Source organism: Streptomyces litchfieldiae (assembly GCF_031845365.1).
GTDB lineage: Bacteria > Actinomycetota > Actinomycetes > Streptomycetales > Streptomycetaceae > Streptomyces > Streptomyces litchfieldiae.
The window spans coordinates 1-54,563 of record NZ_JAVREL010000019.1 but is presented as its reverse complement, the minus strand read 5'-3'; the positions used below and the strand labels follow the sequence as shown (position 1 = coordinate 54,563).

The following is a 54,563-nucleotide window of genomic DNA, read 5'->3' as shown; positions in this document are numbered from 1 at the left end:
GCGGTCTCCCCGAACGGGCTCGGTGTGTCCAGCAGGTCCGCCAGCCGGGAACGGGCCTCCTCCAGCGCGTTCCGCGGCGATCGGGAGCCGGTCAGCACGCCGGAGAAGACCGCGCCCAGTTCCAGCCACAGCATGGACGCCGAGCCGGCGAACCAGGCCGGCGGGTCCAGCGCCACCTCGTCGATGACGGAGCGGTACTCGGACTGCGGGTGCATCTCCAGATAGGCGGGCTCCTCCAGCGTCGGCAGATAGGCCGGCACATGACCGCCGGCCGCCCAGTCGACTGAGTGCCTGAGCATCCAGGCGACGAACGCGTGGGCCGCCTCGTTGGTGGCGCCGCCGCGGTCGTTCTGGTTGGGCAGCACGAAGGAGTGGCAGTCGGCCTGGGCGGCGCCGCTGCCGAAGAGGTTCGGCACGCGCGCCATGGAGAACGGCATCCCGGTGTTGGTGAAGGTGGAGACCTCCCACTCGCCGTTGAGGAAGAAGCCCGTGTCGCCCGCGCTGAAGATGCCGACCGTGCCCTGGTAGTCGACCTGCGGCGGGGCGAGCCCGTCGGCGGTCAACGACCGCATGTACTCCAGGACTTCAAGTGCCTTGGCGTCGTCGAGGGTGATCCGCGTCCCGTCGTCGCCGAGCAGGGTGCCGCCGGTCTGGGCGTAGAAGGTGGCGAAGATCCGCCACGGGCCTATGGTGTCAGCGCCCAGCGTCTCGATCACCAGCCCCGGCCGCCCGGTCACCTCCCCCGCCGCGCGCACCGCCGCGCTGAACGCCTCCCGGCCCTCGATGGGCAGGAGCCGGCCGTCGCCGTCGAGCAGCTCGGCCCGTTCGCAGATGTCGGTGTTGTAGTAGAGGACCATCGGGTGCGTGTCGAGCGGGATGGCGTACTGCGCGCCGTCCACCGCCCCGCGCCGCCACAGGTCCTCGGGGAAGTCGGCCGGGGTGACGCCGTACTCGGCCAGCAGGTCCAGGTCGAAGGCGTTCAGCAGCCGCCCGGGGGCGAACCCGGCGAGCCGGGCCAGGTGGAGCACCGCCACCTCGGGCGCCCGCCCGCCGGCCCCGGCCATGCCGAGCTTCGTGTAGTACGGAGCCCCCCACTGAAGGGTGGCCGCTTCAAGCTCGATGTCCGGGTGTTCCTGCCGGAACGCGTCCAGCATGGCGGCCATGTTGACGCCGTCGCCGCCGCCGAACAGATGCCAGTAACGCAACAGGGTCCGGCCCGAACCGGCGCCGCTGGGCGCGGCGCACCCGGCCGCCGTGAGGGCGGCCAGGGCGCCGAGTCCGGCGACGGAACCGAGCACCCGCCGGCGGCTCGGGCCGGGCGGTGGCAGGGATGGTGGATGCATACGGCCGTCCTCGCAATTCGTAATCTCGAACGGAGATCGGAGACACGAACGAGAACGTAGGTGTGACGCACCTCACCGTCAACGGTTTGGCCGGATACGGAGGAAAATTCTCAGTGCGGAAGGCTGACGATCATCTTGCCGACGTTCTCCCCGCGCAGCATGCCGAGGAAGGCGTCGACCGCGTTCTCGACACCCTCGACGACGGTCTCGCGGAACCTCAACTCCCCGGACCGCACCCAGCCGCCGACCTCCTCGACGAACTGCGGGCGGATCGCCAGGTGATCGCTCACGATCATGCCCTCCAGCCGCAGCCGCTTGCCGACGATCTGCGCGAGGTTGCGCGGCGCCGCCGGCGGCTCGGCCGTGTTGTACTGCGCGATCATGCCGCAGATCACCGCCCGGCCACGCAGCTTGAACGCCCCGAGTGCGGCCTCCAGATGCTCGCCGCCGACGTTGTCGAAGTACACGTCGATCCCGTCCGGCGCCACCCCGGCGAGCTGCTCCGCGACCGGCCCGGCCCGGTAGTTGAACGCCGCGTCGAACCCGAACTCCTCGGTCAGCAGCCGCACTTTCTCGTCCGAGCCCGCGCTGCCGATGACCCCGCTCGCACCCTTGAGCCGGGCGATCTGCCCGGCCTGGCTGCCGACCGCGCCGGCCGCGCCCGACACGAAGACCACATCCCCCGGGCGCAGCCGCGCCACCTCCAGCAGCCCGGCGTACGCGGTCAGCCCGGTCATGCCGAGCACCCCGAGATACGCGGTGAGCGGCGCGTCGTCGGGCGAGACCCGGGTGGCGTGCCGGGCGTCCACCGTGGCGTACTCCCGCCAGCCCAGCCCGTGCACCACATGGTCCCCGGGCGCGAACTCGGGCGCCTCCGACTCGACGACCACGCCGACCGCGCCGCCCTCCATGGGCCGGTCCAGCTCGTAGGGCGGCACATACGACTTCACGTCGTTCATCCGCCCGCGCATATAGGGATCGACGGACAGGTACTCGTTGCGCACCAGCACCTTGCCCGGGCCCGGCGGCCGCACCGGCTCCTGGCGCAGCGCGAAGTCCTCCGGCACGGGCCACCCGCGGGGGCGGGCGACCAGGTGCCATTCACGGCCGGTGGCGGGCAGTTCCACGGGAACCTCCAGGGGGGTGCAGGGCTCACGCACCATGATCCGCCCGCGTAGCCTCATCGGCATGTCGCGACGCCGCCACTTCGCCCTCGCGCTGCTCGGCGCGGCCGCCCTCGCCAGTGGTTGCAGCACACTGCCGGAGGCGCCGCCGGCACCACCCGGCGCGGGAACCATTCAACCGGAGGCCACGCCGGAGGAGGGCCTGGGCGGCGCGATCGTCCGGGAGGAGTTCGGCTGGGGGGACCCGGAGGACGGGGACACAAGGTGCCCCGCCCCCACTCCCAGCGAGCCGGCCGATCCGTCCACCGATATCGCATACCTGTGCATGTACGTCGGCGAGCCCGTCCCGGAAGGCGAATAGCCTCACCCCGCGAACGCCGCCTGCGCCAGCCCCCGCCCCGCGCCCGGCAGCACCAGCACCGAGCCGGCCAGCGGCTCGCGGCCGGGGTCGGTGCCGACGGCCGCCGTGGTGATGTAGAGATCGGTCAGCCCGGCCCCGCCGAACGCGGCGGCCGTGGGCCGGGACACCGGCACCTCGACGGTCCGGTCGAGCTTCCCCTCCGGCGTGTAACGGCGCACCGCGCCGCCGTCCCAGAACGCCACCCACAGACAGCCGTCCGCGTCCACGGTCATCCCGTCGGGGAAGCCGGCGACGTCCCCGGTGTCCACCAGCGGCCGGCGGTTCGTCACGCCCCCGTCCGGTGTCACCGTGAAGACGTCGACGCGGCGGGTCGGGGTGTCGATGTAGTACATGAGCGAGCCGTCCGGGCTCCAGCCGAGCCCGTTGCTGACCGCGACGTCCGGCAGAACGGTCTCACCGGCCCCGTTCCCGGTCACCCGGCTGAGCGTGCCGCCGCCCGGCTCCTCGTCGTACCGCATGGTCCCGGCCCACAGCGAACCGTCCGGCGCCACCGCCGCGTCGTTGCCCCGGCGGCCCCGCACCGGCTCGTGCCGCAGCCAGCGGAACGCGCCGTCGGTGTCGTACAGGCCCACGCCGTCCCGGAGGTTGACCACCAGGCCGCCGCCGGCCCGCGGCTTGGCCGCGCCCACGTGCTGCTCCGTCGTCGTCACGGTGCGCCGGCCGGTCGCCGGGTCGAAGAGGTGCACCCGGGCCGAGAGGATGTCCACCCAGATCAGCCGCTCCTCCGCCGGGTCCCAGGTCGGGCCCTCCCCCAGCTCGGCCCGCGCCCGTATCGCGATCTCCGGTCCGTCTGAAACGCTCGCCACGCTCGCCTCGTTCCTCTCACTCAGCCCGCTCGTGCCTCGGATCCGCCCATCAGTCGCGCGCGTGATGGCCCAGCCGCTCCGACAACTGCCCGGCGCCCTTGACCGCCAGATCCGCCAGCTCGTCCTGGCGCTCCGGGGACCAGCGGATCATCGGCACCGAGATGCTCAGCGCCGCGACCACCCGCCCGGCGCGATCCCGGACCGGCGCGGCCACACAGCTCACGTCCGGGTTCGACTCGCGCTGCTCGGACGCCAGCCCGCGCTCCCGGACCTCCGCCAGCGTGCGGCGCAGCGCGGTCGGGGAGGTGATCGAGTTCGGCGTCATGGCGGGCAGCTCCCCGGCGGGCAGCCGCTCGTCCAGCTCCTCCGGCGACAGGGAGGCGAGCAGCATCTTGCCCACCGCGGTGCAGTGCGCGGGCAGCCGGCGCCCGGCCGCGGACACCATGCGCACGGCGTGCGTGCTGTCCACCTTCGCGATGTAGATCACATCGGCGTTCTCCAGGACCGCGACGTGCACGGTCTCGCCGCAGGTCTCCGCCACCGCCCGGGCCACCTGCTGCCCCTCAGCCGCGAGATCGAGCTGCTCGGCGTACCGGCTGCCGAGCTGATACGTCCGCACGCCGAGCCGGTACCGGCCCGGCTGCTCCGGTACCGGGACCAGATAGGACCGGGCGGCGAGCGTGGTGACCAGCTCGTGCACCGTGGTCCGCGGCAGTTGGAGCCGACGGGTGATCTCGGGAGCGGACAGCGTTCCGTCCCCGTCGAGGAAGAGCTCCAATATGTCCAACGCCCGGCTCACCGCCGGCACGCGACGCCCCATGCCCGTTGGCTTCCGCCACACAAATGTTCGACATCCCGACCATGCGCCGGGATGCCGAACATACGCTAACCAGCCGCCCGCTTCGGGGGCAATGGGCGGGACGTCCGCTGTTACGAGGCTCCTCGACGCTCGACCGAGCGCAGCCGCTGGGCCACCGGGCCCGGCAGCCGGTCACCGGCCCGGTCCGCGACCACCCCCGCCGCCCGCGCCGCGGCCTGCCGACCGGACAGCGCCGCGGAGTCCACGGCGTTCCGCACGGCCGGATTGGCCCGCACCCGATCCGCGGCCTCCCGCAACTGCTCGTACCGCTCCCGCCCGGCCCTGGCACCGAGCACGTAGCCCACCGCCACACCGGCGATGAAAGTGAGCTTGCGCATGGGACGCTTCCCTTCTCCCGCTCCCGATCTTCTCCTGGCACGCCGCGCCGCCGGTAACCGGGTAGCCCCGGATACCGATTTCGAAGCACCCCCTCACATGCGCTAATGTATGGCCCGCGACGCAGTCACGCCCCAGGCATGAGGGAGTGGCCGGAGCAGAGCGATCCCCTGTAGCTCAATTGGCAGAGCAGCCGGCTGTTAACCGGCAGGTTACTGGTTCGAGTCCAGTCGGGGGAGCATCACCAGCATCGCGCGAAGGGCCCCGTCCGGGGCCCTTTGTTCATCCGCGTGCATCACTCCCCGCCCGCCGGGAACCGATCACCCCATATCCGCAGTCCCAGCCTGTGTACGACCACCCCCCAACCCGGGCGGCAGATCGTATGAGCAGCTATGCTGCGGCAGACGGCGCGCACAGATGTGCGCGGCACGCCGTCGCGGGGCGGTAGCTCAGCCGGTTAGAGCAACGGACTCATAATCCGTCGGTCGTGGGTTCGAGTCCCACCCGCCCCACCCACCGGCTCCGGTCTTGAGCCATATGCGGCGTCGAACCTCTGGCCCCCGGTCGGCCGCACCACACCACTCGTTCCGCCGGCGGCGGATCCTCCAGTGAACCGGACGCTCAGCGTTCGGTCCCGGCGCCCTGCGGCCGGCCGAGCCGGATCATGGCCCGGTACAGGCTGGTGGGGGTGGGGATGCCCGGCAGCGGGGGCAGGGGCGCGCCGGGGGCGGCGTAGGAGCGCAGCATGTGGCCGACGAGGCGGCGCCAGGAGTCGGGGGCGTCGTCGCCGGTGGCGGCCACCACGCCGGCGTTGGCCATGAGCAGGATGACGAGATCCTCCGAGCTGAAGTCCTCGCGCAGGTGGCCGATGGCCTTGGCGCGGTCCATGAGGTGGACGAAGCCGTTGTACGCCTCGGTGCGGCGGGCCTCCAGGGCCTTGGCGGCGGGAAAGGTCATGGTCAGGACGTCCGCGAAGCCGCGGTCGGCGGCCTGCATGGCACACACGGCCTCGATGTAGCCGACGAAGCCGTGCCAGGGGTCGGGGTCGGCGAGGGCTTCGGTGACGGCGGTGGCGTAGGCGTCCATGCGGTCGGCGAAGACGGCGGTGATGAGGTCCTCGCGAGTGGCGAAGCGACGGGAGAGGGTGGCCTTGCCGACGCCGGCCTCGCGGGCGACGGAGGCCATGGACGCGCCGAGTCCTTCGATGGCGTAGAGGCGGCGGGCGGCGGCGAGGATGCGGTCGCGGTTGCGCTCGGCATCGGCGCGCAGTCCCGTTCCGGGCTTCTGACCTGGGGTCTCGTCGGGAGCTGCGGATGCGGTCATGCCCCCATCCTAGCGAAGTGGAACAGGCGGCCCACTTGTGTTGTTACGCTGGCGACAGAGAAACGGGAAGCCCGTTCCACTTATCCGAGAGGACGTTGATCATGCGTGCCGTAACCCTGGACTCCGTTCCCGCCACCCCGACGGTGAGTGAGGTGGACCTGCCGCGCCCCGAGGCCGGCGAGCTGCTGGTGAAGGTGGCCGTCTCCTCCGTGAACGGCTTCGACGCCGCGACGGCGGCCGGCTACCTACGAGGAACGATGGAGCACCGTTTCCCCCTGGTGATGGGCAAGGACTTCGCGGGCACCGTGGCGGCCCTCGGCGAGGGAGTGGCGGGCTTCGCGGTCGGTGACGCGGTCTTCGGTGTGGTCATGAAGCCGTTCCTGGGCACCGGGTCGCTGGCCGAGTACGTCACCGTGCCCGCCGGCCACGGCGTCGCGGCGATCCCCGAGGGCCTTGACGTCCGGGACGCCGGCGCGCTGGGGGTGGCCGGGACGGCGGCACACGACAGCATCGACGCGATCGCCCTCAAGCCGGGCGAGACGCTGCTGGTGTCCGGTGCCACCGGTGGCGTGGGCGCGCTGGCCGTGCAGCTCGCCGCCGCGCGGGGCGCGAAGGTGATCGCCACCGCCCGCCCCGGCGCCCAGGCCGACTTCGTCACCGCCCTGACGAACGCCGAGGTCCACCTCGTCGACTTCACCGGCGACCTCGCGGCCCAGGTGCGCGCGATCGCCCCGGGCGGGGTGGACGCGGTACTGCACCTGGCGGGCGACGGCGCCCAGCTCGCGGGCCTGCTGCGGCCGGGCGGCCGGCTCGCCTCGACCCTCGGCTTCGGCCCCGACGCCGTCCAGGGGCAGGACGTCACCGCGCACGCGATCATGGCCGACCCAACCGCTGGGACCCTCACCGCCCTGGCCGCCGAGGTCGTCTCCGGCGCGCTGCGCGTCCCGGTGACCGCCACCTACTCCCTGGAGCAGGCCCCGGACGCCTTCGCCGCGTTCGGCTCCGGCGCGCCCGGCAAGGTCGCCGTCATCTGCTCCCGGAAGGAGAACTGATCGTGCCCACTCTCGCCATCATCGGCGCCGGCCCCGGCATGGGCCTGGCCATCGCCCGCACCTTCGGTGCCCGCGGCTTCGACGTCGCCCTGCTCGCTCGCACCCCGCGGAAGCTGGACGACCTCGTCGCCCGGCTCGGGCAGGAGGGCATCACGGCCGCCGCGTTCCCCGCCGACGTGCTGGACCGCCCGTCCCTGACCACCGCCCTGCAGGCGGCCCGCGTCCGCTTCGGCTCGATCGACGTGCTGGAGTACTCCCCGGCACCGGGGCATTCGCCGGTGCCCGGCTTCACCATGGCCGTTCCCAGCGAGGTCACGGTCGACAACCTCCAGCCGCAGATCGAGTACAACCTGTACGGCGCCGTCACCGCCGCCCGCGCGGTGCTGCCCGCCATGCGCGAGGCCGGGGCCGGGATGCTGCTGTTCACCACCGGCGGCGGCTCCGTCCACCCGATCCCCATGCTCGGCAACATCAACGCGGCCGCGGCCGCCCTGCGCAACTGGGTGCTCAACCTGCACAACGAGCTGGCCGGCAGCGGTGTCCTCGCCGCGCACGTGGCGATCAACACGTGGATCGGCGAGGGCGGCCCCGAGGGCATCCCCTCGGCCACGCCCGAGCAGATCGCGCCCCTGTACTGGGACCTGTACGAGCGCCGCGACCAGGCCGAAGTCGTCTTCAACGCACGAAGAGGGGCCCCGTCCACATTCCGGAAGGCGGGTTGTCCGGCCCGATCGCCACGACCGTGCAGGCAGCCCCCACCAGGAGAACGGCCAGCAGCAGGAAACGGGCCCAGGGCGACAGCAGCGCCCTCGCCGCGAGCGGCAGGCGGCCCTGCTCAATCCGCGAGTTGAGTGGCTTCAACACGGTCCTGGCCCTCGTCTCGACCTCGTCATGGTCCCGGAGACGCCGATCATCCCAGGACGGCCTCGCGGCCATCCGCACTGGGCACAACGCTGACCAAGGAGTTAGAACCTTGCCATGCCAAGCTTCGAGGTCACACCGATAGGTACCGTCCGGAACAACCGAACGGACGTCCAGCACACGGACAACTGGGGTGCCGTCCGCAGCACGATCATCGTCGACGAGCGCTTCGGCGAGAAGTGCCTGCAGGGTCTGGAGGGCTTTTCCCACGTGGAAGTCCTCTTCGTCTTCGACCAGTTCCCGGAACACGACGACTACCGCGAGCCCCGCCCCTACCGCGGCCGCTCCGACCTCCCACCCGTCGGTGTCTTCGCCGGCCGCGGCCCCCGCAGGCCGAACCGCATCGGTGTCACGTGCTGCGCCATCGAATCCGTCGACGGCCGCGAACTGACGGTGGTGGGCCTCGACGCGGTCTCGGGCACCCCGGTCATCGACCTGAAGCCGGCGATGGCGGAGTTCCAGGCGGAGAACATCAGGCAGCCGGAATGGGTCAGCCGCATGATGTCGGAGTACTTCCAGCCGTAAAGGATCCCCGGATGGCTGGGAACGCCGGCGGGGCGGCGTACGCCGATGTGGTGTCGGTGCGCGCCGCCCGTTCGCCGTGATGGCCAGGTTGGCCAGGGGGTGCTCCTTTGCTTACAGGCTGCGGGCGGTGATGTCGCCGTGGGAGGTGGTGGCGCGGATGGTGAGGGGGGCGGTGGGGCCGTCGGTGTTGGTGAGGGCGTTGTGGATGCGGCCGTAGCCGGTGCTGGCGTCCAGGGTGGCGGAGACTCCGTGGGCGGTGCCGACGGTGATGTCGCCCATCTGGGTGGTGGCCACGAGCGTGCCGCGCGCGGCCTCGGCGATGTGGATGTCGCCCTGGTGGGTGCTGATCTGTGCGGGGCCGGCCAGGCGGCCGATGGAGACGTCGCCGGCGGAGGCGGTGAGGCGGATGCTCGCGGCTTCGTCGATCTTGACCGCGCCGTGCGCGCCCTCGAAGACGATGTCGCCGAGCCGTCCCACGCACCGGAACTCGGCGCTGGCCGCCTTGGCCTCGATGCGGGAGCCGGCGGGCAGTTGGACGGTGATCTCGATGGATCCGGAGGGGCCCAGGTACTGGTTCTTCGCCGCCGGGGCGTCGATCCGCAGGACGCCGTCGCGGTAGTCGACCGTGGTCTGTTCCGCCGCCTTCACATCGCGGCCCTTGGAGGCGTTGGCGGGCAGGACCTCGACGGTGGTGTCGGTCCGGTCGGCGGCGATGAACTGGATGCGCCCGGCGGGGATGTCCAGGACGGCGGAGACCGGGGCGGGGGTGTCGAACTTCTGCATCGTTTCTGTAGGACGTTGCTGTGGGCGAGTTCGTCGACCAGCGCAACCTCCACGTGGCGCATGGTGGCCAATGTGGGGCGCCAGCCCGACTGCCCGGCCTATGAGAGATGCCGTAACACCCGGTGTTACGCTAGGGGTGTGGCAACCAAACGCTTCAGCATCAGCGCCTCGCCGGAGATCCACACGCTGATCAAGAACCACGCGGACGCGGCCGGTCTCGATGTCTCTGCCTACGTCATCGCAGCAGCCCTGGAGCGCATCGCGGAGGACGAGCGTGTTCGGGAAACGTTCGCCGAGATCGATGACGAGATCGCGGCGACCGAAGCGGCACCGGACTCTCCCCGTTCGGATACCGCAGCATCCGACGTCCGCCTGACCTCGGACGAGGAGCGTGAACTCCATGTGCTGCGCTCACTCATCCTCGACGACGGCCTGCGCGCCTCCAGTGGCGACGGGGCCGCGGCGTGACCAGGCACGTCGTGGTTTACGACACGGGCATGCTCATCGCCCTCCTTGACCGCCGCCCCAAAGCGCTGGCCCTGCACACCACGGCCGCTCGGGCCCGGCACCGTCCCATCGTGATCGGCCCGGTTGTGGCCCAGGTCTGGCGAGACAGCAGGCGCACCACCCACGAACTCGGCACACTCCTGCAGGAGTGCACGGTCATCCAGGCACGCGGTGCTCAGCCCGCCATGCGCGACATCCCCGCCTCAGCGGCCACCGTGCAATGCATCCCCTGCGCCGCTGGCTTCACTCTGCACGACTACAAGCGCGTCGGGCAGATACTCGGGAAGGCGACACTCCCGGCCAAGAAGCGGCCCGATGTCGTCGACGCGATGGTGGTCACCATTGGCGCCCTGCACCACCGCGCCGTGATCTGCACCAGCGACCCCGAAGACCTCGGCGCCTACGCCGCGACACTCAAGGCCGCCGAACTCACCATCAGCCGTTTCTGACGGTCGATCGTGGACCGGCGCCCAATCGTCAGGCCACTGTTATCCGGTCGGGGCCGCCGGTCAGGGCACCCCGGGCGAACAGGGCTGTGATGTCCTGGCCCAGCGCCGCGCGGATGTCCGGGCCCAGCCGTGCCCAGCCGAAGAAGTCCGCTGCCAACCGCACCAGCTCCTCCCCAGAAGCCCCGGGGCACTCGGCGGCCAGCTCGCGCAAAGCCAACTGCCGTTCGACCGGGGAGATGCGGCCGACCTGGCGCCTCACCTGGTCGGAGGGCCGGCGGGCCGTGACGCACGCCCGGCCAGGCATGTCCCAGAATTCCCCGTCCTTGCTGATCCGACCCGCCTGCTTCAGGCCCCGCAGGACGTGCTGGATGTTCGGGCGGATCCGGCTTCCTGCCCGCGTCACTCCCCACGTCTCGCGAACCCGCTGCACCAACAACTCCTCGTGGACGGGCCCCTCGGTCTCGATGACGCGCGCCAGGAGTCGCCGCAGTGCTGGCCGTGCCTCCGGCGTGTGCAATTCGGCGGTTGGGGTCGGAAGAAGCTCGCCGTGCCACGCCACGTAGGGGGCGCTCCACGTCCGTTCGGGCATGGTGTGCAAGACGACGGGCTCGGGCTCAGGAGCGACCGGATCCGGCACGAGGACGGGCGGTTTCGGCGTATCGGCCACGACGCTCAATGGCCCGTCGGCCACCGCGCGTTCGATCGCCTCGCGCAGCCGATCCATGGCCGCCTCGCGGTTCCGGTACCAGTCGGTGCCCCAAATGCGATGGAGTTTCCAGCCCTTGCCGGTCAGGATCTGTTCCCGCAGGCGATCGCGGTCACGCGCCGCCTTCGAGGAGTGGTACATGGCTCCGTCGCATTCGATGCCGAGCGTGAACGCGCCGGGCGCGTCCGGATGCCGCACGCCGAGATCAATGCGGTAGCCGGCGATTCCTACCTGCGGCTGGACGTCGTACCCCCAGTCGCGCAGTACCTGGAGCACCGACTCCTCGAACGGGCTCTCCGGCTCGGCATCCGGGTCCACCCGCACGTCCCTGGCGAGGACGGCCGGGCCTTTTTGGGCGTAGTCGAGGTACCGCTTGAGGCACTCAAGGCTCTTGTTGTCGCCCGCGTCGAGGGCGCTTCGGGAACCGCTCCGCGGGCACATGGTCCTCCACCGCGCGCGCCACGAGGTGCCCGACGTGGTGGCGAGAGAGCACTTCGGCCGCATCGCGATAGGCCCGCCACTCCTCCGGGCCGGTGGGATCGGACCGGAGGGTAGTGATGACCTGCTCGGCCTGGTCGAGCGGGCCGAGCAGGTCGGGGGCGAGCTGGGTCCGCCGGGCTTCGTCGAAGAGGGAGAGCAGCGCGCCTACCGCCGCCGTCCAGCGTTCAACACGCTGCTCGACGACGACGCACCAGTCCCGCAGGGCGGCGCGGGCGCCGTCGGTGAGCAGGCGAGGCAACGGGCCGCCGTCCGCGCCGTCGGACAGACGGGCGGTCAGGACGTCCCGCCGCTCGACGCTCCGGGAGAGGCGGGCGATGTGCTCGGCGGTCGCCAGCGCGTCCTCCAGCACCACCAGGTCCGCGGCGGCGCGGGGCGTGTAGCGGCCGAGAAGCGGGTGGTGGACCTCCGCGAGGCGGCCGATCTCCGCCGCCGCCTGATGCCAGGCCACCGCTTGGCCGAGCCGGGCGGCGATCTTCCGGTTCCACACCTTCTCGCGGGTGACCCTGGTGGCAGCCTCGCGATCGGCCTTGTACTGGTCGGAGAGTCGGGCGAACAGACCACGGTGCCGCTCGGCGAACCGCCGTGCAACCTCCGGCAGGTCGGCGGCCGTGCACACCGCCTCGGTGAAAACGTCTTCGGCCGCGGACCGGGCCGCGCCCTCCGTGGCCAGTGCCCGGCGCAGTTCGTCGCCCGCGGTGCGTGCCCGGCTGAGCTCGGCAGGGTCGAACCAGTGGGCCGGCGGTCGGTGGGCGGCGTCGATGAGGTCCGTGAGCCCGAACAGCATGAACGCCTCGTCGGGCGTGCCCGGCTTGGCCGCGCCCCAGGCGTCGGCGAGACGGGCGAGCTGGCCGGCCATGTCCTCCGGGAGTTCTGCGGCGTCGGGGGTGCCGATGGCGGCGTCGGGCAGTCCCTGCCGCATGGTGTGAACCGTTGCCTGGATCTCGTGCAGGGTTTGCGGCGCGGGCGTGCCGCCCTCGAACGGCCGGCGTTCGACGGCCACTCGCAGTGCGGCGAGCGCGTCGGCGGCCTCAGCGAGTACGGCCGGTGCCGAGGCGCCAACGAGGCCCCGCCATACAAAGGCGGCCCCCTCCACCGCCGGCCGCCAGGCACGGGAGAGCGCGTGGGCGGCGGTGAGGAGTTCCCGGAGGTCTTCGGCTCGCAGGCCACAAACCGCCCGGCGGTGTTCAAGCGAAAGGGCCAGTCCTGGCGCGTCGTGCTGTTCCAGGCGTACGAGCCGGCCCAATACATCATGCGGGGTGCGGTTCAGCGGCTGCCGGGGCTCGTTCATGGCGGCGGCGTAGCCGGAGAGCGCCTTGCGGAGCTCGCGGGCCCGCTCCAGTTCATGCGTCGCGGCTCCCCTACCAGGCAGGGCATGCGTGAGTGCCCGCCCGAGCTCGGTGGCGACCGTTTTTCTGCTGGTGTCGCCGCTGTGCAGGGCCAGCACCAGATCCCCGAGGCCGACCTCGGCAAGCCGGTTCCGGACGACGTCGAGGGCTGCGGCCTTCTCGCTGACGAACAGCACGCTGCGACCCGCGTGCATGAGGGCCGCGATGATGTTCGTGATGGTCTGGCTCTTGCCGGTGCCGGGCGGCCCGTTCATGACGAACGACCGGCCGTCCATGGCGGCTGCGACACACCGGCGCTGGGTGGCGTCGGCGTCCAGGACCAGCGGGGTCCGTTCGGGCGGCTGGATCTCGTCGATGCGGTCGAGGTCCGGTGGCTCGAAAGCAAGAAGGTCGTCCGGCAATCCGGCGTCGGGTCCGAGCGCGATGGCGCGGACCAAGGGGTGGGCCAGGATGCGGTTCTCGTTCTGTAGGAGGTCCTGGTACATGGCCTCCTTGTGAGAGGAGAACAGGCCGAGGATGACCCGATCCCGGACGGCCCAGCCCTGCTGGGTGGCGGCGATGCTCCGGGCCGTCGCGAGCAGGGCCTCGGGTTCCGCCGGATCGGCCTCGGCAACCGGGGACCAGTCGATGCCCATGCGTTCCAGCCGCACCGCGAGGGCCGGGTTGGCGACGCGATCCTGCTCCTCCGCGGCGCGCAGCCGCAGCCGTCGATCGCGGCCCGGGCGCAGTTCCACGGGCACCAGCAGCAGCGGAGCCTGGCTGACCTCCTGCCCGTTCTCCTCGCGCCACTCCAGCATCCCGATCCCGAGCCACAGCACCCACAGGCCGTAGTCGTTGTACATCTGCCGGGACTGGCGTGAGAGCCGCGTGAGGGAGGCATCGAGAGCCGCCTGTGTCGTCTTCTGCGTGACGATCCCGGAGGCGGGTGCCGGCTTCGCTTCCTCCGCCTGTCCTTCCCGGCTGGCCGCGACGGGCGCGAAGTTCATTCCCCGCCCCAGAGACCGAAGCAGTGTTGCGGTGTCCGGAGCGGTGACGTCCAGTGTGCCAGCCTTGGTGTGGCGGAAGTTCAGCAGCCGATTGCGGCCGCCCATGTCGACCAGGGACGCGCGGTATCCGTGCAACGCGTTCCGCAGACGAAGCAGATCGGAATTGCTGGCGCTCCCGGCACCTCCAGGACGAGACGGGTCAGCCGTGCAATGCACGACAGATCAGTATGACGTGGTGTCAGATGACGGCGTGGTCGATTGCGCAATCGAGCAACTCGGCGCCCGCCGCGCACGTATTTCCGATGGCTTTCAGCTCTTCGGCGCCGAGGTATCGGTAGCTCTGGGGCACCGTGAAGTCACTACAGGCGATCCGCAACGTCGCCAGGGACACACTGCGGCTCAGTCTGAGAGCGTCCGCCAGAATGAGCGCCGACATCACGGAGGCCCCGGACGCGTAACGGCCGTATTCGGCTTGCGAGATTCCCGTCCGGGATGCGACCTGCGGCCAGAGGCGGTCCGGCTCGTCGGCCACAAGGGCGTCGAGGTTCGCGGTTCCGATCAACGCCTTCTCGGGTGACGAGGCGTAGGGAGTCCTGGAGGCGGCCCAGCAGCCCGGCCGGGTATTCGATGAGCCAGTAACTCGCCGCCGCGGCCGGGATGGACACCGCCAGCACGATGGCCGTCGCGGCCCAGAAGCCGGCCGGGCTCTCGGCGGGCAGCAGCCCCGTCCGGTGCAACTGGAGCATGATCGGCTCGTGCCAGATGAACAGGCTGTAGCTGATCAGCCCGACGGGCGTGAGCCAGCGGGCCCGCAGCAGGCCGTGCCAGCGCGCCCGGCGCGCGGTGTGGACCGTGCAGAACAGCAACAGCCCCCACAGCGCCGCCGAAACCGGGTGGTAGAACGTGAACGCCACGTTCTCCGGCTTCGAACGTCAGCGACATCAGGTACAGGCCGGCCACCGAGGCCGCCGCCAGCACCGCCGCCGGGTGACCGGCCAGCCGGCCGCGCCCGCCCAGGGCGACCGTCAGCACGGCCAGGCCCATGCCCACCGCGAACCCGCCGAACCGGGCCCAGGGCCCGAAATACACCGGCCAGTCGGTGTGCGGCACTTCCAGCACATAGCGGGCGAACGCCAGCCAGCCCAGCGGCACCGCGAACAGCACCAGGCAGCCGCCGGCGCATCTCACCACCCGTGCGCGCCGGTTGGCGGCGGACCGGCAGACGCGCACCGCCAGCGGCCCGAGGAGGACCAGCGAGAAGTAGAAGATGACCTCCAGCGTCAACGACCAAACGGGTCCGATGGTGTAGAAGATCTGCTCGCGGTCGAAGGCGTGGGTGAACGTGAGGTGCTGGACGAGGTCGAGCCAGTTCCCCGCCGGTTCTCCAGCGGCGGATGGGCGCCCTCCGCGTCATAGCGGTAGTACTGCTGCCAGACGTGGAAGACGACCGTGTTCAGCGCGGCGATCCCGCGGTAGCCCTGGATCTCCTGGGCCCGGCTCCGCCCGCCGCCGCCGTCGTTCCCCGTGCCGGTGCCGCCGCCGGTGCCGTTGCCGCTCACCGCCGCGTCACCGCCCTCGCCGCCGCCCGCGGGGTCACCCGCCACTGCCGGTCGCCCAGCGCCTCCTTCAAGTGGGCCTGCCGGGCCACCATGTTCTTGAAGTGGGTGTAGGAGAACGTCGACAGCACCGCGTAGCCGATGAACCAGCGCTTGCGCGGGCGCAGTTCGGGCGCGGCCAGCCGCCAGGCGAACGCGGCCTGCACCAGCTCGGCCGACATCGTGAACAGCACGGCCAGCAGGCAGACCGGCACCGCCCAGTCGAGCCGGTCCACCCCGCCCGCGCGCCACGCCGAGAACAGCAGGACCGGCAGGATCTGGAGCGTGAGCCACGGCTGCACCTCGCGCCAGCCGAGCAGCACGGCGAGGCCCGCCTTCTGACGGAGAGTCAGAACCAGTGAAACGCAGTTCCTGCCACAGGTGGCGGAGCGAGACCTGGAGCCAGCCCTGGGCCCAGCGGGAGCGCTGGTGCCACAGCGGCTTCAGCGTGGTGGGTGCCAGTTCGAGCGCGCAGAGAGCACGGGCGCAATCTCCTTACGTCCGGGACCGTGGGCAGCGGGGAGCGCGAGCGCGCGCCACGGCAGGCCCGGACAGGTCAAAACGGGCGTAACGCCGGTATTAATCGCTTGTGCGCATCGCCGGTGTCATGGGGGTGAGTTGTGCGGTCGCGGCGGGGAACGGCTGGAGGAGCCCGGCGAGTTCGCGTGGGGACCCCTCCCGGGGCGCCGCCCGTACGGTGAGGGCATGGGCGGGAACGCGAAGTGGATGCGGACGGCACGGCGGGCGCGTGGGCGGGCCGTCGCGGTGGTGACGGCGATGGCCGTGGCGGGCCTGCTGGCCGGCTGTGGCTCGGACGGTTCCGGGGACTCACCGGAGGCGGCGGAGAGCCCGCGGCCCGAGGACTCCTCGTCGGCGCCGGAGCCGGAACCCGAGACCGAGGAACCGGAACCCGAGCCCGAGCCGGAGACGGAGCCGTCCTCGCCCTGCTACGACGGCCAGTGCGAGGTCACCGTCTCGGCGGGCACCGAAATCCCGGTCGACAGCGGCGCGTTCGGGGTGACGACCCTGTCGATCACATCGATCGAGGAGGTGCACGCGGGCTCGTTCAGCTCACCCGCCGTCCTCTTCGACGGCTATGACGGGACCGAGCGCGTCGGCAGCTTCTCCTGCGGCCTGGGCTCCTCCTGCACCTTCAACGAATCGCTCACCGTCGTGCCCACCGAGGTGGACGTCGATGCCGGGACCGCTCTCCTGGCCCTCACGCCCGAGCCCGCCGCCGACTGAACGAGCCCGGGCCGGGCGAGACGGCGGCGCCGAAAGAAACCGGGCAGCGCGGTAAACATCCCGCGGCCGCCACCGCGTTCTACAGGTGGCAGGCCACGAGACCCCGCGGAGCGGACGGTGGATTTCGACGACTACGTGCTGACGCGCGGAGACGCGCTGCTGCGCTTCGCGTACGTGATGTGCGACGACGCCCAGCGCGCCGAGGACTTCGTGCAGGAGGCGTTGGTCCGGTGTCACCGCCGATGGCGGCGGATCGAGCGCGACGCCGGCCTGGACGCCTATGTCCGCAAGGCGATCGTGCGGCAGTACCTGTCCTGGCGGCGGCGCAGAGCCGCGGAGGACCGGCCCACCGACGCGCTGTCCGACACGCGCGGCCGGCCGGACGGCGCGATCGAGGCGATCGGCGAGCGTGACGCCATGTTGCGGTTGCTGGCGGAGCTGCCGCGTCGGCAGCGTGCCGTCCTCGTGCTGCGTTACTACGAGGACCTTCCCGACGGGCAGATCGCCGAGTTGCTGAGCTGTTCGACGGCGACCGTGCGCGTGCACGCCAGCCGGGGCCTCGCGCGGTTGCGCCGCCATCCCGAACTGGCCGGCCTGGTCGCAGTGGCCGAGGAGGAGGCATGAGCAGGGAGACCGGCGACGCGGAGTTCGAAGCGGCGGTGCACGAGGCGTTCGCCCACCAGGCGCGGCACGCCCCCACCGCGGCGGGCCTGTTGGAGGCGGTCAAGGCACGCCGCCGGCGGCGCGTGCGCGGCCGCGTCCTGATCGCGGCGGTGGCCACGGCCGTGGCGGCGTCCGGAACGCTGATCGGCACACACCTGCCGGGCGGTGGCGCGGACGCCACCGGGTCCGCGGCGGTGCGGCCCGATCCGGGGATCTTCGCGGCCGACGAGATCGATCTGTGCCTGATCCGGGAGAACGGCCGACTGGCCGAGGTGATGCTCTTCGCGGAGGCCGGCGGCGAGGAACTCCAGACCGAGGTCTCCGCCTCGGCCGGGCAGCCGTTCCATGTCCACGCCGAGCACACCCCGGACTACACCGTGCGCCTCGATGTGCTGCGGGGGACGCCCGCCGGGGAACCGCTGGCCAACGCCCGCGAGACCTCGCTCGGCGACCGTGCCGGCCGCATCGGCGACGCGCCGGGGGGCGGCGGGCGAGTCCTGAGCCTGGAGACCGGAACGGAAGGCGTCGTGCTCCGCCTCGGTGTCGAGGGCACCGGCCCGGGCGATGCCCAACTGCTCGCCTGGGCACGGAAGATCAACGTCAGCGGCGACCGGGCGGCGTGCGATGCGTGAGACCGCGGCCGGTCCGGCCGTGGTCCGGGAAATCCGAGGGGATGAAACGGAATGAACGACGTGCCCGGCACCCGAACCCGCCGGCAGGCGGGAGCGACGAGACGGCGGTTCATCGGCGCGGCCCTGCTGTCGGGCGCGGCGCTGGCCGCGACGACCGGCGCCGTGAGCCGGTGTGCGGCGGGAGAGGAGACGGAAGGGGACGGCGCGGCCGGCGACCCCGTCGGCCGGTTCCTCGCCGACGCGGTCCCGGACGACGCCGGACTGACGGCGATCGTGGTCCGCGGCGACGAGGTCGTTCACTGCGGGGGCATGGGCCTGGCCGACCACGCGGCGGGTATCGGGAACGGCTGCGACACGGTCTTCGACATCGGCTCGATCACCAAGCAGTTCACCGCCGCGGCGATCCTGAAGCTGGAGATGGCCGGCGCGCTCTCGACGAACGATCCGCTGGGCGCGCACGTGGCGGGCCTGCCCGATGACAAGCGCGCCATCACCCTGCACCAGCTCCTGACCCACACGGCGGGTCTGATCGATATGCTCGGCGGCGACTACGACGTTCTGTCCCGGGAGGACATGCTGGCCGCCATGGGCGGCTCCGAGCTGCGCTCGGCCCCGGGCAGCCGGTACCACTACTCCAATGTGGGCTACAGCGTGCTGGCCGCGGTGATCGAGCAGGTCTCGGGTGAGGGATACGAGCAGTTCCTCTCCCGGCACCTGTTCGCTCCGGCCGGAATGACCCGGACCGGCTATGTGCTGCCGCGCTGGGACGAGGCGGAGATCGCGGTGGAGTACGACGGAGCCGGCACCGCGCTGGGCAGGCCGAACGAGCACCCCTGGGACCGGGACGGCCCCTACTGGAACCTGCGGGGCAACGGCGGCATCCTGTCCACCGCGCCGGACATGCACCGCTGGCACCGCGCGCTGGACGGCGACGGCGTGCTGTCCGAGGCGGCGCGGAACAAGCTGTTCGAGCCCCATGTGCGCGAGGACGGCGGGGACACGTTCTACGGGTACGGCTGGGTGGTCACGGAGCGGGACGGCCGCCGGGTGGTCTGGCACAACGGCGGCAACGGCTCGTCCTACGCCGAGTTCGCCCGGCTGCTGGACGACGGGCTGATGGTGTTCTGGGCCACCAACCGAGTCGCCAAGGACGGCGATTGGAACCTTGAGGAGCTGGGGCTGACCGGGGGCATGGCGGACAGCGTCGGACCGGCCTGATGCCGGGCCGACCGCTGCCGTTAGGATAAATGAAAACCGTAGTCGTTTTCGTTACTCCTGGAGGTCGCGCATGTCCGCGCACTGCCAGCTCACCGGGCGAACGCCCGCCTTCGGCAACCGCATCTCGCACTCCCACCGCCGGACCCGCCGCCGGTTCGACCCCAACATCCAGCACAAGCGCTACTGGCTGCCCAGCGAGGGCCGTTACGTCCGGCTGACGCTGAGCGCCAAGGGGATCAAGACCGTTGACGTCATCGGCATCGAGGCCGCGGTGGCCCGCATCCGCGCCCGCGGCGAGAAGATCTGAGGAGGGGAACGCCATGGCCAAGCGCAGCAAGATCGCCAAGAACGAGCAGCGCATGCAGATCGTCGCCCGGTACGCCGAGCGCCGCGCCGAGTTGAAGGAGATCATCCGCAACCCGCGCTCCTCCGCCGCCGAACGGGAGGCCGCGCAGGCCGAACTGCGGCGCCAGCCGCGGGACGCCAGCGCCACCCGCGTGCGCAACCGCGACAGCGTCGACGGCCGCCCCCGGGGGCACCTGCGCACGTTCGGGCTCTCCCGGATCAACGTCCGCAACATGGCGCACGCCGGGCAGTTGCCGGGGGTCACCAAGTCCAGTTGGTGACCGGGGAGTCGGGCGGTCGGACGGCCTATTGAAAATGGTTTTCATGAGGGATAGCGTGCTCATGTCCACTCACACGAGCCGGAGGTCTTCTCATGACCGCACCCGCCGTCCGTACCGTTCTCCTCTCGGGGGCCGTCCTGGCCGCGCTCGGCCTGGCGGCCGCGCCGACGCAGGCCGCCGCCCCGGTCACGCTGTCCGAAGGGCACGTCGACGTCGTCGACATCGCCTATGAGGGCGGCGCGCTGGAACTGGGCCTGCACGACAGCACCACCGGCACAGGCGTCGAGCGCGATCCCGCCGAAGTCACCCTGCATGTGAAGGCGGAGGCGCAGACGCAGGTGCCCAACAACAGCGCCTACGCCTTCCTCGGCTCCCCCGGCGATCCGGTATGGATACTTCCGCAGTCGGAGAACCCCGACCTGCTCTTCGCCGGGTGGGCCGCCCATGAGGTGCCCTCGGGCACCTTCCAGAACAACAGCGTTCAGCTCGGACTGACCGCCGTCAGCGGCCCGGCCGACGTCAGCGTGTACAACACCGCCCTGTCCGGGCCGGTCAAGCGGTTCGACAGCGGCGACGGGCTGCCCGACTCCGTCGCCGTGTCCGCCGGCGCCCACCACCACGCCAACTGGGCGTTCGAGGCTGAAGGTGACTACACGCTCACCTTCCAGGCGACGGGCGTGCTGCTGGACGGCACGACCGTCACTTCCGACCCGGTCGACTACCACTTCACGGTTGGCTGACCACCTCACCGGCTGGGGCTGTCTGACAGTTCCCGTCGGATCAGTGCCCGGCGTCTGGTGCCGTGCTCCCCCAGGCCCTGGGGGCCTGGGAGGTACCCCCAGCAAGGCGGAGTATCGCAGCTCGTACTTGGCCGTACTCGCGCGATGCGACTGGGGGCACCTCCCGGACGAAGTCTGGGGGAGCAGCGAGGTGCCGTGTATGGCGTCGGGCGCCCGGCGGGAATTGTCAGACAGGCCCGGGGACGGGCGGCATGCCGCCCGTCCCGGGGGTGCGGCCGAGCCGCAGCCACAGGCGGGCCACCATCCCGTGCCGGGGGGCGAGGGTCCAGGACAGCAGGAAGAACGCCGTGGCCACCAGGACGATCGTGCCGCCGGTCGGCAGGTCCAGGCTCCAGGACAGGTAGAGGCCGGTCAGCGCGGAGAATCCGCCGATGAGCGGGGCCAGCAGCATCATCACGCCCAGCCGGTCGGTGAGCAGCCGGGCCGCGGCGGCGGGGGTCACGAGCAGGGCCAGCACGAGGATGTTGCCGATGGTCCGCACGGAGATCACGACGGCGATCGACACCATGATGTAGAGCGCCAGGTCCAGGGCGAAGACGGGCAGTCCGGCGGCCCGCGCCGACTCCCGGTCGAGCGTGACCGCGACGAACTCCTTGTGCAGCAGGAACGTCAGCGCGAGCAGCGCGACGGACGAGATGGCGACCACGTACAGGTCCTCGTCCGGGATGCCGGTGATGGAGCCGAAGAGGAACTGCTGCAACGAGCCGGAGTAGCCCGGTGAGCGGCTGATGATCACGATGCCCAGGGCGAACGCGCCCACGAAGAAGACGCCGATGACGCTGTCCTCCCGCAGCCGGCGGTTCTGGGAAAACACCGCGACCGCGATGGCGGTGAGGACGCCCGCGACGGCGCCGCCGAGGACGAGGTTGCCCTGCACGACGAACGCGACGGCCAGGCCGGGGAAGACGGCGTGCGAGACGGCGTCCCCGATGAACGCCATGCCGCGCAGCACCACATAGCAGCCGATCACGCCGCACACGGCCGAGGACATGAGCGCGACGAAGAGGGCCTTGGGCAGGAACGACAGGGCCGGGTTGAACAGGTCGCCGATGAACTCCTGGACCGACAGCATTCAGGCCACCCCCAGCGCCGCCAGCAGCGGGCTGCCCGGGCGGATGCCGAACGCCGCGCGCCACACCTCGGCGTCGCGCAGCCGGTCCGGCGGTCCCTCGGCGATGACGGTGCGGTTGATCAGGCAGAGCCGGGTGCAGGTGTGCATCGCCGCCGCCAGGTCGTGGGTGGTCATGAGGACGGCCTGTCCCTCCCGGCTGAGCTCGGCGAAGAGGTCGGTCAGCAACTCCTGGGTCGGCACGTCGAGTCCGGTGAACGGCTCGTCCAGCAGCAGCACGCTCGGGTTCAGCGCGAGGGCCCGGGCGACCAGGACGCGCTGGCGCTGTCCGCCGGAGAGCTGGCCGACCGGGCGGCGGCGCAGCGGGGTCATGCCGACGCGTTCGAGGGCCTGCTTGACGGCCCGGTAGTCCGGGACGCCGGCCCGCCGCAGCCAGCCGATGCGCCGCACCCGGCCGGACAGCACGGCGTCCTCGACGCTGATGGGGAAGTCCCAGGCGAATTCGTGGCGTTGGGGCACGTAGCCCACCTTGTCGCGGACCTTGGCGACCGGCTCGCCGCCGGCCAGGATGGTGCCGCCGCTGGGCCGGACCAGGCCCAGCACGGAGCGCAGCAGCGTGGTCTTGCCGGCGCCGTTGGGGCCGACGAGCCCGACGAAGTCGCCCGGTGAGATGTCCAGATCGACGTCGTGCAGAACGAGCCGACCGCCGAGCCGGACGTGCAGATCGCGGACGGTGAGCGCGGTCATGACGTTCTCCCGGCGGTGTCGTCGTCGGCGAGCCGGCGGGCGCGCCGCCCGCGCAGCGCGGTCACCGTGATGGCCGCCACCAGGAGCAGGGCCGCGGCGCCCGCGCCGAGCAGCACGGCGGGGGTGGCGGAGGAGTCGTCGGAGGACTCCGGGGCGCTCCGGGTCGTAGGGTCGGCGGCCGGGGTCTCATCCGCCGCGTCCTGCGGGGCGGTGGGGCCGGTGGCGGCGAACGCGTCGGCCGGGTCGGTCTCCTCGCCGACGGCGAAGCGCAGCGCGGCCCGGTCGGAGACGTGCTCGCCGCTGATCAGGTCGGCGGAGATCTCGAAGTCCAGGAGGTAGACGCCGGGTTCGGTGAAGACCCAGTTGGCGTGGGTGTGGGTGTTGACGTCGACCCACAGGTCCTGGGGGGCGGTGACGTCGCCGTCCCAGAGCACCTCCGGGGCACCGAGGTCGCCGTTCTGGAGGAAGACGGCGAAGGCGCCGGGGCCCTCGACCCCGTGCAGGGTGAGGGTGGCCCCGCGGTTGACGCGTTCGATGACCTCGGGGTCCTGGGTGTTCCAGCCGAGCCAGACGACGTCGGCCGCCTGGGTCTGTGGGATGACGTAGACGTCACTGCCGGGCTCGGCGTCGAGGAAGTCGAACTGCGCGTCGTCGGGGGCCTGTTGGACGGCGGCGTCGGAGACCTGCGTCACGATGTCGGTCAGGGCCCGCCACTCGGGCGGGGTCACCGTGTCGTCGCGGCCCTGGATCTGCCACTCGCCGTCGGCGAAGCGCGGGCCGATGTCGACGTGTCCCTCGTCGAGGACGGTGGGTTGGCCGGCGGCGTTCTCGTCCTCGGGGGCGGTCGTCTCGGCCAGGGCGGTGGCGGGCAGCGCGACGGTGAGGGCCGCCGCGAGCAGGAGGCGGGTGGCGGCGCGGCCGGCCACCGCGGGTGGCCGGGCGCTGGTCAGGCACGTCCGGGGACGTGGCGCGTGGCGCATCAAGGTGTCCGTCCTTCTTCTCTTACGGGGAGTCAGCCGAGGCAGGTGCGCAGCGAGTCGGCGTTGGCGCGCATCAACTCGACGTAGCTGGTGACCTCTTCGTCGAACGCGTCGCCGTAGATGGGGCAGATCTCGATGTCCTGTTCCTCGGCGATCTGGGTCAGCGTGCTGGAGCGGGCGGCGAGATTGGGTTCGAGGAAGACGGCGGGGACGCGGAGGTTGGCGATGGTCTCGGTCAGCCGGCGCCGTTCGGCGAGGCTGGGTTCGGTGGCCGGGTTGGGCGTCACAAAGCCCGCGATGGTCACGTCGTAGGCGTCGCCGAGGTAGCCGAACGCGTCGTGCGTGGTCACCAGGTACCGGCGGGAGGCCGGGATTTCCCCGATGGTGGCGGCCACGTACTCGTCCAGCTCCGTCAACTCGTCGAGATAGGCGGCGGAGTTGGCGCGGTAGGCGGCGGCGTTGCCGGGGTCGATGTCGATCAGCGTGTCCCGGATGATCTTGACGTAGGCCATGGCGTTGCGGACGTTCTGCCACAGATGCGGGTCGATCTCACCGTGCACATGACTGCCGAGCACGGCCTGCGGAAGCTGGTGGATCGACTCCCCCGCGCGGCCCAGGAAGCGGAACTTCGGGTCGCCGGGCACCTCGGTGAGCGCCTTGTTGGGCACCTCGATGACGGTCTCGTCCGGCTCGTGGTTCTCCCGCTGGCCGCCGCCGTGCGGGTCCGCCAGCAGGGTCAGGGCGGCGGGCGAGGAGCCGGTGCCCAGGTCCACGGTCACGTCCGCGTGGCCGGCGTCGAGCACGTGCGCGCCCGCCATGCCGGGCACGGAGTGCGGATCGACGCCGACGGCGAAGGTGATCGTGGTGCTCGCCAGCTCCACCGGGGCGGAGCGGTCGGTCACCGCCAGCTCCGCCGCCAGCGACAGCCGGTAGATCCCGGGCTCGGTGAACGCCCAGGACATATGGGTGTGGGCGTCCGGCGGCAGCAGCGCGGTGTCGTCCGCGAAGCCGTCTCCGGAGTCGAAGAAGACCGCCGGTTCGCCGAAGGTCTCCGTCAGATAGGCGACCAGCTCGCCGGGGCCCTCAACTCCGGTGGCCTTCAGGCGCACTTCGGAGGAGCGGGTGGCGCCCAGCTCCTCGCCGGTGCCGCTCACCCGCAGGCCGAGCCAGATGGTGTCGAGGGCGACGTTCTCCACCAGCGGGATGATCTCGGCCGCGTACCGGGCGGCGCGTTCGGCGAGGGGGATGTTCGGCACGCCCTCGGGCAGGTTGGCGTCGATGGCGCGGATGAGGTTCTGCTCCTCCAGCAGCAGGTAGTTGCTGAACGCGGCGTCCGCGTAGACGATGTCCCGCACGTCCCGCAGGGTCGGTTCGTAGGCGTGCGGGTCACCGCCCTCCGGCACCAGGGAGCGGACCTCGACCAGGTCCCCGCCCACGTTGCGCGCGAGGTCGGCGAGGATTCCGGTCGTGGTCACCACCTGCGGGCGGCCGTCGTCCGCCGGGTCGGACACGGCGGCGCATCCGCCGGCGGCGACGGCCAGCGCCACCCCCAGACAAACAGCCGCCGCCGCGCGTCCGTTCCGGCGCCTCACCGCTGGGCCCGGCCGTGCCGCCGCACGGTCACCACGACGGCGAAGCCGAGGGCCGCGAGCGCCGCGCCGAGGGCGGTCAGCGACACGGCGGACGTTCCGGTGCCGGTGGCGGGGAGCATGCCGTCGCCCGGCAGGTCGCACTCGGCGCCGTCGGCGGTCCGGCCGACGACAACGGTCTCGGTCACGGTCTCCGTCTCGGTGTCGTCCGGCAGGTCGCCCACGGCGAAGTCGTACTCCTTGGGGCCGCTGCTGATCGACTCGCCGGTGTCCGGGTCGGTGGCCACGGCGTTGACCGTCAGCGTGTAGAGGCCGGCCTCGGTGAACGTCCACTGCGCGTGGGTGTGCGCGGGCGTCTCCTCCCGCAGCGTACCGGGCAGTTCGTAGTCGCCCTCGACCAGCAGCGGCGCGGCGCCGCCGAACGTCGTGGTCGTGTAGAGGTGAACGGTGCCCGGGCCGGTCACGTCGGTGATCTCGATCGACACGTCGGTGTAGCCGCTGCCCGCCGTGCCCTGGGTGTCCCAGCCCGGCCAGAGCAGCTCGGGGTCCTGGGTCAGCGGCAGCAGGTAGCCGGACGGGCTGCCGGGGTAGCCGTCGGGGATGTCCTCGGTCAGGGCCTGGGGCGTGACGTGCAGCAGGACGTCCTCGGGGTCGTGGGTGACCCGGGATCCGGTGACGTCCTCGGCGAGTTGGAGGGTGAGTTCGCCGCCCTCGGCCGCGACGCTGAAGGCGTCGATGTGGCCGTGGTCCAGGACCACCGAGTGGTCGGGGCCGACCGGGACCTCGGTGGTGACCTGCTCCTCGCTGGGGTAGCACGCGGGCGCCCCGGAGCCGGTGCCGCCGCCGGTGCTCGCCGTGCCACCCGTTCCCCCGGTGGTGCCGGGGTCCGGGCCGCCGGACGCGCCGTTCCCCGGGTCGGGGGCCGGGCTCGGGTCCGGATCCGGGTCCTGGCCCGGCGGGTTCCCGCCGCCCGGCTCCTCTCCGACGCGGATGGTCACCGGCGGTGACTCGGCCGCCACCGTGCCGTCCGGGCCGAGCAGCGCGGCCCGGATCTGCTGCCCGTCCACCTCGGCGGTGCCCGAGTACCGGGGGCCGGCGGTGTCCGGCACCTCGGCCCACTCTCCGGCCGGCGACTCGCGCGTGTACCAGCGGTAGTCGTCCAGTTCGGTCGGCTCATCCGGCACGGCCGTCAACTCGACCGCGTCGCCCGGCTGGTAACGGTCCGCCAGCCCCTCGATGGTGAGGCCGGTCGCGGCCGGCGGCGGCTCCTCGTAGTCACCCACGGAGAACGCGTAGGAGGCGGTGCGGCTTTCGAGCGCGTCGCCGGTCGCCGGGTTGACCGCCTCGGCCCGCACGGTCAGCGTGTAGGCGCCGGGCGCGGTGAACGTCCACATCCCGTGCGTGTGCGTCGGCGTCTTCTCTCGAATGATGCCCGGGAGTTCGAACCCGCCGTTGGTCAGAACGGACAGCGGCTCGCCGAAGCTGGAGAGGGAGTAGAGGAACACCTCGCCGGGCCCGTCCACCGCCGTGATGTGGATCGACACGTCGGTGTAGCCGCTGCCGGCCGTGCCGCCGGTGTCCCAGCCCGGCCAGATCAGGTTCGGATCCTGCGTCAGCGGCAGCACATACCCCTCGGGCGCGCCCGGGTAGCCCTCGGGTATCCCGGTCGTCCAGGCGTCCTGCTTGACCCGCAGCAGCACGTCCTCAGGCGCGTGACTGACGTGCGATCCGGTGACGTCCTCGGTGAGTTCGAGGGCGAGTTCGCCGCCCTCCACCGAGACGCTGAAGGCGTCGATATGGCCGTGGTCCAGGACCACGGGATCGGCTGCCACCGCGGCGCCGACGGGCCCGGCGGCCAGCACCGCGGCCAGCAGACCTGTCACCACGGCGCCCGGTCTGCGGCGCGAGCGGATGGTCATGTCAGTGATGCCCCTTCTCCTCGGGCCGCCCAGATCGTGCGGTCCTGCCCCGAGGGGAAGGATACAAATGAAAATCATACCCAACAAGGCCGGAGGCAATCACGCCCCCGGCCCTCGCCGGCCGCGCGGTCAGCCCTTGACGGATCCGGCGGCCAGGCCCGCCACGTAGAACCGTTGCAGCGCCACGTACAGCACGACGCACGGGACCATCGCGATGACCGCGCCGGCGGCCAGCAGGCCGAAGTCGACCTGGCCGTACGTGCCTTGCTGGAGGTTGGCCAGCGTCACCGGCAGCGTGTAGAGGTCCTGGTCGGTGAGGAACGTCAGGGCGCCGAGGAACTCCGTCCAGGAGGCCAGGAAGGCGTAGAGCGCGACCGTCGCCGCCCCGGGCATGATCAGCGGGCGCAGCACGGACAGGAGCATGCGCGGCGTGCCGGCGCCGTCGACGTGCCCGGAGTCCTCCAGCTCACCGGGGATCGCGGCGAACGAGTTGCGCATGACGAAGACGCCGAACGGGAGGTTCACGGTGGTGTAGAAGAGCACCAGGCCCAGCAGCGAGTCGGTCAGGCGCATCGCGTTCAACTGGAGGTAGAGCGGGGTCAGGATGGCCTGGAAGGGCACCATCATCGTCAGCACCAGAATGCTGAACAGGCCCCCGCGGCCCCGGAATCGGAAGCGCGCGAAGCCGTAGCCGGCCAGCGTGGCGAGCAGCGCGGTGAGCGCGGCGGTGGACAGGGACACGATCAGGCTGTTGAGGATGGGGCGGGCGAGGGAGCCCTGGCTGATCAGGTCGGTGAAGTTGGTCGTGGTCCAGTCGAAGAACGTGGACAGCGTGGGCCGTTCGACGATCACCCCGCCCGGCTGGAGCGAGCGGACCAGCGCGAACACGAGGGGCACGGCGAAGACCAGGGCCGCGCCGCCGCCGCCCAGGACGTAGAGCAGGATCTTGACGCGGGAGTCCTTGTCCCGCGACGGCGCCGGCTTGCTGCTGGGGACGGTGGTAGCCATGACACCTCAGTCTTTCTCGCGGAGCAGCCAGAACTGCACGGCGGCGATGACGGCGATGATCAGCACGAGGATGAGCGACATCGCGGTGGAGACGCCCAGTTGGAGGTCCACGAACGCGCGCCGGTAGATGGCCATCACCACGGTGGTGGTCTCCGACCCGGGCCCGCCCTGGGTGAGGATGTAGAACTGGGTGAACGCCAGCAGCGATCCGATCACGGAGATCACCAGGCTCAGCGCGATGGAGCGGCGCAGCATCGGGATGGTGATGTGCCGTTCGGTGCGCCACCAGCCGGCGCCGTCCAGCTCCGCGGACTCGTAGATCTCGCGGGGGATGGCCTGCATGCCGGACATCAGCAGCACCATGGTGAGCCCGGACACGGCCCAGATCACCATGACGATGATGAGGCCGGTGGCCAGCGGGCCGTCGACCAGCCAGGCGGTGGTGCCGTCGGTGATGCCCAGGGTCTCCAGAACGACGTTGACCGCGCCGCTGCCCGGCTGGGCCTCCAGCAGCGTCAGGAAGCTGATGGTGGTCAGGCCGACGATGTACGGCAGGAAGAAGATGGTGCGCAGCAGGGTGGAGCCGCGCCGGTTGGCGCGGACCACGACGGCGAGCGTGTAGCCCAGGACCAGGATCGGCAGCGTCACGATCGCCGTGTAGAGCAGCGTGTAGAACAGGGCCTCGTTGAAGACGCGGTCGGACCACGCCAGGCTGTAGTTCCGGAAGCCGACGAAGTCGTAGTCGCCGATGAGCGGGAAGTCGGTCAGCGAGATGTAGACGGCGACGACCAGCGGGGCGAAGACGAAGACCACCACGAACAGGACGGCCGGGGTGACCAGCGCCAGGCCGGTGCGCGACGGGTGGGTGAGGGAGCCGGGCCGACGGCGGGGGGCCCGGCGGGCGGCGCTCCCGGCGGTCGCCTCGGCCGAGGAAGTGCGGGCGTTCGCCGCGGAGTTGGCTGTGTTGGCGGTGTTGGCGGCGGAACTCATGCGTCCCCCTGTCGCAGGATCTCGTCGTAGTGGTCCTGGGCCTGCGCCATGGCGCCGTCGATGTCCCCGCCGAACACGGCCCGGCGGAACATGGCCAGCCAGGGTCCGTCGCTCTGGTTGTAGATGCGGTTGTAGGCCAGCGTCAGCGGGGCGTATCCCGCGCCGATGTCCTCCAACGACGGCAGAGCGAGCGGGTAGTCGGCGCGGAACTCCGGGGTCGCCGCGTCGGAGCGGACGGGGATGTAGCCGCTCTCGGGCAGCCGGGCCTGCTGCTCGACATCCAGGCAGAAGAGCGCGAACTCCCAGGCGGCGGACGGGTTGTCGGAGCCGTTGGGCAGGCAGAAGTTGGTGCCTCCGTCGAAGAAGGACCGGCCGCCGTCGGGGCCGCTGAGCAGCCGCACCTCGGTGTGGTCCAGCAGGCCCGGGGGCGCCTGGGGGACGAGGATGCCGTAGCCGTTGGGCATCATCCCGATCCGCCCCGCGTGGAAGTTGGCCGCCCAGCGCGAGGCGTCGTCGGCGTCGGCGTCGCTCGGGACCAGTCCCTCGTCCCAGAGGGTGTGCAGCAGGCCGAGCGTGCGGCGCAGGGCGTCGTTGCCGACGATGTCGCCGCGCTGGTGGCCGATCTCGCCGGTGATGAGGTCGGTGTCGGTCGCCCAGATGTGGGGCTGGACGGTGAACCCGAGCGCGCCGCTGCCGTTGCCGGGGAACGACCAGCCGTGGACGTCGCGGCCGAGCCCGGAGACGGCGCGCGCGGCGTCCAGGTAGCCGTCGAACGAGCCGGTCGCCTCGTCGATGTCCACCCCGGCCCGGTCCAGCAGTTCGAGGTTGCACCACAGCGCCGAGTTGTCGGCCACCGACGGCAGGGCGTAGTAGCGGCCGTCGTGCTCGCCGAGGGCGAGGTGGGCCGGGCTGAGCTGATCGCGGAAGGGCAGCGCCTCGATGAGCGGGGTGAGGTCGGCGAAGACGCCGCGGTTGATGAAGAGGGCGGAGTTGATGTCGTCGATGTCGACGATGTCGGGAACGCGGCCGCCGCGGATGGCCGTGGCGAGCTTGGTGACGAACTGGGCGTCCTGCACGGGTGTGAGCTCGACGCGGATCCGGTCCTGCGCGGCGTGGAAGCGGTCGACGAGCAGTTGGTTCGCCGCCTGGAGGGCGCTGCGGCACCAGAGCTTGACCGTGCCCGTGGCCTCCGTACCGAACCCCGCCGCCGTCACGTCCACGGGCGGTGGTGACTTGGCGCAGCCGCCGAGCAGCACACCCGCCGCACCGGCGCCGAGCAGCGAGAGGAAACGGCCCCGCGTGAGTTCCATCGTTGCCCCTATCGATTGGCCAACGGAAATTCGGGAAAACGGTTTCCGCCGACCATAGGAGCGCCCTTCGGGGGCGTCAACCCCTCGTTTCGCTTTAATTTCCAGCCTTTGAACAACCCAGCGCCGGGCGGCAGTCGCGCTGCTACTGTTTCGCAGAACGAGCGGAAACTCGGAGGAATCATGAAGCAGGATGGCCGGACCGTGCGCATCGTCGATGTCGCCCGAGTCGCCGGCGTCTCGCCCGGCACGGTGTCCAAGGCCCTCAACGACTCCGGCTCGCTGCGGCCCGCCACCCGGGAACGGGTCCGCGCCGTCGCCGAGCAGCTCGGGTTCGTCTCCGACGCCGGGGCACGGGCGCTGTCGATGCGGCGGACGTTCATCGTCGGGCTGCTCAGCACGGACGACGTCGGCCGGTTCAGCCTGCCGGTCATGCTCGGTGCCGAGAACGCCCTGACGGTCGGGGAGATTTCGACGCTCCTGGCCACGGCCCGGCGCGACTCGGTGCGCGAGCAGCACCACCTGCGTTCGCTCATCGCGCGCCGCGTGGACGGCATCATCGTCACCGGCAAGGCCACCGACGCCCGCCAGCCGCTGCGCGTGCCCGTTCCCGTCGTCTACGCGCTGACGCCCTCGGCCGGCCCGGACGACATGTCGGTGGTGCCGGACGACGCGGCCGGAATGCGCCTGATCGTGGACCACCTGCGCACGCTCGGGCACCGCCGGGTGGCCCACGTCGGCGGGCGCGCCGACCGGCACGCCTCACGGGTCCGGCTCGAATCCCTGCGCGCGGCGCTGGCCGCGGCCGGGATGGAGCTGGTCGGGCCCCCGCTGTTCGGCGAGTGGAGCGAGCCGTGGGGCCGCCAGGCCGCCGATCTCGTCCTGCGCGAGACGGCGCCCGGCGCGCTGCCGGTGACGGCCGTCGTCTGCGCCTCCGACCAGCTCGCGCGCGCGGTCGGCGACCGGCTGCGCGAGCGCGGCGTGCGCGTGCCGCACGACATCGCGGTCACCGGCTATGACAACTGGGACGTCATGTGGGAGGCCAGCAGGCCGCAACTGACCACCGTGGACATGGAGTTGGAGACGATCGGCCGGCGCGCGGCGGAGCGGCTGCTCGCGGCGATCACCGCCGGGCCGGACGACGCGCCCCCGGGCGGCGTCGAGTTGGTGCCACCGAGGCTGGTCGTGCGGGGATCGACGATCGCGGGCGACTGACCGGCCGGGCGGGCCTCGGTCGGGCCGGGGTCTCGATCAAGCGGGGTCGGGCAGGGGGAAGCCGACGTCCGCCAGCAGCGCGGCGGCCTCCTCGGAGGTCAGCCAGTCGACGAACTCCTGTGCCTCCTCCGGGTGTTCGGAATCGTCGAGCGGCGCGGCGGGGTAGTCGGCGATGACGTTCTGCCCGGCGGGGACGGGGATGGTGTGCACGTCGTCGCCGGCCGAGGCGGCGTCGGTGACATACACGATCCCGGCGTCCGCCTCGCCCAGGCGCACTTTGCTCAGGACGGCGCGGACGCTGGGCTCCTCGGAGTCCGGGGTGGCGGTGACGCCCCCCGCGTCCAGGATCTGCCGGCCGTAGCGGCCGGCGGGCACCTCGGGGGCGGCGAGGACGAGGCGGAGGCCGGGGTCGGCGAGGTCGGCCAGGGTCTCGACGCCGGCCGGGTTGCCGGGCGGGGTGACGACGGCCAGCTCGTTGTGGGCGAAGATCACGCTCTCGCCCGTGCGGTCGGCGACGCCCTCCATCGTCGGGGTGTCGGCGGTGACCAGCACATCGGCCGGGATGCCCTGGGCGACCTGGGCCGCGAGCTCCTGGGAGCCGGCGAAGGAGAACTCCACGTCGATCCCCGGGTGGCCCTCCTCGTAGACGCCCTCGGCGGCCTCGAACACATCCGTGAGGGAGGCGGCGGCCAGCACCGTCAGCCGCGCGCCGCCCCCGCCGTTCCCCTCGCCCCCGCCGCCGTCGTCGCCGCCCGAGCCGCAGGCGGCCAGCGTGCCGAGGAGCAGGCCGGCCGCGGCGAGGGCGGCCGGCCTGCGGCCACCGAGGAGGGAGTCACGCATGCGCATGTGCGGGAGATTACGGCCCCGGAGCTGGCGTCCGCAAGGATGAACCCCGCTGTGGGCCCGCAGGCGCAAGGGTTTGCCTGGAGTTCCCGGTCGGATCAGCCCTTGGCTCCCCCAGGCCCCCGGCGGCCTGGGAGGTACCCCCAGCAAGGCGCCGGATCGCAGCTCGTACTTGGCCGTATTCGCGCGATTCGGCTGGGGGCACCTCCCTGGGGGCACCTCCCGGACGAAGTCTGGGGGAGCAGCGAGGTGCCATGGCTGGCGTCGTGGGCCCGGGCGGGGACTCCACGCAGGCCCTAAGGTCGCTACAGCCCCTGGATCTGGCCGTTGCGGAACAGGTCCACAAAGATCTGGTGGTCGGCGCGGGCCCGCGCGCCGTAGGAGTGCGCGAAGTCGACGAGCAGCTCGGCGAAGCCGTCCTCGTCGGCGGCGATCGCCGCGTCGATGGCCTGCTCCGTGGAGAACGGCACCAGCGAGTGGCCACTGGAGTCGTCGGCGGCGGCGTGCATGGTGGCGGTGGCGCGGCCCAGGTCGCCCACCACGGCGTCGATCTCGGCCGGGTCGTCGATGTCGGACCAGTCGAAGTCGACCGCGTACGGCGAGACTTCGGCGACGAGCTGGCCCACCCCGTCCAGCTCCGTCCAGCCCAGCCACTGGTCGGCGTGGGCCTGGAGCGCCCGCTGCGAGATGACCGTGCGGTGGCCCTCGTGCCGGAAGTAGGAACGGACGCGTTCCTCCGTGATGTGCCGCGAGACGGCGGGTATCTGCGCCTGCTTGAGGTAGATCACCACGTCGTTCTCCAGGGCGTCGCTGCTGCCCTCCAGCAGGATGTTGAACGAGGGCAGTCCGGCGCTTCCGATGCCGATGCCGCGGCGGCCGACCACGTCCTTGACCCGGTAGGAGTCGGGCCTGGCCAGGCTGGACTCCGGCAGCGTGTCCAGATAGGCGTGGAAGCCGGCCAGCACCTTCTCCCGGGTCACCGGGTCCAGTTCGATGGCCCCGCCGCCGGGCGCGAACCGGCGTTCCCAGTCGCGGACTTCGGTCATTGAGTCGAGCAGCCCGAAGCGGGTGCGGGTACGGGCCTCGCGGAGCGCGCCGAGCAGCGGGCCGCCGGCGGTGTCGAGGGTGAACGGCGGCACGTCGTCGTCCTTGGCGCCGCCGGCCAGCGCCCGGATGCGCTCGCGGTAGGCGGTGGCGTAGGTGCGGACCAGGCCGCTGATCATGTCGTCGCTGAGCGCCTTGGTGTAGCCGATCAGCGCGACCGAGGCGGCGAACCGCTTGAGGTCCCAGGTGAACGGCCCGACGTACGCCTCGTCGAAGTCGTTCACGTTGAAGATCAGCCGCCCGTTGGCGTCCATGTAGGTGCCGAAGTTCTCGGCGTGCAGGTCGCCGTGGATCCACACCCGGGAGGTGCGCTCGTCGAGGTAGTCGCCCTCGGAGCCGTCCGATTCAAGATCGCGGTAGAAGAGGCAGGCGGTGCCCCGGTAGAACGCGAAGGCGGAGGCCGCCATCTTCCGGAACTTCACCTTGAAGGCAGCCGGATCGGCCGCCAGCAACTGCCCGAAGGCGGTGTCGAGAACGGCGAGGATCTCCTCTCCGCGCCGGGCGGCCGGGTCGGGGACGGAGTGCTGGGACGACATCGCGGATGCCTCCTGGGGCTGGGTCGTGGGCCGGGTTGTCCCGGGGCCGAGTGCGCTGCCATGGTGCCTTAGGGCCTGTATCGAGTTCCCGATCGGATCAGCCCGCGGCGTCAGACGCGGTGCCCCCCCAGGCCCTTGGGGGCCTGGGAGGTACCCCCAGCAAGGCACCGGATCGCAGCTCATACCCGGCCGTATTTGCGCGATTCGGCTGGGGGCACCTCCCAGACGGAGTCTGGGGGAGCGGCGAGGTGCCGTGACTGGCGTCGCGGGCCCGGGCGGGAACTCGATACAGGCCCTAATCCCGTCGCCGCCCCCGCGCGGAGGTCCCGGCCCCGCCCGCACCCCGCCGCGTCACCCGTCCGGCCCGTACGGCGGGCGGTCCGGGGCGGCGGCTCGATGATGAGCAGTATGGCGCGTGCGCATCCGGAGGGCGGCGGGGAGGAATCGTGGGGAGAGTCCCTGCTGGGGGCGCTGTTCAGCCAGTCGCCCCATGGGCTGTACGTGCTGGACCCGCGGCTGCGGGTGGTCCGGTTCAACACCGCGGCCCGGGGGATGCTCGGGGTCGAACCGGCCGGGGTGGTGGGGCGGACCTGGGGTGAGGTGGGGCTGGCCGACTCCGCGCGCGTCGAGGGGATGCTCCGGGAGGTGCTGGAGACCGGGAAGCCGGTGCGGGACTTCCTGTGGACGGGCCGCGTGCCCGCGCGCACCCCGGCGCGCGCGGGCGCGGAGGTCGCCTACGCGTATCCGCCCGTGACCTCGGGCGGCACCTGGTACGACGTGCTCTCGTTCTCCTCCGCGCGCGTCGGACTGGTGGTCGGGGAGGTGCGGGGATCGGGCATCGCGGCGGCGACCGCGATGGGCCGGCTGCGCGCTGGCGGCGCTCGATCTGCACCCCGACGAACTGCTGGAACGCCTCGACGAGCTGACCGGCGAGCTGGCCGACGAACGGCCGGACACCGCGTTCCCCGACCAGCCGCCGCTCAGCGCCACCTGCCTGCTCGCCTTCCACGACCCGGCCACCCGGCGGTGCGTGCTGGCCTCGGCGGGCCAACCCGCGCCCCTGCTGGCCCTGCCCGACGGGGAGGTGCGAGCGGTGGACGTGCCGGCCGGCCCGCCGCTGGGGCGCGGCGCGGTCTCCCACGCGCTGACCGAGATCGACCTGCCCGAGGGAAGCGTGCTGGCACTGCGCAACGCCGGGCTGCCGGACGCCGGCCCGGCCGCGTTGCGCGAGGCCCTGGCCGCGGGCGACGGCGACCTCCAGGAGACCTGCGACGCGATGGCCCGGGCGCTGCTCCCCGAGGAGCCGCGCGCCGACGCGGTGCTGCTGCTGGCCCGGGCCCGCGCGCTGACCCCGGAGCAGGTCGTCACCTGGCAGTTGCCGGGCGACCGCGAAAGCGCCGCCGCGGCCCGCCGGCTGAGGTCGCGGCAGCTCACCGACTGGGGGCTGGCCGAGCTGACGTTCAGCACGGAACTCGTCGCCAGCGAACTGGTCACCAACGCCGTTCGCTACTCGACCGGTCCGGTCGGGCTGCGGCTGATCCGCGACCGGGCCCTGATCTGCGAGGTCGCCGACAACAGCAGCGCCTCGCCCCATCTGCGGCACGCCGCGGAGGACGACGAGAACGGCCGGGGCCTGTATGTCGTGGCCCAGTTGACCGAGCGCCGGGGCACCCGCCACAGCAGGTCCGGCAAGGCGATCTGGACCGAGCAGCCCCTTCCCTGACCCCGGGCCCCGGAGTGTTCCGCCGGCCCGGCAGGAAAGGACATCAGTCAACGATGGCTCCAGAACTCCTCAGCGCCGCTCGCAGGAGTTCCGGGTCGAGTTCATGTGCCGACGTTCGTTCCAGGGCGGCCAGCGCGGCGGCTGTGCCTGCTGCCTGGCCGGTCGCCATGGAGGGGCTCAGGACCCTCAGCGCCGCCAACGCCTCGTGGCTGGCACTGATGCAACGCCCACTCGCGAGCAGGTTGTCCACCTCCCGAGCCACCAGCGAACGGTAGGGGATGGTGTAGTAGTCTCCGTCGTGCAGGTGCTGCCATTCCGCGCTTCCGCTATCCGGTTGATGGTTCTCGACCGAGCTGGCGTTGCAGGCGATCGAGTCGGGGAACTTCCGCCCGGTCAGCAGGTCGGTGACGCTCATCTCGTACAGCCCGGAAATGCGTCGGGTTTCGCGTACGCCCATGTGGTTGGCTATCTGAGCAAGGAAGCAGTGCTCGTACCCAGGAACGTGCGGCCGCAGGAATGACTCCACAAATTCTTCGATCTGTTTCCTGCCCTCCAGTTCGGCCAGGGCAAGCAGTCTGTTGTCGGTGCCCTTGGGGACGTGGATCCGGGTGGCGATGAACGAACGCCATCCCGGCCTGTTGATCACGTTGTTGATCGACGGGTTGCGCCTCTGGTTCCGCCGGATCGTGCCGGACTCCTGCCACCTGTGCCACAGGTCCACGACCGCGTCGTCGGGCGGAGTTCGGCGTTCATCGATTCCGGCCACCGAGAAAACCAGCGACATGGTCTGTGTGCGTCCGTCGCGTTGGCGGCCCATGGGCGTGGTGAGCCCGGCGAGGCGCGCCACCTGTGCGTCGCCCGTGGTGTCGACGAACATCTCCGCGCGGTATCTCAGAGCGCGCCCGTCCTTGTTGTAGAAAACGGCATCGCTGATCCGAACGCCGGCACGGACCGCGGCGAGCAGTGGAGAATACGTGAGCAGGGAAACGCCCGCCGATTCCAGCAGGTGCCCCAGAACCAGTTGCAACTGTTCGGCGTCCACCGCGATCCAGTCCTGACGCGCGAAGTTTCCGCTCACCGCGCCGCGGTGCCGCATCAGATCAAGAATCTCGGCGACGAGACCGCGAACGACCAGGACCTCCGAGTTCCTGGCGCGCAGTCCGCTGATGGGCAGTCCGGTGGTTCCGTTGCCGCCGACGAACGGAAGGGCTTCGACCAGCAGCGTGCGGGCCCCCGTTCTGGCTGACGCGACGGCCGCGCACACTCCGCTCAGCCCGCCGCCGACGACTATCACGTGATACCTGCCGGCCTCCTCGACGGGAACCTCGACTGCGTGACTGCTCTGCGGTGAGGCAGCAACCTCTCCGGAATGTTGTGTCATCTCCCCATGCCCTGGAACAGAGTGGTTTCCGAGACGCGAACTCTCATCAGCCTTTGATGGCGCCCGCGGTCATTCCGGCGATGAAGTAGCGTTGCAGGAACACATAGGCGAGCACCACGGGCGCCGAGGCGATGATCACGCCCGTGAACAGCAACGGGTAGTTCGTGAGGTATTCGCCCTGAAAGTCCAGCAACGCCAGCGGCAGCGTCTTCTTGTCCGGATCCGTGACGAGCAGCAGCGGGTAGAGCACATCATTCCAATGAATAACGAACAGGAAGATGGCAGTCGCCGCCAGGGACGGCTTCGACAGCGGCATGACGATCTGCCGATAGGTCCGCCACGGTCCGGAGCCATCGAGGGAGGCCGCCTCGAAGATGTCGCGCGGCAGCGACCGCATGAATCCGGTCAGGATGAAGACCGCGATGGGCAGGGTAACGACAACGTGGATCAGCACGAGCCCGACGAGGCTGTCGGTCAGTCCGAGGGAGTAGAACAGCACGTATTGCGGGACCATGTTCGTCTGCGCCGGCACGGCCATGCCCAGTATGAGGAACGCATAGACCGCGCCTATCAGCCACCCCGTGATCCGCGTGGCGGCATAGGCGGCCAGGCTGGCCAGGACGAGCGTCAGACTCACGGAACACACGGTCACCAGCACGCTGTTGACGAACGCCGTCGTGAGATTTTCCTTGCCCACGACCTCCGCGTAGTTGTCGAGCCGCAGCGACGTGGGCAGCCCGTAGGGGGAGGAGAACAACTCGGGTGTGGTCTTGAAACTGCCGAGCAGCACAACCATGAGCGGCACGATCACGATCACCGCATAGGTGAACAGCAGGCTCCGGCGGATCAGTTGATAGCCCATTGCGTATCCCTTCACGTCCCTGCCTGGAGGACTCGGACGGCGCGACGCTGCAGGAATGTCACCATCGCAATCACGATCATGAACAGGACCGACTCCGCCGCGGCGTAGCCGTATTCCGAGTTGGAAAAGGTGCTGAAGATACGGGTGGACAGTATGTCCAGAGACGGCTTCGGCGGGTTGCCGCTGAGACCCAGGATCAGATCAAACGCCTTGAACGACTGGATCGTGGTGTAGGCGACGACGATCGCCGTCGCCGGCGCGAGCAGGGGCCACGTCACGAACCGGAACTGCTGCCAGCGGGACGCGCCGTCCACCTCCGCCGCTTCGTACAACTCGCGAGGGATCACCTGGAGACCCGCGATGTAGATCACCATCATCTGGCCGGTGTGAAACCAGATCTGTGTGAGGGCGACGAAGTAGATCGCCTGCTGCGGGTCTCCCAGGTACGAACTGCGCAGGCCCTCCAGCCCCACGGCGTCCAGACCACGGTTCGCAAGCCCGAAGCCGGGGTCGTAGACGAACCGCCAGACGAAGGCCACCGACACCGAGGACAGGATGGTGGGAAAGAAGAACAGCGCCCGCAGGAAGACGGACGACCGTGACGTGGCCGCCAGATACACGGCGAACACCAGCGCGAACAGCGTCTGGAAGACGACCACGGTGAACATGAACTTCAGGTTGTTGCTGAGGGCCCGGGAGAACATGTCGTCGTCGGTGGCCAGATGGGAGAAGTTCTCCATCCCGACGTTGCGATAGGTGTCCTCATATCCGTTCCAGTCCGTGAGCGCGTACTGGAACGCCTGAACCGTCGGGCCGGCGAAGAAGAAGACGTACAACACCAGCGCGGGAATCGGGAACAGCCACAGCGCCGGATGCGTCCGCAGCGGCCCACGAGGCTTCTCGCGTCGAGCCGGTCGCGGCAGCCGCGCGAGTCGCGGTGTGGCGCGCGGCGCGCCATCGGCGAAGTGCCGGCCCGCGTCCGGCTCGCCCGACGGGCGTGGGGTCAACGAAGTGGTCATCGCTGCTGCTCAATCAGATGCTGGGCCTGCTCGGCCGCCTGCTCGGGGTCGGCTCCGCCGAGCACCTCGATGCTCGCGTTGTCCAGGACGCGCCGGATCTCCAGATTGCGTACGGGGACGTGCGGGGCCAGCATGGTCTCGGCGGTGAGCCAGTGTGCCGTCGTCCGCAGATCGGGGTTGTCATATTCGATTCCGGTGACGCAACTGTGCTGCACCGTGCCGTCCGCGTAGGTCTTCGCCACTTCCGGCTCGGTGAGAAACTCCACGAACTTCAACGCCGTATCCAGCTCCGCCGTGTCGGACCGGACCCCGACGACGAAGGACTGGTTGTGCACCCCGACGTACTTCACGTCCTTCCTCGAGACCGTGATCGGGGCGATGAGGTCGATGGGGAACTCCGCACCGGCCTGGCGCACCGCACCGATGTGGAACGACCCGGTGGCGAGCATCCCGGCGTCCCCCCGGGCGAACGACTGCTGCAGCGGCTCGACGGTGGCCCCCAGGGCCTGCGGCTGAACGTAGGGACGCAGCTCTACGAACTGCTCAAGGGTGCGGATGAACCAGTCGTCGGTGGCCGTCGCCGTACCGGCCTCGATACGGGCGAACATGTCGGGCCAGGGTGCGTTGTTCATCACCATAGATTTCAATAGCTGCCCGGCGTTGGCCGGCTCGCCGCCGGGCCACGCGATCGGCACCACCCCCAGACCCAGCAGCGCCTCGCACAGACCGAGGAAGCCGTCCCAGTCCCGGGGCTGCTCCGAAACGCCCGCCCGCTCCAGCAGATCCATGTTCGCCAGGGGCATGTGGAAGATGTGCTGATACGGCAGACCGAGACGGCGGCCGGCATCGTCGGTGCTCAGGTCGAGCGCGGACGTGTCCACTCGGGACAGGAAGGTCTGGCTGGAGAGATCCGTGAACAGTCCCGCGTTCGTCATGTCCTGGAACTGAGCGCCCACGAACGCGGCGAACACATCGCCGACGTTGCCGCTGCGGATCCGCTGCAACGCGGTCGTGAGGTACGAACCCGAGGACAGGACGTCCTGGCGCACGGCTGATCCAGGGTTGCGTTCCTCGAAGCGCTGGACGAGGTCGTCGAAGACCTCCTTGTCCTCGGCGCGCCAGTGCGCGAATGACAGTGAGCCGTCCACCGGACCGGGTCCCACGGGATCAGGGGCGGAGGCCGGGGACGAGGAATTTCCGCCGGTCGTGCCGGGGGGCGCGCATCCGGCGATCGCACCGGCGGTGAGTATGCCGGCGCTCATGAGGAAGGAGCGACGGGTCTGCGGTGACCCATCAAGTGCGAGCATGGCGATCTCCTGTGCTGTTCGGGTCAGTAGCCGTGGACGCGTGGCCAGGAAAGTTCCACGCCCGCCGCGATGAGACGTTGCTGGAAGGCGTCGAGATGTTCGGGTTTGGCGCGAACCGCGCGCGGCGGCATCCGATGTGCGGTGCAGTAGGAAACGAGATGTGCCGCGACCTCGCCGGCGTTCCATTCCACGAGCGGCATGCGGTACGCGCCATTGGTGATGTGGGTCGTTCCGATGTTCTTCGCCGCCGGCAACAGGTTGTCGACCCGAACAGGGAGCAACGCACCGAGTGGGAGCTGGAACGGGCAGCATCCGATGTCGATGTACGGATCTCCGCCCGTGGAAGGGTGCAGGTCGATGCGGTAGGAGCCAAGGCCGACGGTGTCCGGGAAGGCGACCGCGCCATGGTCGCCTCGCACGTCGAGGGCGATGTCCTGTTCGACGACGATGCGCTCGGCCTTGATGCGTCTGGATTCGCGGACATAAGGCGCTTTGGCGAGGCCGTCCGTGGTGCCGCCCACGACATCCCCTCGCAGCCGGAGGCCCGGCCAGCCGGTTCCGCCGTCCGGTCGGGGCGCCGCCGTCTGCAACCAGTACAACAGGCTCATGCTCAGCGCTTTGGCACGGCCAAGGTGCTCTGCGGCCTGCTCCTCCGCCACCCCGAAGATCGGCCCGCCCCAGTAGTCCATCTGCGGCCAGTTCACCAGCGTGATATCGGAGTCGTAGGCGCCGGGTGCGAAGTTGTGCCGGTTGGCGATGCGCCGGAACAACCACAGTTCCCGGTCGCCCTCGTGGGCGGCATCAGGCGGCGGGTTCGGGAGAAAACCGCGTTCGACCACCCTGCGGGTCTTCGGCTCGGGGGCCAGAAAGCTCAGTTGACCCTCCGGCCAGTCGGTCCACCGTTGGGCCAGGAACTCCTCGTACCCGTCCGGCTTGTCGATGGTGAAGTCCCCCTCGGGGACATGGTCCAGGGCGAAGCACACCGAAATTGGCTGCATGTTGAGGGGATCGGCACGCTCCGCGGCGTGCGGCTCCCCGGTGTCGGCGCGTGCCTCCGCGCCCATCACGTGCTCGACCCCGCACAGGGGCAGCAACTCGCCGGTGTCCGTGGCGTCGACGAACCAGTCCGCCGCCACGCTCACCTGCTCGCCGCTGCGCGCGTCTCGCAGTACGACTTCCGCCACGCGGTCACCCTCCGTGTGAGCGGCGGTGGGCCGGTGCTCCAACAGCACACGCAGCCGCCCTGACGAAACGAAGGGCGCCAGCATCGCCTCGATCACCGTCACGCCGACACGAGGCTCGAAGCACAGGGCGGACACCCGGCCGTCTCCGGGGTTCAGATCCGGCCGCCGACGAGCCGAGTGGACGAGTGGGTAATGTCGCCGATAGTAGTCGCGAACGTCATCCCGCAGCCGGCGATAGGTCCGAGTGCAGCCGAACTGCTCGATCCACGGGTGTTCGTCCGGCGGTACCGCCTGGCTGGTCAGCACGCCGCCCAGCCAGTCAGTCTGCTCAGTCACTATGACATTGATTCCGTGCTCGGCGGCGGTCAGGGCGGCGGCCACACCCCCGAGCCCTCCGCCGACCACCAACAGGTCTGTACGCAGCGTTAGCATGGCGGCAACCGTAGCGACATCGAACAAGGCGGACCAATGGCTGAGATGCGTGATTCCATGTCTGAGTTTGATGCCGGTGCTGGCGACCTGTTCGGGGTCCTCGGGGCCCGTTTCGGCGAAATCACCTATCCCGCGGGCACCGCGACCACTCCGCAGGTCCTGCGCGAGGTCCTGTTCGTCATTACTCACCGTGGCGCGATGCGGGCCGAGCTGGCGGACATGACGTTCCGGACCGGGAAGGGCGAGGTCGCCCTGTTCCTCCCGGGGGATCTCAGCAAGCTGCGGTTCGACGACGCTCAGCTCACGCGGCAGTCCTGGTTCGCCGGTCAGTTGCGGGGACTCACCCCCGCCATGCGTGAGCGCCTGTGGAACCTGCCGCGAAGAAAGGCCGCGTCCTCCGCCATTACTTACCTCATCCGCGAGGCCCTGACCTGCGAGCTCACCCACCTCACCGCCGACGGCGCCCTGCTCGACGCGCTCGCCACCGCGATACTGCTGCGTTACCTGGCCGAGGTGGAATCCAACCCGAAACGATTTCCGCAGTCACTGGAGCTGGCCCGCCTGCACATCCATAGGAATGTGGAGCAGCGGCTCACCCTCGGCGATATCGCGCAGGCCGCCGGCGTCACGCCACCACACCTCATTCGGTTGTTCCGCGCGCATCTTGGTACGACGCCCATGGAATATCTGTGGAGCAGACGGGTCACGCTGGGGATCGAACTGCTGTCGTCCACCGATCTGTCGGTGGGCGCCATTGCCGCGCACTGCGGCTTCAGCACCAGCTTTCACTTTTCCCGTCGCATCCGTGAAGCGACCGGGGTCAGTCCGACGCAACTGCGCAAAGGGCTGACCAAGACGGGCCCGACGCCGGAAGAGCCCGGCTAACGCCGGCCTCGCCGCTACTCCTCCTCGACGACCAGTTCCCGCAGCGCGGTGGAGAGTTCCTCCAGTTCGTCGCGGTAGACGTCGTCGATCAGGAGGGAGGGCTCGGCCGGAACGCCCGCGGCCTCCAGCACCGGATGCGGGAAATCCGGGTCGGGAAAGGGTTCCAGCAGGCCGTCGGCGCCATTGATCATCGCTGTGAGAACTCGTTGCAGCGGGAACGCCACAAAGGCGGGCGGGTGGCCATAGCTCTCCCGGTACTGCTGTTGCATGTCGCCGAGCGCGATCGAGTTCCAGTCCAGCTCGTTCTCCTGGACGAGAAGGCTCCAGGCGTCGTTCACCTCCGGCCGCACGCGGAGGATCATGTCGTGGGCGATGACCGCGCCCTCGGCGTTCCGCTGCGCGGCGGTGGCCTGCGCCTCGGCCTGGCCCCCGGCCCCCGCCGCCAGCGCGCCGTCGTAGCGCTCCAGGGCGACCAGCGTGGCCCACAGCCGCTCGGCGGCGATGGCCTGGTGCACCGCCAGAATCTGGATCATGCGCTCGGGATCGGTGTCGACGACGGCGTTTCCGTTGAATTGGGCTTCGCTCAGCCAGACTTCGTCGAAATCGTCGCGGGGCGGGTCCTTGGCCAGCTTCTGGGCGTAAGTGGAATACAGAAAGAAAAGTCCGGACGCCGCGCCCAGAATCGCGGCAACGGGCGGCAGCGCAACGGTCAGAGCGGCTCCGGCGGCCAGCACGGCGGATGCTTCCCGGCCCTTTTCGGCCGCCTTTCCGGCGCGTTGCTTCGCTTGTCGACGCTGGGCCGGGGGGACTTTCTTCGCCATGCCGAGGACCTTCCGTCGCGTCCCCCCTTTTCCCCGTCAGCCTGGCCCTTGTTCCGGGGCGCCGCAACAGGGCGGCGGGCCGCCCGAGGGCCGTGTTCGAACAAGGTCGCCGCGTTCACTGAACCAGGTGAATAAACGGGTGATCCGTCATGGATCGGGAGACCCTGGGGCAGTGACGACGCGATAGCGACGCCGCAAGCGCCGCCTATCCGTTGCCGGTACACACGCGCAACGACGGACGAACCGCCCGGGAACGGGCGCACGTCAGTTTGGAGGCAAGATGTCTGTCCAGACCACCACTCGCACCCCTGCCGTACTCGCCGGATCGGCCGAGCACGCCGCCATGACCGCGCTGATCGCCGAGCCGGAGGCACCGGTCAGCGGCGCCCCCGTCTGGTCCCCGCAGGCGGCCGGTGTGCTGCTGGCCCTGATTCTCCTCTCGCCGAAGCAGCCCACGGAGCCGCGCGACAAGTAAGGCCCCGGCGCCGGCGAACGGCGCCCCGACCCATCCGACAGCCAACTGGAAGGCGAGTGACCCATGTCGCATCCGGATGCCTCACCGCTGGCCGACTACGCCGTGGCGGTGGAAGATCTGGCCGGGCGTGTGCTGGCGGCCCTGCGGGGCGTTCAGGACACCCCCGGCCCGGCGGCCCACGTGGCGGAGGCGCCGGATATCAAGGCGGCACTGGCCGCGGTGCGGGTGCTGGGCCCCGATGTCTTCGCGCCCGCACTGCTCGCCGGTGTGCCGCCGGGCCCGGACGATCTGACGACGGTGACCGAGGCGCTGCGGGTCTTCCCGCCCGCGCCCGGCGATCCGCCGGAGGTCGCCCGGCTCACCCGGGCGACGGTCGCCCTGCTCGCGCGCCACGGCGGAGAAGTCCCCGCCGTCGAGGACGGCATCCCCTCCCCCGCTCCCGAGGACGATGCCGACCCGCCGTGGCGCGCGTGGTCACTGACGATGGCGCGGCTGGCCCCGCTCACGCTGCCCGGCGCCGCCGGGCCGCTCGGGGACCGGGCCGGCCGCCGGGCGCTCGACCTGAGCCGGGGCCTGGCACGTTCGCTGATGCGCCGCGACTATCCGACGGCTGCGCGGCTGGCCCGCTGGGTGGCGCTGGCACGCGCCCGGGGCGCGACGGCCGGCCTGGACATCGAGCCCGTGGTGCGGCACCTGGAACTGTGCGGCGGCGGAAGCGCCCGGACCGCGCTGGACATCACGATCGCCCGGCTGCTCATCCCGGACCGGGGTGAACGGCCCGGGCCGACTGGACACTTCGCATGAGAGGGCAGGACGCATGAGTTCGCCGACGCCCGGGCCGGCAGCCGCCCGGCAGACCGCGCACCACGTGGCCACCCGCGCCCTGGACTGGCTTTATCGCAACCGGGAGCACGGCTCGCTGCCGCCCGACACCTCGGCCGAACTGGCCGATCCGGACAGCGTCTACAAACCCCTGGGCGAATCGGCGCTCGCCGCCTCCCTGGTCCTGCGCGAGGGCGTCGCCCCGCCCGAGGGACGACGCGCGGCGCGTGCCCTGGCGGACTTCGCGTGGACCCAGTTGCGCGCCGGCGACCTGCTCTACGAACGGCAGTTGCGGTATCCGATGATGACGGACCCGCTGGAGATCTATACGCACTTCACGCGCGCAGGGCACCGGCACACGCGCTTGGACGCGCTGCTGACCCACCTCGGCGGCCTCGCCGCGCACCGCGGCGCGGAGCAGATGCCCAACCGCCGGCTGGCGGTGGCGAACGCGGCCCGCGTGGCGGGCCTGGACCGCCCCACCGACTGGACGACGCTGATCGACGCCACCTGGCTAGGGCAGCGGCCGGAGCCCTGGGTCATCGACTGGATGACGGCGTACTGCGTGACGCACACCGTCTTCCACGCCACCGACTGGGGCGGCCGGCCGCTGGGGCTGCCGCCCGACGTGCGGGACTATCTGACCGACTGGCTGCCGGTGTGGCTGGACGCCTGGGTGGAGATCCAGGAGTGGGACCTCGTCGCCGAGCTGCTGATCGTCGACGCCTGTCTGCCGGAGCCGCGCGGCGACGCCGAGGCGTGGGCGCGGCTGGCCGCCGTGCAGCGCGCGGACGGGCTCGTGCCGCGCGACGGGCTGCACCCGGTCAGCGAGGACCCGGCGGAGGCGTTCCGCGACCATCAGCACACCACGGTCGTGGCGACCGTGGCCGGCACCCTGGCGGTCTCCCGGTACCGCGATGCGCCCGCCGCCGTCTGACGCCGGCACGGGAACGCCGCTGACCGAGCGGCTGCGGCCGGTGGCGGAGGCGGTCGGCCGCCGGGCGGGTGCCGTGGTCGCGGTGCGCACGGCGAACGAGTCGGCGACGTGGTGCCGGGGGTTCGGGGACCGGACGCGCGGGACCCCGGTCACCGACCGGACCCGGTTCGAACTGGGCTCGGCGACCAAGACGTTCACCGCGCTGCTCCTCGCCGACCTGGCCGTGCGCGGCACGGTGCGGCTCGACGAGCCGCTGAGCGGCCTGGTCCCGCCGTGGGCACTGCCGCGCGGCCCGGCCGGCGGCCGGATCACGCTGGAGCACCTGGCGACGCACACCGCCGGGCTGCCCCGGCTGCCGCCCGGGCTGCTGCTCAAAGCGGTGCCGTCCTGGTTCGGCAACCCGTACGCGGCGTATCCCCCGGAGGAGCTGCCGGATTCGCTGGCTCGCAGCCGGGTCCGGGGGGAGCCCGGCCACCATGTGCGCTACTCCAACTTCGGGGTGGGACTGCTCGGCCACCTGCTGGCCGAGGCCGCCGCCACTCCTTATGGGGCGCTGCTGCGCGCCCGGGTGCTGGAGCCGCTGGGACTGACGGACACGACGGACGACGCCGGGACCGACCAGGCCACCGGGTACTGGCACGGGCGGCCCCGCCGGCCCTGGCTGATCCCCGGGCTGCCCGGCGCCGGTGTGCTGCGTTCCAGCGCGCGGGACCTGCTGCGTTATCTGTGGTGCCTCGTCGATCCGGAGGACGGGGCCGTTCCCGGCACCCCGCTGCGCTCGGCGCTGCGGGAGGTGGTGCGGCCGGGCCCACGCGCTCCCGGTGGTCCCGAGCTGTGCCTGGTGTGGAGCCGGAGGGCGCTGCCCACCCGCACGCTGTACTTCCACTCGGGGGGAACGCGCGGCTTCACGACGTTCGTCGGCTTCAGCACGAGCCCGGCCGTGGCCGTCGCCGCGCTGACGAACACGTCGCCCACGCTGCGTGGCCGGTTCATCCAGGACGCGTATCTGCTGCTGCGGGAGCTGGCCGCGCCGGCCGCCTGAGGCGGGTCCCGGGTCAGGGGCGGGCTCGGCGGAGGTGCCGTGCGTAGCCGATCTCGGCGACGTTCTTGGCCAGCTCGAAGTTCACCCAGGCCGCCACCTGCGCCAGGCTCAGCTTCTCGGCCCAGGGCAGCGTGGCAGTCCGGTCGGTGGAGTCGAGGTCGGCGTCGGTGAGCGGCAGCAGCGCGGCCCGCCAGTCGTCCTTGAGCCCGCGCAGCCAGCCGACGGCGGCCGTGGCGCCGCCCGGCCAGGTGATCTCCTCGCGCTCCGGGGCGCCGTCGCCGAAACAGTGCCCGAGGGTGGTCGTCCACCAGAAACCGATGTGCCACGTCAGCCACCCGACCGTGGTGACGGGCACGGGGTCCGGCTCGGGCACCTGCCAGTCGGCGACCCAGCGGCCCCGGTCGTCGGGGCGCACGGTCCAGCAGTGCGGGGCGGGCTCCCAGAGGCAGTCGGCGTCGTCGAGCCCTTGGGCGTGGTACTCGAAGAGCGACCAGGTCATGTCCAACTGGCCGATCAGCAGGTCGGCGCGGGGTGCGGTCATCCGGCGAGCGTTCCATCACGACGACGGCCGGGCAACCGCTTTCCGAAGCGGTCGCCCGGCCGGTGGTCAGCGCGTCTTTTCCCGCTGGTCAGTAGGCGCTGTCGACGTTGTCCATGGTGCCGTAGCGGTCGGCGGCGTAGTTGCAGGCGGCGACGATGTTGGCGACGGGGTCGTAGATGTTCTTGCTGGTGCCCTCGACGTGGTACTGCTCGAAGGTGGGGTCGATGACCTGGAGGAGGCCCTTGGAGGGGATGTTCTTCTCGGCGTTGGTGTCCCAGAGGTTGATGGTGAGGGGGTCACCGCTGGACTCGCGCATCAGGTTGCGGTGGATGCCCTCGTAGGTGCCGGGGATGCCGTTGTCCTCCATGATCTCAAGGGCCTGGTCGATCCAGCGGTCGATGTCGGCGTCGGAGGCGGGCTTGGGCTTGGGCTGTTCCTCGCGCGGGACGGTGATCAGCGTGCCGTCCTCGCTGTAGCGGGCGCCCCGGCCCTGGTCACCCACGGCCTCGGTCTCGGGCTCGGCCGTGTCCTCGGCCGCAGGCTCGGTCTCGGGCTTGGTGTCGGGCTTGTCCTCGTCCCGGGTGTCGGGCTTGTCCTCGTGCTCGTCGTCGGCGGGCTGGTCGTCGGCGGGCTGGTCGTCGATGGTGGTGGGGGCCTTGCCCAGGGTGGTGTCGGTGATGGGGGTGTAGGCGGTGGGGGCGGCGGTGCGCTCGGCGGTGGCGGCCGGGGTGTGGCCGCCGTCGTCGGCGGTGGCGGTGGGGGCGAAGGGGAGGGCCAGGACTGCTGCGCCGGTGGTGGCGATACCGGCCAGCAGGCCCGTATGGGTCAGGGTGCGGCGGATGCCGGTGGTGCTGGCAGTCATGGACATACCTCTTCCGTGCGAGCGGAGTGCGGGGGGGTGCCGCGAGGTGCGACGTGGCCCAGTGTGGGAACTGCCGTGCCCCCACCGCAAAGGTGTGACCTGCGAAGACACCTCGTAGACCCACCCGCCGCCCACCGCCCGTCTCCCACCCCCGGGGGCCCCCACCCGCTCCGCCCCGCGCCCGGGCTCCTATTCCCCATCGGATGTGACCCACGCCCTATGCCGGGCCTCACACCCCACCCCCGGAACGACTGCGGCACGTTGGCAATTGATCACGAAGCGCCCATGGGACGGCCCCCGCACCCGGGGAGGTGCGAGGGCCGGATGGGGGACGAGGAGGTCCGTCACCCGTTGGGGCCAGTCCCGTTTCCGGCCGTCGGCGGGGGGTGGTCGGATGGCCGTATGACCGTCGATCCCGTCGCGCTCCAGAACCTGCTGAAGAACGTGGCGTACCCGGCCACGAAACAGCGCCTCATGGAGGAGGCCGCGCAGCGCCGCGCCGATGAACAGATGATGGCCGCGCTGGCCGCCCTCCCGGAGAAGGAGTACCGGTCCACCGCCGAGGTCAGCCGGGACGTCATCACCTGAACCGGCTGGCTCCGCTGCGGGACTGGTTCCCAGCCCGCGGATGAATCGTTACACTCCCGGTCGGGAGCGCGTTTGTCCTGTCGAATTGATTCGATTCAAGGAGGTCTTCGCGCTGGGACCGCCGCCAGTGGCGCCGTGTCCCCGTTTTTCCGGAGCGGACTCTCACCGGCGGCCAGAGCCGATTCCAGCCGCCGCCGTGCCCGCCCTCGGTTCCCCGCGCCCGCGGATCTCCGCGTCCGTGGGTCCGCCGAGCGCGCCCGGAGTCGTCCGTCTCCGTGACCTTCCCCGTTTCTCATCCTTTGAGGTGTTTCTGTGTCTCGACGAGGCAAGGCACTGCTGTCCGCGCTGGCCGCCGCGATCATCGCGTTCGGCAGCGGACTCATCACAGCCACCACCGCCCAGGCCGCGGCCGAGGGCTGTCGGGTCGACTATCAGGTGAGCAATCAGTGGCAGGGCGGTTTCGGTGCCGCCGTCACCGTGACGAATCTGGGTGCGCCGGTCACGTCCTGGAGCCTGGAGTGGTCCTACTCCGCGGGGCAGACCGTTTCGCAGGCGTGGAACGCCGAGGTCTCCCAGAGCGGCGCGCGGGTGACGGCGCGGAACGCCGGCCACAACGGGGCCCTGGCGACCGGAGCCAGCGCGTCGTTCGGCTTCAACGGCACATGGAACAACAGCTCCAACCCCGTTCCGGCCACGTTCGCGGTCAACGGTGTGACCTGCACCGGGCAGACCACGCCGACCGATCCGCCGCCCACCAGCGGCTGGAACCCGCCGTCCCATCTGGTGACCCCGCTGAACGAGGTCTGGGCGCACCAGGAGGCGACCTACAACAACGGCAATCTCTACGCCTTCCGCAACTACGGCTGGGACCAGTTGTTCGCCAACGGGAACGGCACTCTCAACTTCTGCGTCCGCTGGGACTCCTCGGCGTCGGTGACGGCCACTCAGCGCGACCAGATCCACGCCGCGCTGAACCGCGCCTACGACAAGTGGTTCCAGGGTATGGCCGGGCACAACGCGTTCCCGTACTCGGATGTCGACATCGAGGTGGTCGGCTGGGCCGTCCGCGATCGGTCCCAACTCCAGTGGTCCGACAACTCGGTGGACATCTACGTCAACGACATCCGGGAGAACGCCCCGCAGTGCGCCGAGCCGTGCGGGCGGTTCTTCCACCAGGACGGCCGTTATCCGGACTGTCCCGGCGGTATCTCCCGCCACTACGACCAGTCGCTGTGGCTCACCGACGGATTCGGCGGCGGAGCCGGCGGCGACTGGGGCCAGCGCATGGGCCGCGAGTACTTCATGAACAATCTCAATACGGAGAACATGACGATTCTCCTCCATGAGATCGGCCATACCTTCGGCCTGGACGACTTCTACGACTGGACACCGACCGGCGTCACCAACTTCATCATGAAGGCGGGGAGTTCCAGCACCATCACGGAATTCGACACCTGGATGCTCCGTGACTGGTGGCGTCATCTGAAGTCCCGCTACGGCTACTGACGGCCCGCTCCCGGCCCCGCCCCCGGCGACCCGCCCGGGGCGGGGGACGGCACCGCCGACCGCGTCGTCGTTCTCCGGCGCATGTCCGCACGCCGTGGCTCGCATTCGCATAGGGTCGGCGAATGGCCAAGTACTTCGATGTGCACCCCGAAAACCCCCAGCAGCGCACCATCAGCAGTGTGGCCGACAGCATCCGCTCGGGCGCGCTCGTCGCCTACCCGACGGACTCGTGCTACGCCCTGGGGTGCCAGTTGGGCAATCGTGACGGCATCGGCAGGATCCGCACGATCCGCAACCTGGACGAGCGCCACCACTTCACCCTGGTGTGCCGGGACTTCGCGCAGCTCGGCCACTTCGCCCGCATCGACAACGACGTGTTCCGGGCGATCAAAGCGGCGACGCCGGGCGGCTACACCTTCATCCTCCCCGCGACGAAGGAGGTGCCCCGCCAACTGCTCCACCCCAAGAAGAAGACGGTCGGCGTCCGGATCCCCGACCACGTCGTCACCCAGGCCCTGCTCGCCGCCCTCGGCGAACCGCTGGTGTCCAGCACCCTGCTGCTGCCCGGCGAGGAGGAGCCGCTGACTTTGGGCTGGGAGATCAAGGAACGGCTGGACCACGTGGTCGACGCGGTCGTCGACTCCGGTGACTGCGGCACCGAGCCCACCACGGTCGTCGACTTCTCCGGCGGCGAGGCCGAGATCGTGCGCCGGGGCACCGGCGACCCCGGGCGATTCGCCTAGCCCCGTACTTCGCGGGTCGCTGATTCAGGTCTGCAACCAGCGCGGTTGCATCACTTCTAGGCCGAGGAGGTCCAGCAGGTGGAGGTGGACTCCCCGGGCCATGAGGATGGTGGGCGGGTCGGTGGCGCTGCCGGTGCGCAGTTGCAGCCCGCCCAGGTGATACAGGATCATCCGGCCGGTCGGCCGCACCCGCTGGCCGTTTGGATACAGCCCCTGCATCCGGCCGTCGCCACCCAGCGCCCGCCGCACCTGCCGCTCGATCAGGCAGAAGACCAGCAGGGCCAGGCAGATCACCTGGACGAGGGCGGCGACGCGGCGGTTGTGCTGGACGAACACCGGGCTGACCGCCAGCGGGCCCTTGAAGTCGCCGTAGCGGCGCTTGGACCTGCTCGCCCGGCCGCAGCGCCGTGGCGGGGGTGAAGGCCCGCCCCTCGAAGCTCGCGGGCACCTGCCGTGCCGGACCGCTGGGCAGTTCGCCGGGGCGGGCGAGCGTGGTGACGAGCCGGTACAGCGTGGCCTGGGACGGCACGGGCACCGCACCGGGGCCGTGCTGTTCCTGAAGGATCTGGTTGATCAGCGGGAACAGGCCGTTGATGGTGCCTTTGGAACGCCCGCGCCGGCGGCGCAGCGCCTCACGGACGGCGGTGACGACCCGCTCGTCGGAGCGCCCGGTGGGGCTGGAAGCGCGGGTGGTGCGGTGGTCGAGGAGCCCCCACAGGCCTTGCTTGCGGTAGGCCAGGCGCATGCGCTGCACCGTGGTGCGCGAGACCCGCCCGAAGCCGAGCGCGGTCAGCTCTTCGGCCTTGGCCTGTTCCCGCTCGGCCAGCGTGTGCCGTGCGGGGGCGTACTGTTCCCGCACGGCTCCAGCACTGCCGGGCCCGTCGGCAAGGCCGCATTCGACTTCCCGCACATGCCGTTGCCAGGCCAGGGCCTTCTCCCGTGCCGCGGCGGGGGCGGTCTCGAACAGCCCCCACTGCGGGGCCGCCTGCGGTACATCGGCCCCGATGATGCTGAAGCCCGGGTCGGCGAACAGGTATCCGGCGAGCACGGCCTCACCGCCGCCGTCCGGGCCGACGAGATGGATCACCTGCCCGGACAAGGCGACTACCTGCCACTTCACACTGCGGAACCGGACCTGCGCCCCGACTTGCACCGATGGCCGGGCATTGCGCCGCGCGGTCACCAAGCTCCTCCCGCCGCGCGACCCGGGCCACCCCAGTCCGCAGGACCGACCAGGAGGCGTTCGTGCAGTGGCTTCTCCAGGTCTGTCTTCAGCTTTCCGTTCCATAAGGCGTGGAAGACGGCGGGGAGAATCTCGAGCGGATCGCCGGCCGCTTCTGTGCCCTCGATCAGCGGCCGCGGCCGCGCGAACGCCTCCACAACCGCGCGCGTCAGGCCGGGGCGGCCGGCGTTGCGGGGGTGGCGGTAGCCAGCCAGCCATTTCAGATTGGCGGCCACGACGTCGTCGAGCGGCGCAAGACGCCGGTAGGCCCAGCCGATCTCCTCACACGCCGCGCTCACCGCTTCGGCGGCCTTCGCTGCGCGGTCGCCACCGGCATCCGGGTGGCTGGGGCAGTCGGCCAGCAGACCCGTGCCGTCGCGGTACCGGGCGAACAACTGCGGCACCCAGGAGCGCACCCGGCCCCGTTCGTCGCGCCACAGCAGCCGCACCGGACGCCCCGCGAACCCGGTCACATCCGGGTCGCGGTCCAGGACCATCAGCTGCGTGCGTATCGCGTTCGACCCGGCCGCCACGTGCCGCCCGGTGGTCGCCGACCACCACAGCCCCGGCCCCCAGCGCCGTCCCGGGATCATCGGGAACGCCGACACCGGCGGCAACTCCTCGAACGCCACGGCCACCGCGGCATCCGCCCACCGCTGCTGAACCGACTGCCCCACCGGATCGAGAAAGACCGCTTCGAACCCGCTCCGACGATCCACGGCCACTCGCCCTGCCCGGCCCCCCGTTCGGGCCGCTCCTGTGCTGCTCATGTGCGTCAGCCAAGCCGCTCCTACCAGCAGGCGCAGCTGTCTTCAGGATTTCTGCCACAAACGAGTGCTCTATCAGCAAACAGTCGACGCCCCGCCCCCGCCGTTCTCAGCTGCCGTCCTCCTGCTTTCCCGCCGTCAGCATGCTCCTGAGTGCATCGGCGGGTATGTCGGTCCACCGGGCCACCTCCTCCAGCGGAACCCCGCCGTTGACCGCCGCCACCACCGTCCGCTTCCAAGCTGCCTCGATCAGACCGGCACTGTGATCCAGACCGCGCAGCAGTTGCCGGGCGACATCGGCGGTCGGCCCACTCTGCACACCGCGCAGTTGGAGCAGCTGCTCCTCGGCGCTGTCGATGAGGCTGCCGATCCGCGCCCGCTGCTCGGGCGGCACCACCGCCCGCCACATCGTCCCCGAGCCCGGCGCCCGCCTCTCCTTGCCGAGCACCCGCAACTGCCCGGCCATGGTCACCGGCTGATGTTCCTGGCGCACCCACCACGGATCGTCCGCATATCCGGGCGGGCCGCCGGCGCCGCGGCGCCGGCGGATGACGGCGCCCATCCAGGCGATCAGCGGACCGCCGTGATCCGCCGCTGCCAACGGCCCCAGCCACGTGCGCCCGACCCTCTCCCCGAGCCGGCGGCAGAACATCCCGTCGGCGGGTAGCGCCCGCGGCCGCCCCGCACCACTGTCCACCCACACCAGCTCGGCCATGGCCGGGTCCAGCAGCGCGTCGGCCACGGCCACCACCTCGGGAAAGACCACCGCATCCCGGGCGATCGCCCGCCACCACGAGAACTTCCCGTCCGCAGCCGCGTCTCCGTCGGCGACCTGGTGCAGGCGGGCGGGCCAGATCCGCTCCCGCTCCCAGGCAAGGGCCTGGTCCCACCACCGGCACACCACCGCGTACGCCAACCCGAACACTCTGTCCGGCGCCGCCCCGGTCCGGGACGCGCGCCGCGCCACCCCGTCCCAGCGCCGCCGCGCCACGACCACCTCCGGCAGACCCCGCAGGTCCAGGTGCTCGATGCCGCACCCGGCGTCTGCGTCCAGCCCCCACCGCCCGTGCCGGGCACACACCCGGCCCCACCGCTCCGCGTACCGCACCACCGCCTCGGCCCGGCCGGTCCGCCGTCCCGTGCACAGTCGGCACCCGAACACCACTGCCCCGCCCGAGGCGACCGTCCACCTGGCCAGAGGCCGGACCTCCGCCGCCCACCCGGCGACCTCGCCCGCCTCGCGGGCTAGGCCCGTACTTCGCGGGTCGGTGAATCGGATGGTTCGGTGGCCGGTCCGGTGTCCGGTCGGGGGTCTGTCGCGTTGGAGCGGGTGTGTCGATGACTTCCCGGTCCCCGCGGCCACGGACGGA

At 71.1% G+C, this 54,563-nt stretch carries 57 protein-coding genes, 2 tRNA genes and 1 pseudogene (1 of these 60 running past the window's edge); 26 read left to right on the top strand and 34 right to left on the bottom strand.

The genetic code is table 11. From position 1 onward, the window contains the following. A protein-coding gene (locus RM590_RS27140) for an extracellular solute-binding protein (protein WP_311707355.1) crosses the window boundary here: on the bottom strand, window positions 1-1,343 show its 5' portion. The gene continues 4 nt to the left of window position 1, outside the view; 1,343 of the gene's 1,347 nt are visible here — the first part of the coding sequence; it begins with the start codon at window positions 1,341-1,343; its stop codon lies off the left edge, out of view. A 110-nt stretch (window positions 1,344-1,453) separates the two neighbouring features. After that, window positions 1,454-2,506 carry an NADP-dependent oxidoreductase gene (locus RM590_RS27135; protein ID WP_311707445.1) on the bottom strand — a complete coding sequence of 351 codons (1,053 nt, stop codon included), beginning with the start codon at window positions 2,504-2,506 and terminating at the stop codon, window positions 1,454-1,456. A gap of 25 nt (window positions 2,507-2,531) precedes the next feature. On the opposite strand from RM590_RS27135, the gene RM590_RS27130 reads away from it, so the two are divergent. Beyond that, window positions 2,532-2,828, top strand: coding sequence for a hypothetical protein (locus RM590_RS27130; protein ID WP_311707354.1), 297 nt, complete (start codon window positions 2,532-2,534; stop codon window positions 2,826-2,828). Between the two features lie 2 nt (window positions 2,829-2,830). Here RM590_RS27130 and RM590_RS27125 read toward each other — a convergent pair whose 3' ends face one another. From RM590_RS27125 to RM590_RS27115, 3 genes are all read right to left on the bottom strand, one after another. Further along, window positions 2,831-3,694 (bottom strand): SMP-30/gluconolactonase/LRE family protein, encoded by an 864-nt coding sequence (locus tag RM590_RS27125; protein ID WP_311707353.1) that lies wholly within the window; start codon window positions 3,692-3,694, stop codon window positions 2,831-2,833. Window positions 3,695-3,743: 49 nt separating this feature from the next. Next, on the bottom strand, window positions 3,744-4,514 hold the full coding sequence (locus RM590_RS27120; RefSeq protein ID WP_311707352.1) for an IclR family transcriptional regulator: 771 nt from the start codon (window positions 4,512-4,514) through the stop codon (window positions 3,744-3,746). 110 nt (window positions 4,515-4,624) lie between these two features. Continuing rightward, window positions 4,625-4,891 carry a hypothetical protein gene (locus RM590_RS27115; RefSeq protein WP_311707351.1) on the bottom strand — a complete coding sequence of 89 codons (267 nt, stop codon included), beginning with the start codon at window positions 4,889-4,891 and terminating at the stop codon, window positions 4,625-4,627. A 164-nt stretch (window positions 4,892-5,055) separates the two neighbouring features. On the opposite strand from RM590_RS27115, the gene RM590_RS27110 reads away from it, so the two are divergent. After that, window positions 5,056-5,128: transfer RNA gene (locus tag RM590_RS27110), tRNA-Asn, on the top strand. Between the two features lie 199 nt (window positions 5,129-5,327). Beyond that, window positions 5,328-5,401: transfer RNA gene (locus RM590_RS27105), tRNA-Ile, on the top strand. Window positions 5,402-5,510: 109 nt separating this feature from the next. Here RM590_RS27105 and RM590_RS27100 read toward each other — a convergent pair. Next, window positions 5,511-6,212, bottom strand: a complete 702-nt coding sequence (locus RM590_RS27100; protein ID WP_311707350.1) for a TetR/AcrR family transcriptional regulator — start codon at window positions 6,210-6,212, stop codon at window positions 5,511-5,513. Window positions 6,213-6,313: 101 nt separating this feature from the next. Between RM590_RS27100 and RM590_RS27095 the strand changes: the two genes are divergently transcribed. From RM590_RS27095 to RM590_RS27085, 3 genes are all read left to right on the top strand, one after another. After that, the gene (locus RM590_RS27095) at window positions 6,314-7,264 is read left to right on the top strand and encodes an NADP-dependent oxidoreductase (protein ID WP_311707349.1); all 951 of its coding nucleotides are present in this window, start codon (window positions 6,314-6,316) and stop codon (window positions 7,262-7,264) included. A gap of 2 nt (window positions 7,265-7,266) precedes the next feature. Further along, window positions 7,267-8,115 (top strand): SDR family NAD(P)-dependent oxidoreductase, encoded by an 849-nt coding sequence (locus RM590_RS27090; RefSeq protein WP_311707348.1) that lies wholly within the window; start codon window positions 7,267-7,269, stop codon window positions 8,113-8,115. Window positions 8,116-8,242: 127 nt separating this feature from the next. Then, the gene (locus tag RM590_RS27085) at window positions 8,243-8,710 is read left to right on the top strand and encodes an SAM-dependent methyltransferase (RefSeq protein ID WP_311707347.1); all 468 of its coding nucleotides are present in this window, start codon (window positions 8,243-8,245) and stop codon (window positions 8,708-8,710) included. Between the two features lie 111 nt (window positions 8,711-8,821). Here RM590_RS27085 and RM590_RS27080 read toward each other — a convergent pair whose 3' ends face one another. Beyond that, window positions 8,822-9,493 carry a DUF4097 family beta strand repeat-containing protein gene (locus RM590_RS27080; protein ID WP_311707346.1) on the bottom strand — a complete coding sequence of 224 codons (672 nt, stop codon included), beginning with the start codon at window positions 9,491-9,493 and terminating at the stop codon, window positions 8,822-8,824. A 138-nt stretch (window positions 9,494-9,631) separates the two neighbouring features. On the opposite strand from RM590_RS27080, the gene RM590_RS27075 reads away from it, so the two are divergent. Together RM590_RS27075 and RM590_RS27070 are read left to right on the top strand one after the other, a co-directional pair. Further along, a complete protein-coding gene (locus RM590_RS27075; protein ID WP_311707345.1) occupies window positions 9,632-9,961 on the top strand; it encodes a plasmid mobilization protein in 330 nt (109 codons plus the stop codon). A 29-nt stretch (window positions 9,962-9,990) separates the two neighbouring features. After that, entirely contained in the window at window positions 9,991-10,449 is a 459-nt protein-coding gene (locus RM590_RS27070) for a hypothetical protein (RefSeq protein ID WP_311707344.1), read from the top strand. Window positions 10,450-10,477: 28 nt separating this feature from the next. Here the strand turns inward: RM590_RS27070 and RM590_RS27065 are convergent, their stop codons facing one another. The 6 genes from RM590_RS27065 to RM590_RS27040 all read right to left on the bottom strand — a co-directional run bounded on the left by RM590_RS27065 (window position 10,478) and on the right by RM590_RS27040 (window position 15,906). Continuing rightward, window positions 10,478-11,596 carry a DUF3320 domain-containing protein gene (locus RM590_RS27065; RefSeq protein WP_311707343.1) on the bottom strand — a complete coding sequence of 373 codons (1,119 nt, stop codon included), beginning with the start codon at window positions 11,594-11,596 and terminating at the stop codon, window positions 10,478-10,480. Continuing rightward, complete coding sequence (locus RM590_RS27060) at window positions 11,538-14,093, bottom strand: DUF4011 domain-containing protein (protein ID WP_311707342.1); 2,556 nt, start codon at window positions 14,091-14,093, stop codon at window positions 11,538-11,540. The genes RM590_RS27065 and RM590_RS27060 overlap by 59 nt, the downstream gene beginning before the upstream one ends. Before the next feature lie 133 nt (window positions 14,094-14,226). Further along, complete coding sequence (locus RM590_RS27055) at window positions 14,227-14,550, bottom strand: hypothetical protein (protein WP_311707341.1); 324 nt, start codon at window positions 14,548-14,550, stop codon at window positions 14,227-14,229. Then, window positions 14,547-15,272: a hypothetical protein gene (locus RM590_RS27050; RefSeq protein ID WP_311707340.1), complete on the bottom strand. Its 726-nt coding sequence runs from the start codon at window positions 15,270-15,272 to the stop codon at window positions 14,547-14,549. The genes RM590_RS27055 and RM590_RS27050 overlap by 4 nt, the downstream gene beginning before the upstream one ends. After that, window positions 15,269-15,547: a hypothetical protein gene (locus RM590_RS27045; RefSeq protein ID WP_311707339.1), complete on the bottom strand. Its 279-nt coding sequence runs from the start codon at window positions 15,545-15,547 to the stop codon at window positions 15,269-15,271. Before RM590_RS27045 ends, RM590_RS27050 begins: the two co-directional genes overlap by 4 nt. Then, window positions 15,544-15,906: a hypothetical protein gene (locus tag RM590_RS27040; protein WP_311707338.1), complete on the bottom strand. Its 363-nt coding sequence runs from the start codon at window positions 15,904-15,906 to the stop codon at window positions 15,544-15,546. Before RM590_RS27040 ends, RM590_RS27045 begins: the two co-directional genes overlap by 4 nt. 382 nt (window positions 15,907-16,288) lie before the next feature. Between RM590_RS27040 and RM590_RS27035 the strand changes: the two genes are divergently transcribed. The 7 genes from RM590_RS27035 to RM590_RS27005 all read left to right on the top strand — a co-directional run bounded on the left by RM590_RS27035 (window position 16,289) and on the right by RM590_RS27005 (window position 20,707). Continuing rightward, window positions 16,289-16,828, top strand: a complete 540-nt coding sequence (locus RM590_RS27035; RefSeq protein WP_311707337.1) for a hypothetical protein — start codon at window positions 16,289-16,291, stop codon at window positions 16,826-16,828. A 117-nt stretch (window positions 16,829-16,945) separates the two neighbouring features. Beyond that, complete coding sequence (locus RM590_RS27030; RefSeq protein ID WP_311707336.1) at window positions 16,946-17,452, top strand: SigE family RNA polymerase sigma factor; 507 nt, start codon at window positions 16,946-16,948, stop codon at window positions 17,450-17,452. Further along, window positions 17,449-18,123 (top strand): hypothetical protein, encoded by a 675-nt coding sequence (locus RM590_RS27025; RefSeq protein ID WP_311707335.1) that lies wholly within the window; start codon window positions 17,449-17,451, stop codon window positions 18,121-18,123. The genes RM590_RS27030 and RM590_RS27025 overlap by 4 nt, the downstream gene beginning before the upstream one ends. 51 nt (window positions 18,124-18,174) lie before the next feature. After that, window positions 18,175-19,341 (top strand): serine hydrolase domain-containing protein, encoded by a 1,167-nt coding sequence (locus RM590_RS27020; protein WP_311707334.1) that lies wholly within the window; start codon window positions 18,175-18,177, stop codon window positions 19,339-19,341. Between the two features lie 70 nt (window positions 19,342-19,411). Next, the gene (gene rpmB / locus RM590_RS27015) at window positions 19,412-19,648 is read left to right on the top strand and encodes a 50S ribosomal protein L28 (protein ID WP_311707333.1); all 237 of its coding nucleotides are present in this window, start codon (window positions 19,412-19,414) and stop codon (window positions 19,646-19,648) included. Between the two features lie 13 nt (window positions 19,649-19,661). After that, entirely contained in the window at window positions 19,662-19,967 is a 306-nt protein-coding gene (rpsN, locus tag RM590_RS27010; protein WP_311707332.1) for a 30S ribosomal protein S14, read from the top strand. 92 nt (window positions 19,968-20,059) lie between these two features. Beyond that, on the top strand, window positions 20,060-20,707 hold the full coding sequence (locus RM590_RS27005) for a choice-of-anchor M domain-containing protein (protein ID WP_311707331.1): 648 nt from the start codon (window positions 20,060-20,062) through the stop codon (window positions 20,705-20,707). A gap of 226 nt (window positions 20,708-20,933) precedes the next feature. Here the strand turns inward: RM590_RS27005 and RM590_RS27000 are convergent, their stop codons facing one another. The 8 genes from RM590_RS27000 to RM590_RS26965 all read right to left on the bottom strand — a co-directional run bounded on the left by RM590_RS27000 (window position 20,934) and on the right by RM590_RS26965 (window position 30,379). Beyond that, the gene (locus RM590_RS27000) at window positions 20,934-21,839 is read right to left on the bottom strand and encodes an anchored repeat-type ABC transporter permease subunit (protein WP_311707330.1); all 906 of its coding nucleotides are present in this window, start codon (window positions 21,837-21,839) and stop codon (window positions 20,934-20,936) included. Next, complete coding sequence (locus RM590_RS26995) at window positions 21,840-22,583, bottom strand: anchored repeat-type ABC transporter ATP-binding subunit (protein ID WP_311707329.1); 744 nt, start codon at window positions 22,581-22,583, stop codon at window positions 21,840-21,842. It lies immediately after the preceding gene. Beyond that, window positions 22,580-23,563 (bottom strand): choice-of-anchor M domain-containing protein, encoded by a 984-nt coding sequence (locus tag RM590_RS26990; protein ID WP_311707328.1) that lies wholly within the window; start codon window positions 23,561-23,563, stop codon window positions 22,580-22,582. Before RM590_RS26990 ends, RM590_RS26995 begins: the two co-directional genes overlap by 4 nt. Before the next feature lie 32 nt (window positions 23,564-23,595). After that, window positions 23,596-25,074, bottom strand: a complete 1,479-nt coding sequence (locus RM590_RS26985) for an anchored repeat ABC transporter, substrate-binding protein (protein ID WP_311707327.1) — start codon at window positions 25,072-25,074, stop codon at window positions 23,596-23,598. A 77-nt stretch (window positions 25,075-25,151) separates the two neighbouring features. Further along, entirely contained in the window at window positions 25,152-27,071 is a 1,920-nt protein-coding gene (locus RM590_RS26980) for a choice-of-anchor M domain-containing protein (protein WP_311707326.1), read from the bottom strand. A gap of 129 nt (window positions 27,072-27,200) precedes the next feature. Then, entirely contained in the window at window positions 27,201-28,079 is an 879-nt protein-coding gene (locus RM590_RS26975; protein WP_311707325.1) for a carbohydrate ABC transporter permease, read from the bottom strand. 6 nt (window positions 28,080-28,085) lie between these two features. Continuing rightward, on the bottom strand, window positions 28,086-29,069 hold the full coding sequence (locus tag RM590_RS26970) for a carbohydrate ABC transporter permease (RefSeq protein WP_311707324.1): 984 nt from the start codon (window positions 29,067-29,069) through the stop codon (window positions 28,086-28,088). Beyond that, the gene (locus RM590_RS26965; protein ID WP_311707323.1) at window positions 29,066-30,379 is read right to left on the bottom strand and encodes an ABC transporter substrate-binding protein; all 1,314 of its coding nucleotides are present in this window, start codon (window positions 30,377-30,379) and stop codon (window positions 29,066-29,068) included. The genes RM590_RS26970 and RM590_RS26965 overlap by 4 nt, the downstream gene beginning before the upstream one ends. Window positions 30,380-30,559: 180 nt before the next feature. Between RM590_RS26965 and RM590_RS26960 the strand changes: the two genes are divergently transcribed. Beyond that, on the top strand, window positions 30,560-31,591 hold the full coding sequence (locus RM590_RS26960) for a LacI family DNA-binding transcriptional regulator (protein ID WP_311707322.1): 1,032 nt from the start codon (window positions 30,560-30,562) through the stop codon (window positions 31,589-31,591). Between the two features lie 36 nt (window positions 31,592-31,627). Here RM590_RS26960 and modA read toward each other — a convergent pair whose 3' ends face one another. Further along, window positions 31,628-32,431 carry a molybdate ABC transporter substrate-binding protein gene (modA, locus tag RM590_RS26955; protein ID WP_311707444.1) on the bottom strand — a complete coding sequence of 268 codons (804 nt, stop codon included), beginning with the start codon at window positions 32,429-32,431 and terminating at the stop codon, window positions 31,628-31,630. 308 nt (window positions 32,432-32,739) lie between these two features. Then, the gene (locus tag RM590_RS26950; protein ID WP_311707321.1) at window positions 32,740-34,074 is read right to left on the bottom strand and encodes a DUF2252 domain-containing protein; all 1,335 of its coding nucleotides are present in this window, start codon (window positions 34,072-34,074) and stop codon (window positions 32,740-32,742) included. A gap of 396 nt (window positions 34,075-34,470) precedes the next feature. Here RM590_RS26950 and RM590_RS36075 point away from each other — a divergent pair. Beyond that, a pseudogene (locus RM590_RS36075) lies at window positions 34,471-34,740 on the top strand (PAS domain-containing protein); the annotation flags it as partial. A gap of 205 nt (window positions 34,741-34,945) precedes the next feature. Beyond that, a complete protein-coding gene (locus tag RM590_RS26945) occupies window positions 34,946-35,797 on the top strand; it encodes an ATP-binding SpoIIE family protein phosphatase (protein ID WP_311707443.1) in 852 nt (283 codons plus the stop codon). Between the two features lie 43 nt (window positions 35,798-35,840). Here the strand turns inward: RM590_RS26945 and RM590_RS26940 are convergent, their stop codons facing one another. Genes RM590_RS26940 through RM590_RS26920 form a run of 5 tightly spaced genes read right to left on the bottom strand, consistent with a single transcriptional unit; the run spans window position 35,841 to window position 41,982 of the window. Continuing rightward, window positions 35,841-37,178 carry an FAD-dependent oxidoreductase gene (locus RM590_RS26940; RefSeq protein WP_311707320.1) on the bottom strand — a complete coding sequence of 446 codons (1,338 nt, stop codon included), beginning with the start codon at window positions 37,176-37,178 and terminating at the stop codon, window positions 35,841-35,843. 46 nt (window positions 37,179-37,224) lie between these two features. Beyond that, a complete protein-coding gene (locus RM590_RS26935) occupies window positions 37,225-38,040 on the bottom strand; it encodes a carbohydrate ABC transporter permease (RefSeq protein WP_311707319.1) in 816 nt (271 codons plus the stop codon). Window positions 38,041-38,051: 11 nt separating this feature from the next. Then, window positions 38,052-39,059, bottom strand: coding sequence for a carbohydrate ABC transporter permease (locus tag RM590_RS26930; RefSeq protein WP_311707318.1), 1,008 nt, complete (start codon window positions 39,057-39,059; stop codon window positions 38,052-38,054). Continuing rightward, entirely contained in the window at window positions 39,056-40,366 is a 1,311-nt protein-coding gene (locus tag RM590_RS26925; RefSeq protein ID WP_311707317.1) for an ABC transporter substrate-binding protein, read from the bottom strand. Before RM590_RS26925 ends, RM590_RS26930 begins: the two co-directional genes overlap by 4 nt. Window positions 40,367-40,389: 23 nt before the next feature. Next, window positions 40,390-41,982, bottom strand: a complete 1,593-nt coding sequence (locus tag RM590_RS26920; RefSeq protein WP_311707316.1) for an FAD-dependent oxidoreductase — start codon at window positions 41,980-41,982, stop codon at window positions 40,390-40,392. Window positions 41,983-42,018: 36 nt separating this feature from the next. Between RM590_RS26920 and RM590_RS26915 the strand changes: the two genes are divergently transcribed. Beyond that, window positions 42,019-42,867 carry a helix-turn-helix transcriptional regulator gene (locus RM590_RS26915; RefSeq protein WP_311707315.1) on the top strand — a complete coding sequence of 283 codons (849 nt, stop codon included), beginning with the start codon at window positions 42,019-42,021 and terminating at the stop codon, window positions 42,865-42,867. Between the two features lie 14 nt (window positions 42,868-42,881). On the opposite strand, the gene RM590_RS26910 is transcribed toward RM590_RS26915, so the two are convergent. Next, entirely contained in the window at window positions 42,882-43,688 is an 807-nt protein-coding gene (locus tag RM590_RS26910; protein ID WP_311707314.1) for a hypothetical protein, read from the bottom strand. Between the two features lie 280 nt (window positions 43,689-43,968). On the opposite strand from RM590_RS26910, the gene RM590_RS26905 reads away from it, so the two are divergent. The 4 genes from RM590_RS26905 to RM590_RS26890 all read left to right on the top strand — a co-directional run bounded on the left by RM590_RS26905 (window position 43,969) and on the right by RM590_RS26890 (window position 46,964). Then, window positions 43,969-44,163, top strand: a complete 195-nt coding sequence (locus tag RM590_RS26905; protein ID WP_311707313.1) for a hypothetical protein — start codon at window positions 43,969-43,971, stop codon at window positions 44,161-44,163. A 63-nt stretch (window positions 44,164-44,226) separates the two neighbouring features. After that, a complete protein-coding gene (locus RM590_RS26900; RefSeq protein ID WP_311707312.1) occupies window positions 44,227-44,967 on the top strand; it encodes a hypothetical protein in 741 nt (246 codons plus the stop codon). Window positions 44,968-44,980: 13 nt separating this feature from the next. Next, complete coding sequence (locus RM590_RS26895) at window positions 44,981-45,922, top strand: DUF6895 family protein (RefSeq protein ID WP_311707311.1); 942 nt, start codon at window positions 44,981-44,983, stop codon at window positions 45,920-45,922. Continuing rightward, window positions 45,903-46,964 carry a serine hydrolase domain-containing protein gene (locus tag RM590_RS26890; RefSeq protein WP_311707310.1) on the top strand — a complete coding sequence of 354 codons (1,062 nt, stop codon included), beginning with the start codon at window positions 45,903-45,905 and terminating at the stop codon, window positions 46,962-46,964. The genes RM590_RS26895 and RM590_RS26890 overlap by 20 nt, the downstream gene beginning before the upstream one ends. A gap of 13 nt (window positions 46,965-46,977) precedes the next feature. Here RM590_RS26890 and RM590_RS26885 read toward each other — a convergent pair whose 3' ends face one another. Together RM590_RS26885 and RM590_RS26880 are read right to left on the bottom strand one after the other, a co-directional pair. Continuing rightward, window positions 46,978-47,505, bottom strand: a complete 528-nt coding sequence (locus RM590_RS26885; RefSeq protein ID WP_311707309.1) for a DinB family protein — start codon at window positions 47,503-47,505, stop codon at window positions 46,978-46,980. Window positions 47,506-47,593: 88 nt separating this feature from the next. Next, entirely contained in the window at window positions 47,594-48,367 is a 774-nt protein-coding gene (locus tag RM590_RS26880) for a transglycosylase SLT domain-containing protein (RefSeq protein ID WP_311707308.1), read from the bottom strand. A gap of 402 nt (window positions 48,368-48,769) precedes the next feature. Between RM590_RS26880 and RM590_RS26875 the strand changes: the two genes are divergently transcribed. The 3 genes from RM590_RS26875 (at window position 48,770) to RM590_RS26865 (ending at window position 51,204) form a co-directional block, all read left to right on the top strand. Next, on the top strand, window positions 48,770-48,955 hold the full coding sequence (locus RM590_RS26875) for a DUF2795 domain-containing protein (protein WP_311707307.1): 186 nt from the start codon (window positions 48,770-48,772) through the stop codon (window positions 48,953-48,955). 312 nt (window positions 48,956-49,267) lie between these two features. Further along, a complete protein-coding gene (locus RM590_RS26870) occupies window positions 49,268-50,461 on the top strand; it encodes a cellulose-binding domain-containing protein (RefSeq protein ID WP_311707306.1) in 1,194 nt (397 codons plus the stop codon). 122 nt (window positions 50,462-50,583) lie between these two features. Beyond that, complete coding sequence (locus RM590_RS26865) at window positions 50,584-51,204, top strand: L-threonylcarbamoyladenylate synthase (RefSeq protein ID WP_311707305.1); 621 nt, start codon at window positions 50,584-50,586, stop codon at window positions 51,202-51,204. Between the two features lie 24 nt (window positions 51,205-51,228). Here RM590_RS26865 and RM590_RS26860 read toward each other — a convergent pair whose 3' ends face one another. The 3 genes from RM590_RS26860 to RM590_RS26850 form a co-directional block, all read right to left on the bottom strand. Next, on the bottom strand, window positions 51,229-51,540 hold the full coding sequence (locus tag RM590_RS26860; RefSeq protein ID WP_311707304.1) for a hypothetical protein: 312 nt from the start codon (window positions 51,538-51,540) through the stop codon (window positions 51,229-51,231). A gap of 843 nt (window positions 51,541-52,383) precedes the next feature. Further along, entirely contained in the window at window positions 52,384-53,151 is a 768-nt protein-coding gene (locus RM590_RS26855; protein WP_394813982.1) for a TnsA-like heteromeric transposase endonuclease subunit, read from the bottom strand. 151 nt (window positions 53,152-53,302) lie between these two features. Next, window positions 53,303-54,355, bottom strand: a complete 1,053-nt coding sequence (locus tag RM590_RS26850) for a DNA-binding protein (RefSeq protein ID WP_311707302.1) — start codon at window positions 54,353-54,355, stop codon at window positions 53,303-53,305. Window positions 54,356-54,563 lie beyond the last annotated feature (208 nt).

Excerpts from the sequence above, each read along its gene's own strand:
- RM590_RS26970 (WP_311707324.1), bottom strand. The coding sequence starts at position 29,069 with ATGAGTTCCGCCGCCAACACCGCCAACACAGCCAACTCCGCGGCGAAC.
- RM590_RS26925 (WP_311707317.1), bottom strand. The coding sequence starts at position 40,366 with ATGCTCGCACTTGATGGGTCACCGCAGACCCGTCGCTCCTTCCTCATG.
- RM590_RS26975 (WP_311707325.1), bottom strand. The coding sequence starts at position 28,079 with ATGGCTACCACCGTCCCCAGCAGCAAGCCGGCGCCGTCGCGGGACAAG.
- RM590_RS27080 (WP_311707346.1), bottom strand. The coding sequence starts at position 9,493 with ATGCAGAAGTTCGACACCCCCGCCCCGGTCTCCGCCGTCCTGGACATC.
- rpmB (WP_311707333.1), top strand. The coding sequence starts at position 19,412 with ATGTCCGCGCACTGCCAGCTCACCGGGCGAACGCCCGCCTTCGGCAAC.
- RM590_RS27000 (WP_311707330.1), bottom strand. The coding sequence starts at position 21,839 with ATGCTGTCGGTCCAGGAGTTCATCGGCGACCTGTTCAACCCGGCCCTG.
- RM590_RS27100 (WP_311707350.1), bottom strand. The coding sequence starts at position 6,212 with ATGACCGCATCCGCAGCTCCCGACGAGACCCCAGGTCAGAAGCCCGGA.
- RM590_RS27065 (WP_311707343.1), bottom strand. The coding sequence starts at position 11,596 with ATGTGCCCGCGGAGCGGTTCCCGAAGCGCCCTCGACGCGGGCGACAAC.
- RM590_RS26965 (WP_311707323.1), bottom strand. The coding sequence starts at position 30,379 with ATGGAACTCACGCGGGGCCGTTTCCTCTCGCTGCTCGGCGCCGGTGCG.
- RM590_RS26915 (WP_311707315.1), top strand. The coding sequence starts at position 42,019 with ATGGCTGAGATGCGTGATTCCATGTCTGAGTTTGATGCCGGTGCTGGC.
- RM590_RS27095 (WP_311707349.1), top strand. The coding sequence starts at position 6,314 with ATGCGTGCCGTAACCCTGGACTCCGTTCCCGCCACCCCGACGGTGAGT.
- RM590_RS26875 (WP_311707307.1), top strand. The coding sequence starts at position 48,770 with ATGACCGTCGATCCCGTCGCGCTCCAGAACCTGCTGAAGAACGTGGCG.
- RM590_RS27120 (WP_311707352.1), bottom strand. The coding sequence starts at position 4,514 with ATGGGGCGTCGCGTGCCGGCGGTGAGCCGGGCGTTGGACATATTGGAG.
- RM590_RS27035 (WP_311707337.1), top strand. The coding sequence starts at position 16,289 with ATGGGCGGGAACGCGAAGTGGATGCGGACGGCACGGCGGGCGCGTGGG.
- RM590_RS27025 (WP_311707335.1), top strand. The coding sequence starts at position 17,449 with ATGAGCAGGGAGACCGGCGACGCGGAGTTCGAAGCGGCGGTGCACGAG.
- RM590_RS27130 (WP_311707354.1), top strand. The coding sequence starts at position 2,532 with ATGTCGCGACGCCGCCACTTCGCCCTCGCGCTGCTCGGCGCGGCCGCC.
- RM590_RS27135 (WP_311707445.1), bottom strand. The coding sequence starts at position 2,506 with ATGGTGCGTGAGCCCTGCACCCCCCTGGAGGTTCCCGTGGAACTGCCC.
- RM590_RS26895 (WP_311707311.1), top strand. The coding sequence starts at position 44,981 with ATGAGTTCGCCGACGCCCGGGCCGGCAGCCGCCCGGCAGACCGCGCAC.
- RM590_RS26900 (WP_311707312.1), top strand. The coding sequence starts at position 44,227 with ATGTCGCATCCGGATGCCTCACCGCTGGCCGACTACGCCGTGGCGGTG.
- RM590_RS26995 (WP_311707329.1), bottom strand. The coding sequence starts at position 22,583 with ATGACCGCGCTCACCGTCCGCGATCTGCACGTCCGGCTCGGCGGTCGG.
- RM590_RS27005 (WP_311707331.1), top strand. The coding sequence starts at position 20,060 with ATGACCGCACCCGCCGTCCGTACCGTTCTCCTCTCGGGGGCCGTCCTG.
- RM590_RS26885 (WP_311707309.1), bottom strand. The coding sequence starts at position 47,505 with ATGACCGCACCCCGCGCCGACCTGCTGATCGGCCAGTTGGACATGACC.
- RM590_RS27115 (WP_311707351.1), bottom strand. The coding sequence starts at position 4,891 with ATGCGCAAGCTCACTTTCATCGCCGGTGTGGCGGTGGGCTACGTGCTC.
- RM590_RS26935 (WP_311707319.1), bottom strand. The coding sequence starts at position 38,040 with ATGGGCTATCAACTGATCCGCCGGAGCCTGCTGTTCACCTATGCGGTG.
- RM590_RS26990 (WP_311707328.1), bottom strand. The coding sequence starts at position 23,563 with ATGCGCCACGCGCCACGTCCCCGGACGTGCCTGACCAGCGCCCGGCCA.
- RM590_RS26880 (WP_311707308.1), bottom strand. The coding sequence starts at position 48,367 with ATGACTGCCAGCACCACCGGCATCCGCCGCACCCTGACCCATACGGGC.
- RM590_RS26910 (WP_311707314.1), bottom strand. The coding sequence starts at position 43,688 with ATGGCGAAGAAAGTCCCCCCGGCCCAGCGTCGACAAGCGAAGCAACGC.
- RM590_RS26940 (WP_311707320.1), bottom strand. The coding sequence starts at position 37,178 with ATGACACAACATTCCGGAGAGGTTGCTGCCTCACCGCAGAGCAGTCAC.
- RM590_RS26905 (WP_311707313.1), top strand. The coding sequence starts at position 43,969 with ATGTCTGTCCAGACCACCACTCGCACCCCTGCCGTACTCGCCGGATCG.
- rpsN (WP_311707332.1), top strand. The coding sequence starts at position 19,662 with ATGGCCAAGCGCAGCAAGATCGCCAAGAACGAGCAGCGCATGCAGATC.
- RM590_RS26980 (WP_311707326.1), bottom strand. The coding sequence starts at position 27,071 with ATGACCATCCGCTCGCGCCGCAGACCGGGCGCCGTGGTGACAGGTCTG.
- RM590_RS26865 (WP_311707305.1), top strand. The coding sequence starts at position 50,584 with ATGGCCAAGTACTTCGATGTGCACCCCGAAAACCCCCAGCAGCGCACC.
- RM590_RS27060 (WP_311707342.1), bottom strand. The coding sequence starts at position 14,093 with ATGGGCGGCCGCAATCGGCTGCTGAACTTCCGCCACACCAAGGCTGGC.
- RM590_RS27020 (WP_311707334.1), top strand. The coding sequence starts at position 18,175 with ATGAACGACGTGCCCGGCACCCGAACCCGCCGGCAGGCGGGAGCGACG.
- RM590_RS27070 (WP_311707344.1), top strand. The coding sequence starts at position 9,991 with ATGCTCATCGCCCTCCTTGACCGCCGCCCCAAAGCGCTGGCCCTGCAC.
- RM590_RS26890 (WP_311707310.1), top strand. The coding sequence starts at position 45,903 with ATGCGCCCGCCGCCGTCTGACGCCGGCACGGGAACGCCGCTGACCGAG.
- RM590_RS26920 (WP_311707316.1), bottom strand. The coding sequence starts at position 41,982 with ATGCTAACGCTGCGTACAGACCTGTTGGTGGTCGGCGGAGGGCTCGGG.
- RM590_RS26930 (WP_311707318.1), bottom strand. The coding sequence starts at position 39,059 with ATGACCACTTCGTTGACCCCACGCCCGTCGGGCGAGCCGGACGCGGGC.
- RM590_RS26950 (WP_311707321.1), bottom strand. The coding sequence starts at position 34,074 with ATGTCGTCCCAGCACTCCGTCCCCGACCCGGCCGCCCGGCGCGGAGAG.
- RM590_RS26960 (WP_311707322.1), top strand. The coding sequence starts at position 30,560 with ATGAAGCAGGATGGCCGGACCGTGCGCATCGTCGATGTCGCCCGAGTC.
- modA (WP_311707444.1), bottom strand. The coding sequence starts at position 32,431 with ATGCGTGACTCCCTCCTCGGTGGCCGCAGGCCGGCCGCCCTCGCCGCG.
- RM590_RS27085 (WP_311707347.1), top strand. The coding sequence starts at position 8,243 with ATGCCAAGCTTCGAGGTCACACCGATAGGTACCGTCCGGAACAACCGA.